Consider the following 57,671-nt stretch of genomic DNA (forward strand, 5'->3'; position numbering starts at 1 on the left):
AACCTCGTTGCGGCGCGGCTGCGCCTATGGCACTTCAACATCATTGTCGCAGCCCCGACCCGCGGTCACGAGCGGGGCTCCTATCTTTTTAGTGCCCTCGGATTGGGTCATAGTGTCTGTCGTTGACAAAGCATCGGCGCCATCTTTGTAATGTGAAAAGGGGCTGAACCTTTGTCACATTCGGTCTGCGACGTTATTTTGTTTGGAGCGAGCGAGGGGTCCTATGACAGTTCGTCGGCTACTTGGTGCTCGTAGAAGGCTTCGATTACGGCGTTGAAGTCGCGGGCGAAGTCTTCCATGGTTCCGCGCCAGGTGGCTCGGCCGGGTTTTCCCTGGCCAACATAGGCAGTTTGAATGCCGCAGGCGGGACTGGGGAAGTCGCGCTTGGGATCGTTGCCCACCATAAGGACCTCGTGCGGCTCGAGCCCCATCACCTGAAGCTGCTCTAGATAGTAGGTGGCATCGGGCTTGCAGCGGGTGGTGTTTCCCATGTGCGTGACGAGCTCAAAGGGGGCGTCGGCCAGGTCGCCCCAACCCATGCGGCACTCGATGGCCCCCTGCGGAAAGCTGGGGTTGGTAAAGAGCGCGCAACGTAGCCCTGCATCCTGTACGGCCTGAAGCGCGGCGTGTGCGCCCGGCATGGCGTGGGCGTTGATGACATCGTCGTTCTTGTACGGAAGAACTTCGCGGTCGTAGTAGGTAAACGCCTCGTAGATGAGTGGGTCCGAGAGGCAAATGCCGCACCGGCGCTCAACCTCTTCTTGGTAGAACTCAAGATTGGTGCGATTATCCGTGCCGCTTCGGCGATTGGCGTTGAGGTCAACCAAGATAGTGCCGAGGCGTGCCATCGTGCCACCGTGGCTGCGGCGACCGATATCCGCGAGCATCGACGAGACATCCTTAAAATAGCGAAGGATGAACGCGTTGAGGTTGATGCTGAGAAGCGTTTCGTCCATATCGAAAACGACTGCTTTGAGCACGCGGGCACCTTTCTCGATAAATCGTTCCAGAATCGTTGGCTCCGGATACTTTACCCCAAAGCCAAATGCCTGGCTGGTTATCGTCAAGTTGTGGAGACGTGTGTTCATAAGATTACGAAAAAGTCTCCACACGAGTAAAAAATCGCAGTTCACGCTTGAAATCGAACTCATTTCCCCGTAACCTATACGAACGTGATTGCATAAGCGTCACATTAGTATCTGTCGGCTCCCGAGTGTTCCTAAACGTTGTGTGCTTGTCGCACCCTTCTGTAGGTCCTAGCAATCGGGGCCCCGTAGTTCGAAAGGGGTCCACCTTTGAGTGAGATTCAGAACTCGTCCATTTTCTCTCTTGACGATGTCAATGAGGAGGAGATGAACAACCTCATCGACGGTACGATTACCGACTTTGATGAGGGCGATCTCGTTAACGGCACTGTCGTTAAGATCGAGCATGACGAGGTGCTCGTTGACATCGGATTCAAGTCCGAGGGCGTTATCCCGGTCCGCGAGCTGTCCATCCGCAAGGACGCTAACCCTGCAGACATCGTTGCACTCGGTGATCCCATCGAGGCTCTGGTTCTCCAGAAGGAGGACAAGGACGGTCGTCTGGTCCTGTCCAAGAAGCGTGCCGAGTACGAGCGTGCTTGGAACCGCATCGAGGAGAAGTTCAACTCCGGCGAGAACGTCGAGGGCGAGGTTATCGAGGTTGTCAAGGGCGGCCTGATCCTCGACATCGGCCTGCGTGGCTTCCTGCCCGCTTCCCTCGTCGACCTCCGTCGTGTCAAGGACCTCACCTCCTACATGGGCACCCGCATCGAGGCTCGCGTCATCGAGATGGACCGCAACCGCAACAACGTCGTCCTCTCCCGTCGCGTCGTGCTCGAGGAGTCCCGTAAGGCCGAGCGCTCCGAGATTCTGTCCAAGCTCAAGTCTGGCATGCGTCTCCAGGGCACCGTTTCCTCCATCGTCGACTTCGGCGCCTTCGTCGACCTCGGCGGTATCGACGGCCTCATCCACATCTCCGAGCTCTCCTGGAACCACGTCAACCATCCTTCTGAGGTTGTCAAGGTCGGCCAGGAAGTCGAGGTCGAGGTTCTCGACGTCGATCTCAACCGCGAGCGCATCTCCCTGGGTCTCAAGCAGACCACCGAGGATCCGTGGCGTGCACTGGTCAAGAAGTACCCCGTCGGCGCTATCGTCGAGGGCACTGTGACCAAGCTTGTCCCGTTCGGCGCTTTCGTCGACCTGGGCGAGGGCATCGAGGGCCTGGTGCACATCTCCGAGATGGCCAACAAGCACGTCGATCAGCCTTCTCAGGTCACCCATGTGGGCGACAAGGTTCAGGTCAAGGTCATGGAGATCGACCTCGACCGTCGTCGTATCTCCCTGTCCATGAAGTCCGCTGCTGAGACTCTGGGCGTCGAGATCGAGGTTACCCCGCTTCCTTCCGAGAAGAAGGACGAGGAGACCGACGCCGAGTAAATCGGTTTGACGATCACTTGTTTTAAGGGATCCGTCCGTAATGGACGGGTCCCTTTTTGCAATTGGTGCCGAGATGCATGATGCTGCCCATGCTGTCTGCAGGCTATTTGGTTGTCGTGCATGAAAAAATGCCGACATCCCGCCTCGGGGAGGAGGCGGGAACGCACCGAGTAGACGGAGGGGTGCGGAGCGCGGTCGCGTCTCGACTGACGACGTTGCCCATCGACAACCCTATTGTACTGCATGGCGTGGTTCTTGGTTTATCGTGTCGAACGCTTGTGTTGTGCCATTGCCTGTGGTGACGGTGTGCTACACTCTTGCACTGCTGAGTGGGCCAGACGGTCGCGCGATGTGCTGCTTGCAGTACGCGTGAGGAAAGTCCGGGCTCCAGAGGGCGGGATGCCGGCTAACGGCCGGGCGGAGTGATCCGACGGAAAGCGCCGCAGAAAAGAAGACTCCCACCTGCGCCGCAAGGCGTAAAGGGAAAAGCTGAAACGGTGGTGTAAGAGACCACCAGCGTCGTGGCAACACGGCGGCTTGGCAAGCCCCATCCGGAGCAAGCGCGAGTAGGAACGCTATGGGCCGGCCCGGTCCGCGTTCGGGTAGCGTGCGTGGAGCTGCATGGTAACGTGCAGACAAGATAAATGACCGTTCACGACAGAACCCGGCTTATAGGCCCACTTGGCAACTATGTTGACGCTGCGAACCCGTCAGCGCGGCAATCTGCCTTTCAAGCCTTCGGGCATGACCATAAGGTCAATGCCCTCGTCTTTCAAGGCACCTTGCTCGCGCTGACGGGTTCTCGCCTTCGACGGCGTCAGCTGGCCGATTTGGCGCTCATTCGTCGGTCGCCGCCATAAGGCGTGCTCCCTCCTCTTTCGGGCCAAATCGACTCAGCTGACGCCGTCTCGCTGTTTTTGCCTGGTCCTTGACTTTGCCGTTCTATTTACCGGGGTTACCGGTACTGTCTTTGCCGTATTATTGAGGCTGTTTGTTGCTGCGCTTTATTCTGTTGAGGGACTTTGTTGGACAGCTATTTTACTCTGCAATCGAATATTGAGGCTTCGGGCGAGTTTGTGGACCGCAAGAGCCGGTTTATTGCCCAGCTGGTCCATATTGAGTCCGAGGATGAGGCGAATGCCTTTATCGAGATGGTTCGCAAGCGTCATTACGACGCTCGACACAATGTTCCCGCGTGGATTTTGGTCGATGGGCGCGAGCGCCAGAGCGATGATGGTGAGCCGAGCCGCACGAGCGGCATGCCGACGCTCGAGGTGCTGCGCGGTGCGGGGCTCAAAAATGTTTGCTGCGTGGTGACGCGCTATTTTGGTGGCACGCTGTTGGGGCCTGGTGGCTTGGTACGCGCCTATACCGCGGCGACGCAGGCGGCGGTGGCCGCGGCTCAGGAGGCAGGGCAGATCGTTGAGATGACAAGCGTCGTGCCGGTTGACGTGCATGTGGCCTATCCGCAGTATGAGCAGGTGCTTCGTTTGGCGCAGGATTCGGGTGCCAAGGTTTCGGATACCGATTTCGCGGATGCCGTGACACTTCATTTTGTGTTTAAGGCAGGGGAGCAGGAGTCGTTTTGCGTTAAGATGCGCGAGCTTATGGCGGGGCGCGAGGAGATCGAGGTCGGCGCTCCCGAGTTTGCCGAGTTCTAACGACGACGGCCGGCGTTCTTTTGGATGGATCCCAAACGCGCCGGCCGTCGTTTTATGTTGCTGCCGTTTACTCGGCGAGCTGCTTTAGCACATCGCAGGCGATCTCGACGGCATCGTCGATGCAGCCGGGGCAGCTGCGGAGCGGACCTTTATCCGATCCGATGCCCTTGAGCGTGCCGCAGACGGTCGTCGTGTTCTTCTCGCCAAATCGCTTGGCAATCTCGCGCGACAGCTTGTAGGTCTGGCCTTTGGTCTTGGGGTTTTCCATGCCGTCGCTCATTACAAAGCCCATGATGGCCACGGCGCCCGAGATGGCGCCGCAGGTCTCGGTCATGCCACCCATGCCGGCGCCAAAGCCCTCGGTGAGGGTAAAGGCGGTCTGGGGGTCGAGCCCGACGGCAGGTGCGAGCGTGCAGGCAACGGCCTGTGCGCAGTTAAAGCCGCGGGCGTGGTATTCGGCAGCCTGAGCCTGGCAGGCGGCGGTGTCGAGCTGGGTGGTATCGATCTGCTTCATCGTTGTCTCCTTGGTCACGGTGTACCCGCCTATGGTACCCGTGACGGGGCATGTAATCATCGAGAGCTTCATGTATGCCTCATTTTTATCTATCGAGCAAATGCCCAAGGCTTGAGATAAATACCCCTAATCAATTTGTCCCATAACCTACCTTGGGGATGGGTTGAGAGGGGTGCAGGGTAGCGGTATCGTGAACCGAATAAAACGTAACCCAGGTAAGGGAGCTAGATATGAGCGAGCAGACTATCGGTACTACATGTGTTCAGGGCGGCTATCACCCGGGAGATGCGGAGCCGCGCCAGGTGCCCATCTACCAGTCCACCACGTGGAAGTACGACACGTCGGAGCACATGGGCAAGCTGTTTGACCTGGAGGAGTCTGGCTACTTCTACAGCCGTCTGCAGAACCCCACGTGCGATTTGGTTGCCGCCAAGATCTGCGAGATGGAGGGCGGCACCGCAGCGATGCTCACGAGTTCGGGCATGGCTGCGAACTTCCTCGCGATCTTTAACGTTGCCGGTGCCGGCGATCACGTGGTCGCAAGCTCTGCCATTTACGGCGGTACGTATAACCTGCTCGCCCACACCATGGGTCGCATGGGCTTGACCTGCACGTTCGTTGCCCCCGACTGCACCGATGAGGAGCTCGAGGCAGCCTTCCAGCCCAACACAAAGCTCGTCTTTGGCGAGACGATCGCAAACCCCGCCCTTGCCGTGCTCGATATTGAGCGCTTTGCCAAGGCCGCACATGACCACGGTGTGCCGTTGATGGTCGACAACACCTTCCCGACGCCCGTGATGTGCCGTCCCTTTGAGTGGGGCGCCGACATCGTTACGCACTCCACCACCAAGTACATGGATGGACATGCTGCCTACCTGGGCGGCGTGATCGTCGACCACGGCCAGTTTGACTGGATGGCCCATGCGGACAAGTTCCCGGGTCTCACCACGCCTGACGAGAGCTACCATGGCGTGACCTATGCCGAGAAGTTCGGTCGCGAGGGCGCCTTCATTACCAAGGCCACCGCGCAGCTCATGCGCGATCTTGGCCCCATGCAGAACCCGCAGGCGGCGTTCTTCTTGAACAGCTCGCTCGAGAGCCTGCATGTGCGCATGCCGCGTCATTGCGAGAACGGCCTGGCCGTTGCCAAGTTCCTGCAGAGCCATCCCAAGGTGCGCTTCGTGAGCTATCCGGGCCTGGAGGGCGACAAGTACTATGACCTCGCTCAGAAGTACATGCCAAACGGTACCTGCGGCGTTGTGAGCTTTGGCTTTAATGGTGGTCGCGCGGCGGCCGAGACCTTTATGAAGAGCCTCAAGCTCGCCCAGATCGCCACGCATGTGGCCGACGCCCGCACCTGCTGCCTGCATCCCGCTAACGCTACGCACCGCCAGATGAACGATGAGGAGCTCATCGCCTGTGGCATCTCCGCCGACATGGTGCGCCTGTCGTGCGGCCTCGAGGACACGGCCGATCTGATTGCCGACCTTGAGCAGGCACTCGAGCAGTGCTAGGCTAGCTCCGTACAAGGTGCCGATGCTGGCAGAAAGCTTCGGTGACCTTTCGTTCCGATTCCGTAGGCGGGACCCCAATCGCGGCTGTTTGCAGGCGATCGGGGCCCCGTTTTTTGCGTTAGGCCACTCGAAAGGATGGATATGGAGAAAACTGCAGAGCAGCTGCGCCGCGAGCACATTGTCCTAGAGGGCGACACCCATGGCAAGAACAAGTGGGCGATTCTGTTCACCGTGCTCATCATGACGTTTATGGTGTGTCTGGATTCGACCGTCGTGACCGTGGCGCTGCCCGTGATGCAAAAGGAGCTGGGCGTGGGCCTCGATCGCATTCAGCTGGTAAGTTCGGTGTATCTGCTTGCGACTTGCGTGGCTATGTTGCCGTTTGGCCGTCTGGGCGACGTGCGCGGCAAGGTGAATGTGTTCCAGTTGGGCGTCATCGTCTTTTCGGTCGGTTCGCTGCTGTGCGGCCTTTCGGCCTCGCTTGAGGTTCTTATCCTGGCACGCATTGTTCAGGGCATCGGTTGCGCGGCGGCCATGGCTAACAACATGGGTATCATCACCGAGTCGTTTCCGGCGCGCGAACGAGGCCGTGCCATGGGTATTCTCGCGACCTTTGTGGCCCTCGGCATGATGTGTGGCCCCGTGCTCGGCGGCATGCTGGTGGCAAGCTTTCCCTGGGAGAGCATCTTCCTCATCAACCTGCCCATTGGCGTGATCTCGTTTATCGTGGGACTCTACACGCTGCCGCATGTTAGGCCAGAGGCCGGCGAACGTCCCATGCCCCTTGCCGAGGCCGCTCGTCGCTGCTTTGCAAATTCGGCCTTCACCATCAACCTTGCCTGCATGCTCATCGTGTTCGTTGGCATTGGCGCATCCGAGTTTATTCTGCCGTTCTATTTTCAGGACGCCCACGGCTTTGGTTCTGACATTTCCGGATTGCTCTTTTTGGCGCTGCCAATGGTGAATGCCTTTATCGGCCCGCTTTCGGGAACGGTTTCGGACCGTGTTGGCTGCGAGGGTCCCACGGCGGTCGGCCTGGGCGTGTATGTGTGCGGTCTCTTTGCAGTAAGCACGCTCGACGAGCACTCTTCTATCCCTGTGATCGTGTGCTGCGTCGCATTTATGTCGTGCGGTACGTCGATTTTCCAGAGCCCCAACAACTCGCTGTACATGGGCTCGGCTCCGCGCGAGGCACTTGGCTTTGCGGGTAGTCTGGGTAGCCTGGCGCGTTATGCGGGTATGGCACTCGGCATTACGGTGGCGTCGAATATCCTGTATGGACAGATGAGCGTGGCGATGGGCGAGGCCGTGACCAGTTTTGTTGCAGGACGTCCGGATGTGTTCCTGTTTGGTTTCCGTTCGGTGTTCTATGTGTTGATGGCTGTGGCCGCTGTGGGCTTTGCGCTTGCCATGGTGCGTTTGGTGAAGATGCGCGCCCGCCATTAGCGTGTTGGGAGGCTGTCTGCCACGATTCGCGCCGTCCCAAAAAGACTGGTTTGTGGTGCGATGCGGCTTGTGGGACGGGCGGGGGTCGGTCCGTGGTAGACTATCGAACAACGTTTATTAATCGCGCGGTATCGTTGCCGCGAGAAGGGGTTGCGCCATGCAGGAGCTTGAGGATCGTATTCGCCATGACGGCATCGTAAAGGCCGGTAACGTCCTTAAGGTTGATGCCTTCCTCAACCACCAATGCGACGTTGAGCTGTTCGACCACATGGGCGCCGAGTGGGCCCGACTGTTCGAGGGTGTCGAGATCAACAAGATCCTGACGATTGAGGCTTCGGGCATTGGCATGGCTTGCATCGCGGCTCAGCATTTTGGCGGCGTGCCGGTGGTCTTTGCCAAGAAGGCGCAGTCCATCAACCTCGACGGCGAGCAGTATGCCACGACCATCTACTCCTTTACCAAGCAGAAGGAGTACCCGGTCATTGTGGGTAAGCGCTTCCTGTCCGAGGGCGACAAGGTCCTGATTATCGACGACTTCCTGGCCAACGGCTGCGCGCTTGAGGGCCTTATTAAGATCTGCGAGGCTGCGGGCGCCGAAGTTGCCGGCATTGGCATCGCCGTTGAGAAGGGCTTCCAGGGCGGCGGCGATAAGCTCCGTAAGCGCGGCTTCCGCGTTGAGAGCCTGGCGCGTATCGCCGATATGGACTGCGAGAACGGCGAGATCACCTTCGCCTAAGCGCGCAACACAAGCGATTGGTATGCGATGTGACAAAGGGACTGTCCCTTTGTCACATTTTTTGTATGAGGGGAGGTGTTGATATGGATGGGGACAAGATGGGATGCCGCGAGTATGCGCGCTATGCCGAGATGTCGGCCGAGGAGTTGGCGCGCGATTGCGAGGTGCAGGTGTTTCGCGCGACGGGTCCGGGCGGACAGGGCGTGAACACGACGGACTCGGCGGTACGCATGAAACATATCCCTTCGGGGATTGTCGTGACGGCGCGTGAGAGCCGCAGTCAGTTTCAGAATCGCAGCTGCTGTCTGCGTAAGCTGAGGGCAGAGCTTGAGCGTCGCGGGCGTCCACCGCGTCGACGCGTAAAGACCAAGGTGCCTCAACGCTCTCGCCAGCGCAGGCTCAACGACAAACGCTTCAACGCCATTAAAAAGGCCAACCGACGCAAACCGGGCAGCGACGAATAGCCTCCTTGTAAGTTGCGGTGAAATAGGGACTGTTTTGCGGCTTTAGCTGCATAAACAGTCCCTATTTCACCGCAACTTAGGTGGGGTTAGCGGGTGGGGCGCCAGACGTGGAGGGCGCCGGCGAGGATGTCGACCTCGATGCGCGAGGCGACGATGGGCTCGCCGTCGGCCTGAATGGGGTAGTCGGGCTCCTCGAACGTGAACTCGGCATGACGGCAGCGGCGCATGCGAACCGGTGGCAGCTTGGTATGGTGGCCATCTTTGGCCGAAAGGAACATGGGCAGGGCGACCGCACGGGGGACGGGGCCGCAGGCGTAGCAAACGTCGAGCATGCCGTCGCACGGGTCGGCGTTGGGACAGATGCGATAGCCAGAGCCATAGGTGGGCCCCAGCTGGATGGCCATGATAATCGCCCGCACGCGCTCGGCGGGCGCGCCGTCAAAGCTGACCGTCATGGGGTAGTTGCGATAGCGCAGGCCAAACTGCTCAAGTCCCGAGAGAGTGTAGAGCGGAGCGCCCGTCAAGCCGGTCTTTTTGCGCAGCTCGGTGGTGCCCAGGCCGATGGCGGCATCGATGCCGACCGAAAGCGTCTGATCGTAGTACTCAACGGCAGCCTCGCCGCTGCCGCTCGCGGGGCTCCACGAGCGAATGCGCCCGATGTCCTGACGCTGCAGCTCGCAGGTGAGCAGCGCGCCAAAATCTTTGCCGGAAAATTCGTCGATACCGAGCGTTTGGGCAAAATCGTTGCCGGATCCCACGGGTAGGACGGCAAGGGCGGGGCGGGTGTCCTCCTTTTGCGTCATAAGCCCGTTGACGACCTCGTGGATCACGCCGTCGCCGCCGAGTGCGATAACCGTGCGGTATCCTTGGGCCCGTGCGGCAAGTTCCTTGGCATGTCCCATTCGCTCGGTCAGCACCAGGTCAAACTGGGATGCGCGTGCAGTCATGTCCAAAAAGCGCTGCAGGCGCTCAGCGACTTCGCGCGCCGCACCAGACTGGGCGGCGGGGTTGGCGATGATGAGCGTGCGACCAAAATCAGTTGCGTGCATGGGGCGACTCCCGGCGTATGACGTGACAGTGCGGTCGCGCTCAGGTCGAATTGCCCCCGATTGTGGCTGCACGGCGAATATTTACGTCTACTCTATCAGGTCGTTGTGGCGCTCGATAGCATCCGCTACCGTACCGCCCTCATCCACAATAAGCGAACGGCGCTTGGGTGAGATGATACGCTGGGCGGGGTACACGCCGCGGTGTCCGCCGGTTAGGTAGCTGATAAAGGCTACGATGACAAAGAACCCGGCGGCCGTGCCGTGGAACAGGTCGATGGCCATCATGCAAGTGGTGATGGGCACGTTGAGGCCGGCACAGAACACGCCGAGCATGCCGAAAGCCGCCAGAAAACTGGGGTCGATTCCGACGAGGCAACCGATCCAGCCGCCGAGCGCCGCACCGATGCCAAACAGGGGCGTGACCTCGCCGCCTTGGAAGCCCGCACCCAGGGTAAGCGCTGTGACGACCAACTTGATGGCTGCGTCTGCCAGGGTGGTGTTGCCGGCAAATCCGGCGCCGGAAAGCCACGTGGAAAGGCCGGCGTAGTCCCAGACGTCGAGAAGGGCATAGGCGGCCAAAACCACGAGTGCGCCCATAAGTGCGCGAACGAGATAATTGGTGATAAAGCGACCGTACAGGCTCTTGACGGTTCGAACTGACCAGGCAAAGAGGCGTGCCGTCAGACCGAAGATAATGGCGCTGATAACAACGATGACAACCGTCCGTGGTGTCATGTTGGGAACGCTGACGATAACATTCGCCTCGTACTCGGTACCCAGGGCGAGTGATGTAAAGTAGCCGGTAAACGAGGCGACCAGGCAGTAGATGCCCGCGGTGTAGTCGATCTTGCCGATAAAGCACATCTCCATGCCAAAGAAAGCTCCGGCAAGGGGCGAACCGAATACGGCGCCAAAGGCCGACGAGATGCCGGCGAGCATGAGGTCGTGGTGGTCATGCTTTTTAAGGTGGGCGAGGCTCGAGATGTTGCTGGCGATGGTGCCGCCAATCTGAACCGCGGCTCCCTCGCGACCGGCCGATCCACCCGTTAGGTGCGTGAGCGTGGAGCAGACGAAGGTGAGGACGGCCATGCGCATATGGATGAGGCGTGTGCCCAGAGCGGAGTCGATGACCAGGTTGTTACCGCGTTTGGCGGCAAGACCGTGGTTTTTGTACACCCATGCGGTGGCAACGCCCACAACGGGAAGCAGTGCGTAAATCCACGCATGGTGCTCGCGATAGTCGGTGGCGATATTCAGCGAGGCCAAAAACGCCCAAGCGGCAACGCCCATGGCGACCGAGACGATGACGACGAGTACGAGCAACTTGGCGCTCGCGAGTAGGTTGCGGGCGTTGCGGCGCGTGTCGGCAGCCAAGAGTTGCTCGGAGCGGGTGAGCTGATGCCTGCCTGCCGTGATGACGTCGTTCAGGGAGAAAAAGCCGCCATCGTCGAGCGGCTGGGAATGATCCTGCGTTTCGTTTGCGCTTTCGGTTTTGTCGGTAAAAGCCATACGTTCCTCTTTTGGGTTGCAACACGAGCATTATAGAACGTGCCAAACGAGACAAACCGGCAGGTTGGTTTCGGCTCTGTTTCGCCGTCCGTTACCGACAGGTGTATTCGCGGTCGCAGGCCAGGTCTTGAGCAGGCGGCGAGGGATTATACTGAGATAAACATAAAGAATCGGCGCCCGTGATGTGCGCCGCTGCATGCTAGAGGTGTATATGGCAGAGATACTCATTCCGTTGGAGGACGCACAGGCGATCGTCTTGTCGCACGTGAATCGCACCGAAGTTGTCGAGATTCCCGCGTGGCAGGCTGCCGGTCTTCCCTTGGCAGAGGACGCGGTGGCCGATATCGACATCTCGCCGTTTGCCAACAGCGCTATGGACGGATATGCCGTGCGCTCGGCGGACTTGACGCAGGCGTCTGACGAGGCGCCGGTGACGCTTGACGTTATCGGACACGAGGCCGCGGGCCATGTGTTTGAGGGCGCAATCGGCGCGGGCGAGACGGTCCGCATCATGACGGGCGCGCCGGTACCCGAAGGTGCCGATGCCGTGGTGAAGTATGAGATCGTCGATGTGCTCGACGGTGACGGCAACGAGGGCTCGCGAGCGAGGTTCTCGGCGCCGGCCAAGGTAGGGGAGAACGTTCGCTCTGCTGCCGAGGAGGCCCATGCCGGCGATGTTGTGATGCACGCCGGCGAGGTCGTGGCTCCGGCGGGCGCGGGTCTGCTGGCGAGCGCCGGATACGCGAGCGTGAAGGTGCACGCTGCCCCGCGTGTGGGCATCATCTCGCTGGGCACGGAACTGGTCGCACCGAGTAAGGTACCGGCGCGTGGTCAGATTCGCGATTCCAACTCCTCGGCGCTGATGGCCGAGGCACTCGATGCCGGCGCCGAGCCCGTGTTCTACGGCATCGCGCCCGATGATGAGCAGGCGATTGCCGAGCTGGTACATCGCGCCACGCGAGAGTGCGATTTTGTCATTACGAGCGGTGGCGCCTCGGCGGGCGATTACGACTATGTGACGGCGCTCGTCCGGCGCGAGGGCGAGGTGCTGTTTGACCGCATCTCGATGCGTCCGGGCAAGGCCATCACGTTTGGCTTGCTCGGGGGTAAGCCCTACCTAGGGCTTTCAGGCAATCCGGCCGCGGCGTATGTAGGCTTTGAGATGCTTGCCCGTCCGGCGATCCGCAAGATGCGCGGCTTTGCCGAGGGCGTGCGTCCCGTGCAGCAGGCGACGCTCACACATGGCGTGAAAAAGCGACAGCATCGCCGCTTCTTCGATCGCGCCACGGTTTTGCGCGACCCCGAGACCGGTGAGCTGTTGGTGACCGAGGCCAAGACGCAGAATTCGGCGCTGCTCGGCACGATGCAGCGGGCCAATTGCCTGTTGCGTATTGACGAAGGACCGTGCGACCTTGCGGCGGGCGACGTCGTGGATGTCGTGCGTGTCGACCTGCCTGAGGGAACGGTGCTATAGGAGGATCGCTATGGAGTTGAAGATTTCGATCGTGACGTGCTCGGATACGCGCGACCTTGCCCAGGACGAGGCTGGGGCCGCACTCGAGGAGCTTATCGAGGCACAGGGCTGGACGGTCGCCTCACATGTGGTCGTGCGCGACGACGTCAGCGAGATTGGTGATGCCATCGTGGAGGCCGCCGATGAGTGTCACGCCAATGTCGTGCTCACCTGCGGCGGCACGGGGCTTTCGATGCGCGATGTGACGCCCGAGGCGACGCGTGCCGTCTGCGACCGCGATGTGCCGGGTATTGCCGAGGCGATCCGTGCGTACTCCATGACCAAGACGCGCCGCGCCATGCTCTCGCGCGCTATTTGCATGCAACGAGGTCATACACTTGTCGTAAACTTTCCCGGTTCTACGAAGGCCGCCCGCGAAAGCTGGGAGGCCATAGCAGATCAGCTGGAGCACGCAGCTCAGATGACAGCGGGCGGCGGACATACCAACTAAGCGGTTTACCTGCGGCGGGGCGACCTAAACGGCTGTTCCGCCTTTGTTTTCCGCCGAAGCGACGCCGAGGTGCACGCTAACTCGAAACTATATTCTCTGGCGAGAATAATTTCTCACTAACATTATTCGCGCAGAAGTATAATCTGGTTGCAGATTAAAGCCCGCGGTGGGGTACCCGGGCACAAGGTCCGAAAGGGTTGAATATGTTCGATTTGGTTTCTCGCCGCGGATTCGTCTCACTTTCTGCTGTCGCCGCTGCCGGCCTTGGTCTTGCCGGTTGCTCGGGCAGCAAGACGTCCGAGCCGGCCGGATCCGATGCCGGCTCCGCCAAGGCCTCTTCCAAGAAGGAAACCGTCGAGCTGCAGGTCTTTGCCGCCAACTCCCTCGAGAAGGCCCTTCCCGAGGTCCAGGAGCTCTACACCGACCAGACCGGCACCACCTTTGCCGATACGCAGTTTAAGGCCTCCGGCGACCTCGTTGAGCAGATGAAGGCCGGCGCCACGGTCGACGTGCTCATCACCGCTTCCAAGGGTACCATGGATGACGCTGAGACCGCCGAGCTCGTCGACGCCGACACGCGTGAGGACATGTTCGTCAACGACCTCGTGATTATTCGCGCCGAGGGCTCCGACACCAAGATCGAGGCCATCGCCGACGTCGCGAACCTGGACGGCAAGATCGCCATCGGCGACGCCAAGACCGTCCCCGCCGGCAAGTACGCCAACCAGGCGCTGGCTTCCGTGGGCCTCTACACCGGCACCGAGGGCGACGACGGCGAGTATGCGCCCGAGATCGCCGACAAGGTGGCCCTGGCCGACAAAGTTGGTACCGCCGCCGCCTATGTGTCCACGGGCGACTGCGTGGCTGGATTTGTCTACAGCTCCGATATCTTCCGCTACGACGGCATCGAGGAGGCCTTCGTGTGTCCCGAGGACTCGCACAAGCCCATCGTGTATCCGGGTGCCGTTGCCGAGAGCTCCGAGCACGCCGACGAAGCCAAGGCGTTCATCGACTTCTGTCTGACCAACAAGAAGGCTCAGAAGATTTGGGCCAAGTACGGCTTTGAGCTTTCCGCGTAGTGCGGCTTGGCGCGATAATTCCATCGTTTTGTGTTTCACTCCGTTCTTGTATTCGCTTGGAGCTTTTCGTGCTTAATAGATTCCGCATGCTTGTCGCCTGTGCTTTGACCTTCGCGCTTTGCTGGGTGCCGGGATTTGCGTTTGCTGGGGACGCTGAGGACGGGGCCCAGGTTGCTGCGACCGCTCATGGGCTTTCCTATGGGATCGAGGGTTTTGAGCGGCTGGCCAAGGGGACCGCTCGTGCCATGGAGGGCCAGCCTGAGGGCTACCGGTTTCCCGTTGACGAGGACGTGGACCTTGTGGTGGCGCCTGCTGCCGATCGCGTTGTGGTGTGGATATCGCCCAAGGCGGTCGAGAAGTATGGATTGGATCCGCAGGACAACGAGTGCGTATCGGGTCTCAAGGCCCTCGTCTGTAAGCTCGACAGCGCAAACTGCATGAGAGGTGCGCAGCTGGGGGACGTGGATCTTCCTTGGTATGTCACGGCGGAAACAACGTTTGATTCCGGCGGGTATACCTATGGCTTTGACGAGCGCGGTGCGGATGGGGACCGCTATGTGGTGATTGCATCAGCCTCGGGTGATGCCAAGGGCGGCGCGCGTTGGCTTGATAGCGCTCACATGGTAGAAGCATCGTCTGTCGTATTGCGGGATGAGCAGGGGCCCTGGACCTCTCTGACCTCCTTTTTGTGCGACATCGACTATCGCCCGTTTTGGGTGTCCATTAAAACGAGCGGTCTTGCCCTGGTGATCGCGTTTGCGCTGGGCCTGTTCGCCGCGTGGAAGACCATGGGTACCTCGAGTCGCATCAAGGGCCTGCTCGATTCGGTCTTTACGATTCCTATGGTGCTGCCGCCTACGGTGTGCGGCTTTTTGCTGCTTATGCTATTTGGTCGATCGACCGGGGTCGGTCGGTGGCTTATCGCGCACGGCGTCTCGATTGTCTTTACGTGGCCGGCGGCGGTGATCTCTGCCGTGGTGGTGTCGTTCCCGCTCGTCTATCGTACGGCACTCGGAGCCTTCGAGAGCCTCGACACGCAGGTGCTCGACGCCGCGCGAACCTTGGGATGGTCCGAGCGTCTCATCTTTACCAAGCTTATGATGCCGCTTGGGTGGCCCTCTATTGCCGCCGGCACGGTGCTCGCCTTTGCCCGCGCGATGGGCGAGTTTGGCTGCACGCTGTTCTTTGCGGGCAACTACGCCGGTATTACGCAGACCATTCCCATCGCCATCTACTTTGAGTGGATGGGCGGCAACACGTCGGTGGCCCTCTTTTGGGTCGTCGTCGTGATTGTCTTTAGCTTTTTGGTCATCCTGTTCATCAACATGTACACCGCTCATTCGCAAAAGTATCGCGAGCGGGGCCTTTCCCGTGCGGAGCGCAAACAGGCCAAAGATCTCGCCGGACAGGGCGATTCGCTCGACCCAGTCGGCGGCGATGCCCTGCGTATCGATCGCGAGGCGCTGGCCGAGCTCATGCGCGATGATGCGGCGCCGCAGGGAGGTCGATAGGTCATGTCACTCGTTCTGGATATCAAAAAGCGCTATCCCGGCTTTATGCTCGACATGCAGCTTGAGGCCGGCGAGGAGCGCGTGGCGCTGCTGGGCGCCTCGGGTTGTGGCAAGAGCTGCACGCTGCGCTGCATTGCCGGTGTGGAGACGCCCGACGAGGGCAAGATCGTCGTCAACGGCGTGACCTTTTTTGACTCGGGGGCGGGCATCAACCTGTCGCCCCAGGAGCGAAAATGCGCCCTGCTGTTCCAAAACTATCAGCTGTTCCCTAATATGACAGTGGCCGATAACGTATGTGCCGGCGTAAAGGATGCGGGCGACGCCGCGGCGCGCAAGCAGCTTGCCGAGCGCTACCTGGGTATCTTTGGACTGGCCGATTTTGCCGACCGCTATCCCGCGCGACTCTCGGGCGGTCAGCAGCAACGTGTGGCGCTTGCGCGCATGGTGGCGGCGCATCCGGGCATTTTTATGTTCGACGAGCCCATGAGCGCACTCGATTCCTATCTTAAGAGCGCCCTCGAACAGAACATGCTCGACCTGTTCGATGTATGCAACCGCACCGTGCTCTACGTGAGCCACGATATTGACGAGGCATGCCGCCTGTGCGAGCGCATTTGCGTGATGCATAACGGACATGTCGAGGAGATCGGCTCCGTCGAGGACGTGGTCCGCCGTCCGCAGACGCTGGCGGCGCTGCGCCTGACGGGCTGCAAGAACACAAGCCGGGCGCGCAAGATCGGCGACGAAGAAGTTGAGGCGCTCGATTGGGGCATGACCTTTAACGTGGGTCGCGAGGTTCCCGATAATGTGGCGTACCTGGGCATTCGCGCGAGCTACTTCCATGTGGACAACCGTGCCGAGCGGGGTCGCAACAGCTACGACCTGCACGTGGCGCGCGTGAGCGATTCGCGTTTTGAGCGCCTGGTGCTGTTGGATGCGCCGCGGGCCGATGCGCCAACGCGTCTGCAGTGGAAGGTCAACAAATTGAGCGTACCAGCGGATGGGTTACCGCAAGAAGGCGAGACCCTGCGTATGCATTTTGATGCCAGCAGGATCCATCTGGTTTGTCGGTAGCGCCGGGTAATGCCGTCGGGGATATAAGTCTCGGCGGCTTTGTCTTGCCGTTCGCCGAATGGGGAATGACAAACTCTTATCAACACAGATAATTATTTATTAAACGACGGCACACGAGGTTGTCGTACGAATGTCAACGGTGTTCGCATGGTCGACGACCGTTGATATAGTTGACCTCAACTTGTAGAGGAGGGTGCGCACATGCCGCAGACGACATACATTCGCCGCGTTGCCGCGCGTGCCCTATATATGGCTCGGAGCCGCATATGAGCAGGTATGTTCACGGCTCCGGGAGAGACGACGCACAACTAAATAACCGTCCGCAAGGCAGGTTCCCTAAAATTCCGGGTTTGAGCACGGCCGGACAATCGCCGTCCGTCGTGCATCGATACCGCCGTTATCCGTTTTTGGTTCGAGAGGGGAACCGTCATGGCTGAAGAATTTGATTTCCATCCGATGTGGGAGAGCCTCGGCATGAATCTTGCCGACCACGACCTGCTGCTGGGCGCCGTGGGCCAGATGTACGGCGATATGTTCCTGACGCAGAACAATCGCCCCAAGTCTACGTCCTACCTGGATTTTGTCGCCACCAACATCCACAGCGGCCGTATTAAGGAGATGCTCGACAAGAAGGAGGCCGGCGAGGCCACCAAGATCGTCGGCTCGTTCTGCGTCTACGTGCCCGAGGAGATCGTACTTGCCTGCGACGGTATCCCCGTGGGTCTATGCTCTGGTGCCGATTGGGCAACCGATAAGGTTGAGGAGCACCTGCCGCGCAACACCTGTCCGCTTATCAAGAGCTTTGCCGGCTTTAAGCTGGGCGAGGTCTGCCCCTACATTGAGTCGAGTGACTTGGTGGTGGGCGAGAACACCTGCGATGGCAAGAAGAAGGCCTACGAGTTCTTTGCCACGCAAAAGAACATGTACGTCATGGATATTCCCAACGTGCACGACGAGTCGACGCTCGTGACCTGGAAGGCCGAGGTCAAGAAGCTCGCCGCCAAGATCGAGGAAGAGTGTGGCGTCAAGATTACGCCCGAGCGTCTGAAGGCCGCCATCCACGCCGTCAACGAGAAGCGTCGCGCCCTGCAGCGCCTCGCTGCCACGCGCGCTGCCGACCCGGCGCCCATCAGCGGTCTCGACAGCCTGCTGACCGTTCAGGCCGCCTTTATGGACGACACGCCGCGTCTGACCGGAGCCATCAACGATATGGCGGCTGAGTGCGAGCAGCGTGTCGAGGCCGGCGAGGGCGTGGCGTCCAAGGGGACCAAGCGTATCCTGTACACCGGCACGCCCATGGCCGTGCCCAACTGGAAGCTGTTCAACCTCATCGAGAAGGCCGGCGGCGTTGTGGTGGGCGAGGAGTCCTGCACGGGCTCGCGCTACTACAAGGATCTGGTTGACGAGTCCGGTGAGACGGTTGACGAGATGCTCGATGCCATCGCCGAGCGTAACTTCAAGATCAACTGCGCCGTCTTTACGCCCAACGACCAGCGTATGAAGGATATTGTCCAGATGGCCAAGGACCTGCATGCCGACGGCATCGTCGACGTGGCCCTGCAGTTCTGCACGCTTTACGAGATGGAGTCGTTTGTCGTTGAGAAGGCCGCCGAGGAAGCCGGCATTCCGTTTATGCACATCACGACCGACTACGCCGGCGAGGATGCAGGCCAACTGCAAACCAGGATCGAGGCTTTCTTGGAAACCATTTAGGGGTATCCGTTCCGGCGGCTTCCCCAGGCACCCGATCTTGCCGTTCAAACCGTCGCTTACGTACCAAAATACGCGGCGTTCCTCTTTCACGGCAACCTCGGGCTCCTGGGAAAGCCGTTTCCTCGGTTGGTCAAAAGGTTTGTTAAGGAGTTATATGTCGGAAAATATTGAGCAGCCGTTGCCGCGCACGTTTGAGGAGTTCAACGAGCAGCGCAAGGCGGCGTTTATTCGTGTCAAGGATTACAAGCAGGCGGGCAATCGCCTGGTCGGCTTTTTGTGCAGCTATACGCCGCTCGAGATTATCGATGCCGCGGGGGCCGCAAGTGTCGCTCTGTGCGGTACGTCCGATGAGGTGATTCCTGAGGCCGAGAAGGTGCTGCCGGCAAATCTCTGTCCGCTCATCAAGTCGACGTACGGCTTTGCCTACTCGCAAAAGTGCCCGTTTACGTACTTTAGCGACATGATCATCGGTGAGACCACCTGCGACGGCAAGAAGAAGATGTACGAGCTACTCAACGAGCTCAAGCGCACGCACATTCTGCATCTTCCGCAGGGTCGCGATCGTGCCTACGAGCGTGAGGGCTGGTACGAGGAGTGCCGTCTGCTTAAGGAGGAGCTCGAGAACTTCTACGGTATTACGATCACCGATGACGACCTGCGCGCCGCTGTCCGTCGTCGTAATCGCCTGCGTGCCGCCCAACTCGAGATGTTTGCGCTGCAGGCCAACCAGCCGGCGGCCATGAGCGGCGTCGACCTGATGAGCACCATGTTTGCCGGTACGTTCAGCTTTGATATCGAGGCCTATACGCAGCAGCTGGAGCAAAAGGTTGTCAAGCTGCGCGAGACCTACGACGCGGGTGAGCGCCCGGTCGCGGCAGACGCCAAGCGCATTCTGATCACCGGCTGCCCGGTGGGCGGCGTGATCAACAAGATCGGCCGTACTATCGAGTCCAACGGCGGTGTGGTCGTGTGCATGGACGACTGCTCGGGCGAGCGCACGGCGGCCATGATGATCGACCCGGAGGCTCCCGACATTCTGCGCGCCATCGCCGACCGCTATCTGGATATCAACTGCTCGGTCATGACGCCCAACGACGGTCGTATGGAAAACACGCTGGCCATGTGCGAGAAGTATCACGTCGATGGCGTAGTGGAGAGCGTGCTCCAGGCGTGCCACACCTTTAACGTGGAGAGTGCACGCATGCAGGAGGCCGTCGAGGGTGCGGGCATTCCGTATATGAAGATCGAGACCGACTACAGCAACGGCGACATGGGCCAGATCGAGACTCGCATCGCCGCCTTTATCGAAACCCTCTAGCTTCCTCAGGCACCGGATCTTGCTCCTCAAACCGTCGCTTGCGTACCCAAAGTACGCTGCGCTCCTCTTTCGGGGCAATCTCCGGCACCTGAGAAACCTAGAGCTAAGGCGCCTGAACGCGCCGCTACCTTTGATGTTTAGATTGGGAGAGAGCCATGATAGGGATCGGGATTGATATCGGGTCTACGGCGGCTAAGGCTGCTGTGGTCGACGGGGAGGGTTCGGTGGCGTGGACGTGCGTGCAGCCAACCGGGTTCTCCTCGGTCGATGCTTCCGAGCGGCTGCGCGAGGCACTGGCAGCGGCCGGCTATGACGTGGCTGCCGACGACGTGCGCGTGATCGCGACCGGCTACGGCCGTGTCGCCGTGCCCTATGCGCATAAAGTCGTTACCGAGATTACCTGCCACGGTACCGGTGCCGTGCGTCTGTTTGGCGACCATGGCACCGTGGTCGATGTGGGCGGCCAGGACACCAAGGTCATCCAGCTTAAAGGAGGCCGCGTGGCAAAGTTCGCCATGAACGACAAGTGCGCTGCCGGCACGGGGCGCTTTTTGGAGATCATGGCCGACCGCCTAAGCATTTCCCAGCAGCAGATGGCCGACCTGGCGTGTTCCGGCGAGCCCACCAAGATCAGCAGCATGTGCACCGTGTTTGCCGAAAGCGAGGTTATCAGCCTGATCGGTCGCGGTGAGCCGCGCGAGAACATTGCGCGTGGCGTGATCGACAGCGTGGTTTCGCGCGTGGCGACCATGGCCGGGCAGGCCGCGGGCGCCCCGTACTACCTGACCGGTGGCCTGTGCGAGAACGCCTTCGTGGTGGAGCGGTTGGGCGAGCTACTGGGGTCGCCGGTCACCACCTCGCCCCAGGCCCGCTTTGCCGGTGCCATTGGCGCGGCGATTCGCGCGCAGGCGCTCAATTAATGCATCCGCTGCAGGCTCGCATTCATGCGTATACTGGGAGGAACTGATTGACCAATGAGAGGAGGTATCGATGGCTGACGATCAGATTAAGCTCACGTCTATGACTGCCGCGAGCGGTTGAGCCGCTAAGTTGGCTCCTGGAGCCCTCGCCCAGGTCCTGGGCGACTTACCCAATGTGCATAACGACAACCTACTCGTGGGGTTCGATACCTCCGACGATGCGAGCGTTTTTCGCGTTGGCGATAACTTGGGCCTCGTGCAGTCCATCGACTTCTTCCCGCCGATGGCCGACGATCCCTATCTGTTTGGCCAGATCGCGGCGGCAAACTCGCTGTCGGACATATACGCCATGGGTGGACGACCGAGCCATGCTATGAACCTGCTGTGCATTCCCAATTGCCTGGGCGTTGAGGTTGCCGGGCAGATTTTGGCGGGTGGCGCCGACAAATGCGTCGAGGCTGGCTGCACCATCGCGGGCGGCCACACCATCAACGACGACGAGCCCAAGTACGGCCTGTCTGTGAGCGGCTTTGTGCCACTCGACCACATGCTCGCCAACGGCGGCGCACGCGTGGGCGATGTCCTGCTGCTGACCAAGGCGATCGGCTCGGGCATCATCACCACGGCCATTAAGGGCGAGCTCATCGAGCAGGACGAGGCCGCAGTCATGTTCGACTCGATGCGCACCCTCAACGAGGCACCGATTCGTCTGGCCGAGGGACTCGAGCTTCACGGCTGTACCGACATTACGGGCTTTGGCCTGATCGGGCATGCATGCGAGATGGCCGAGGGCTCGGGCGTGCAAATCGAGCTCGCGTCGGGGGCGGTGCCGCTCTTTGACCAGGTGCTCGACATGGCGCGTCTGGGCATTATCCCCGCGGGCTCCTACCGCAACCAGGATTTCTTTGGCCCGCGCGTGGCGGCCGACGATGACCTGGAGCCGGGCATGTTGGATGCGCTGTACGATCCGCAGACCTCGGGTGGTTTGCTCATCGCGGCGCCTGCTGCCGCTGTGGATGAGCTTGCGCGCCGTCTACATGCCGAGGGGCGCATCGCCGCCGTCGTCGGTCGCGTGTGCGAGCAGGTGCCAGGCGGTCCTACCGTTCGCGTTGTCCGTTAACGACACGTTTATTGAACTCTGTACCGTTCTAAAACGATTTATTCGAAAGGAAAAACTATGTCTACCAAAATTGAAGTCAATGCCATGGGCGATGCCTGCCCGCTGCCCGTCGTCAAGACGCTTAAGGCACTCAAGCAGCTTGACGGCGAGGGTGCCGTGGTGACCTCGGTCGACAACGAGACCGCCGTCAAGAACATCTCCAAGATGGCGCAGGAGAAGGGCTGCACGGCCTCGGTCGAGAAGGTTTCTGACGCCGAGTGGCACGTGACCGTGGCGACCTCTGGCGCCGTTGCCGCGGCCGATCCCGAGCAGGATGGCGCTGCCTTCTGCGACGCCAGCGCTGGCAAGGGTAAGCTCGTCATTTCCGTCTACACAGATTGCATGGGCCGTGGCGACGACGAGCTAGGCCACAAGCTCATGAAGGCCTTCATCTTTGCCGTGACGCAGCAGGAGGAGCTGCCCGCGACCATGCTTTTCTACAACGGCGGCGCCAAGCTCACCGTCGAGGGCTCACCGGTACTCGACGACCTGAAGGGTCTGGCCGAGCAGGGCGTCGAGATCCTTACCTGTGGCACCTGCCTCGACCACTATGGCATTAGGGACCAGCTTGCAGTAGGCGAGGTCACCAACATGTACGTGATCGTGGAGAAGATGGAGCAGGCCGTGCGCGTTGTGCGCCCGTAGCGTATTGGTTGGAGTTGCCATGAGGGAGAAGCGCCCGGCGCTTGTCATCACGTTTCCCACCACGGCGGCCGCCATGGGTTGCGAGTCCCTGTGCGCTGAGCATGGTCTTCCCGGGCGAACGATTCCCGTGCCCGGGGAGGTCGCTGCCGGCTGCGGCCTGGCGTGGAAGGCGTCGCCTGCCGATGAGGAGCTGCTGCGCGGCGAGCTTGCCGCGGCGGGCGTTCCCACCGAGGGCTATACCGTGATCGATATGTGGGAGGTCGTGCGATGATCTACTTGGATAACGCGGCGACGACCATGCACAAGCCGCAGGCGGTCATCGATGCCGTGACGCAGGCGATGCGCTCGCTCGGCAATGCCGGGCGCGGCGCCGCGTCGGGTGCGCTCGATGCGGCGCGTACCATCCACGGCTGCCGCGCCAAGCTTGCGCGCTTGCTGGGCTGTCCGCGTGCTGACCATGTTTGTTTTACGCCCAACTCCACGGCGGCGCTCAACACCGCCATCAACGGGGTGGTGCGCCGCGGCGACCGTGTGGTCACGACGGTGCTCGAGCACAACTCCGTGCTGCGTCCGCTCAACCGCCTGGCGGCAGAGCAGGGCGTGACCGTTGAGCATGCGGGCTGCGACGCGAACGGCGTGCTCGACTACGACGAGCTCGAGCGGCTGGTCACGCCGGGCACGCGTGCCGTGGTGGTGACGCACGCCTCCAATGTGACCGGCAACGCGGTCGACATTGCGCGCGTGGCGGCCATGGCCCATGCGGCCGGCGCGCTTGTGATCGTCGATGCCTCGCAGTCTGCCGGCACGGTGCATATCGATATGCAGGCCATGGGGCTCGACGTTGTGTGCTTTACCGGCCACAAGGGGCTCATGGGACCCCAGGGCACCGGCGGCCTGGCCGTGGCGGAGGGCGTCGATGTGGCACCCTGGGCCATGGGCGGCACCGGTGTACACAGCTTCGATGAGCTGCAGCCGCTTGAGTGGCCCACGCGCCTTGAGGCGGGCACGCTCAACGGCCACGGCATCGCGGGCCTTTCCGCTGGTCTCGACTTTATCGAGGCCCAGGGTGGGGTCGAGGCGATTGCTGCCCACGAGTGTGCGCTTGCCGAGCGTTTCCTCGCCAGCGTTCGCGAAATACCCGGCATTGCGCTTTACGGTGTGTTTGACCAGCCCGCGCGCTCGGCGATCGTGTCGCTCAACGTTGGCGATATCGACTCTGCCGAGATCTCGGATGCGCTCATGCAAGGGTGGGGGATTGCGACGCGCCCCGGCGCCCATTGCGCTCCGCTCATGCACCGCGCGCTGGGGACCGAGCGCCAGGGCGTCGTCCGCTTCTCATTTGGGTATTTCAACACGACCGAAGAAGTCGACACGGCTATCGATGCTCTGTGCGATTTAGCCTGCTAAAGCTGCTAGAGCGTATATACTTGCGGAACGGGTGTTTTTGCCCGTCCCATTTTTTTGTTTCAACCCGAAAGGTGGACCCATGGCCTCATCCGCCTCGCGTGGTCTGCGCTCCGACCATGTCGTTACCGTCGGCATCGCCCTGTTCTCGATGCTCTTTGGCGCCGGCAACCTTATCATTCCGCCGCTGCTGGCGCTGCAAGCAGGTTCAGCCACGCCGGTCGCCATGCTCGGCTTTCTCATCGCCGCCATCGGCCTGCCCGTCATGGGCTTTATCGCCGTGGCGCTTGCCGGAACGGCGCGCGAGCTTGCCGGCCGCGTGCACCCCAAGTTCGGTGAGTTCTTTGTTGCGGCGGTGTATCTGGCCATCGGCCCGTGCCTGGCCATTCCGCGTACGAGCTCCACGGCCTTCGAGATGCTGGTGCCGCTGCTGCCCGAGGGCGTTTCGCTTGGCACGGCTCGTCTGGTGTTTGCCGTTGGCTTCTTTGTCGTCGCGTTTGCTCTCACGCTGCGCCCGGGTGTCATCACGCGCGTGCTCGGCCGCATTTCGGGCCCCGCGCTCATTGCGCTCATCGTGTTGGTCGTGGGTGCCGCCGTGGTCTCGCCACTGGGACCGGCTGCCGCGCCTCAGGCTCCCTACGATGCAGGCGCCGCCGTGCAGGGCTTTTTGACTGGCTATCAGACCATGGACCTGCTCGCGTCGCTCGCCTTCGGCATCATCATCGCCGAGACCATCCACGAGTTGGGCGTTACCGACGATAGGCGCGTGGCCTTCGAGATCTCGCGTTCGGGTGTGATCGCCGGCGTGCTCATGGCCATCATCTACTGCGGCCTGGCGCTTGCCGGAATGCAACTCGGCACGGTTATGCCCGATGCCACCAACGGCGCTGCCATCCTCGCTCGTTCGGCCTCCATGCATTTTGGGCTTGCTGGCACGGTCGTGGTCTTCGCGATCTTTTTCCTCGCCTGCATGAACGTGTGCGTCGGTCTTATTAGCTGCTGCTCGCGCTATTTCTGTGAGACGTACGTAGTTGAAGGGGGAGCGGAGGCTTCCGAGGGGGCCATGCGCCGCCCCTTCGCGATCCTTGCCTTTGTGTTCGCGGCGTTTTCGTGCGTGCTCTCCAACGTGGGCCTCGATGTGATCCTTATGTTCTCGGTGCCCATGCTTAACGCCTTGTATCCCGTCGCCATCGTGCTGGTTCTCATGGGTTTGGTACACGGCTTTTGCGACGCTCATCCGCAGGTGTGGGTCTGGGTTGGCGGTGTGGTTGCCGTGCAGAGCGTGATCACCTCGGTCCGCGATGCGTTCTTTGGGGGCACGTGGCTGCCGTTTGATGCGCTGCCGTTGGCGGATATCGGTGCCGCGTGGGCGCCGGTTGCCGTGGTGGCATTTGCGATCGGCCTGCTCCATAGTCGTTTTGTCGCACATTCGAGGAGCTAGGGTTTCTGCGCTTGCACAGGCGGGGAGTCTCCCCTATAATTTCCTTCGCTTTGGGACACGCAAGGTTTAGACCTTAGCTGCTCAACACCTTCGGGACGTGGCGCAGTTTGGTAGCGCGCCTGCTTTGGGAGCAGGATGTCGCAGGTTCAAATCCTGTCGTCCCGACCATATCTTGCGGGCGTAGTTCAATGGTAGAACCCCAGCCTTCCAAGCTGATGACGCGGGTTCGATTCCCGTCGCCCGCTCCATAGGATATCTTTAACGGCTCTGGCTCCTTTTGGTGCCAGAGCCGTTTTCATATACATGCCGGGGACCCCACATCCCCTCCTAAGTTGCGGTGAAATAGTTCCTGGATTAGCCGCAAAAGCTGTTATCCAGGAACTATTTCACCGCAACTTATTGAGGCCGAGCGGGTTGGGTCGATGATGGGTTCTGTTGCCGAGAAGATGAGGGCAGCCGGTCAGGAGTCTGTGTAGGGTTTTGTGGTTGGTATACCGTAGCCGCGCATCATGGAGCCGAACGCTTTGACATCGTAGGTGTCTGAGAGCTTGAAATGAATGACGTTGTGGCCCATGGCACGCAGGTTCGCGTCGCGCATGAGGGCAGCTCGATAGGTTTTTGCCGCAGTATGTTCCGGATCATTTTGGGCATCGTCCTCAAACTTGCCTAGTCCATGCAGCTCAGCCAGCATCCAAGAGCCGTCTGGCATCTGCCAGCCGTAATCTGCCAAATAATAGCCGGCGTTTCCCGGTCGAGTGATTTCAACCTGAAGTTCGGGAGCGGCAACTCCCGCCAGAATCATTGCCGCCCGTGCCTCGGATTCTCCACCGTTATCCGATCTGCCATCCATGTGTTCAAAAACGTCAAATGCGCGCGCGATGCCGTGCAGTCCGCGGCAGTTCGCTTGTGCATATGCACGCAATTCTTTACGCTCGACACCGTACTCACGAGCCAACCCGTCGACATAGCCTAGTGCATATCGAAAAGCGCTCGTTCGGGCGATGTCGACCACCGTGCGATATGGATCCGTTAACGTAAACGGGCCGAGCTGCCATACGTCGCCCGGCCGCCAGCGTCGGTATTCAACGAATTCGTACATATCGCGTCTGGTGGAACGCGGTAGCAGCACTTGCACCTTGTCGAGAAGCGAATATGCAGAACCGATGCCATAGAGCAGTGCCGCCGTTGCTCCACAAAACACGGCATCCGGTTCAACGACTGCAATAGCGGATGCCAATTGAAAGATGCGATCTTCGACGCCGAGGTCATTCCAATACGCGGGATCAGCGTAGACATGGTTGTAGAGTCGAATAATCATCTCTTTTTGCATGAGCGCGTAGGCACAGCGTTCATCCCATTTTTTGGTAGCTACAAACAGGTGCCCGCCATGATGGGCCTCGAATAACCGGAAGAACAGCTCTAATTGCGGTTTGGTACAGCGTTTATCATGACTCATTTTCGACCCCATGGTCTCGAGGGGGAGTGAATGACACTACGCTATCCCATATTTGGCCCGCCTGACCTTGCCATCAACTGACCAAAAGCTTGACGGGGCAGGTCAGAGTCATGAGTCGTAGCCAAACATATCGGCAAACGGTTGATTAGTGCCCCTCGGCGGCACTAAAAACCACCCTTACAGAAAGTTGCGGTGGAATAGTTCCTGAAAGGCTCGAATAAGCCTAAATCTAGGAACTATTTCACCGCAACTTAAGAGGGGATGGGGCTGAGTGGCGGGCGATGCCGTTGCCTGTCGGTTAGTGGCGGGATTGGTGGCGGAGTTTGTCGATGGTGGAGTCGGTGCTGCGGCTGCGGGATTCGGCGGCGCGGTCGCGGGCGTCGGCGGCGGTTTGGCGCTTGCGGCGGTAATCGATCATGCCTTGGATGATGGGCTTGCCAAAGCTCACGACATCATCGTTGTAGATGGCGGTTCGGGCTGCGAGGAGGCAGTCGGTAAAGTCCATATGGGTCTTGCCAAAGAGTTTGACGGCAAGGGCGACAACGGTGGGCTCGTCGACCATGACGTCATCGAGCAGCCTTTTCAAGGCCGCAGCAATCTCAACGCGGGGAACCTTATAGACGTCGCGCAGCGTGACCACGATGCGTGTGATGATTTCGGGGTAGACGCGAGCGGTGCGCGTGGCGATGACCTTGGCAGCGCGCGGTGACAGAACTTCGTCGTCGTCAAGCAGGTAGCGCAGGATGACGGTCTCGTCGATGATGGTGCTACTCATGGATATCTACTTCCTCGGGACCCAAAATCGAATCGTCGCTTTCTGTAGCAAGGTACTCAATCCAGGCATTGCGCTCCTCGGAGCGGCGATTGGGGTCCCCATATGCTTTGAGCGATCCATAGGCGGCGGTGCCGTCCTTTGAGCGCACGGCGACCGGCTGAAAGGGAAGCTTGCGCATCAAAATGCTCTGCGCGACAAATAAGCGGACAGCCTCGGCGAGCGATGTGCCCATGGCATCGTAGAGATGCTCGGCATGCTGCTTGTCTTCCTCGCGAATGCGCACCTGCAGGATGGCTCTTTTTTGAGTCGATGACATCACTGGCCCCCTTAATGAGCGTGCAATATAGTCGGTCAAATGCGGCACGTGCCGATACCTGAGCATCTTATAACTATTACTTTATTTCGCTCAAGTAAATAACCATTAACACGAATACAAGCGTAGTACATCCAAAATGAGAGTGCGTAAAAATCTCAGAGGTGTACGCATGTAATACACTCACCTTTATAGCTTATAGAGAATAATTCCAACCTGCCAAAACCCCTGCAATACACCCGTATTGCAGGGCGTATGCTCAAGTTTGCCACCTGCAACTGCGTATATTTAACCTGTATATCGTTGGAGGAATTCTATCGAAGTGCCTGTTTCGCCGCATGCACTCGATACGCCGATGCCGGACCACGGGCGGTCCGGGGCAACGTCGGCAGGGTCTCTCCGGCATGGGATTCAGGAGGGAGTGAACAACATGGGCAATAAACGAGTCGTAGCCGATTCCTCGCGCTGCATTGGGTGCCAAACCTGCATGGCGGCGTGTATCGAGGCACACGATATTCCCGGCAACATCGCCGCGCCGCGCCTGCGCGTAACGCGTACCTACGAGATCTCCGCGCCGGTGGCATGTCACCACTGCGAGGACGCTCCGTGCGCGAAGGCTTGTCCCACGGGCGCCTTGTTCTTTGATCCAAAGAACCATCGTATCGGCGTCAACGAGGACAACTGCATCGGCTGCAAGAGCTGCGTCATGGCCTGCCCCTTTGGCGCCGTGAGCGTGGCGACCACGCAGGTCCCCGTATTGATGGGCGACGTGCGCGTGGGTTCGCAGACTAAGAGCTTCGTGCTCAAGTGCGACCTGTGCGTGGACCGTCCCGGCGGTCCAGCGTGTGCCGAGGCGTGCCCGACCAAGGGCCTTACCCTGGTAGACGAGGAGCGCCTGGCAGAACTGACTGCCGAGCGTGCCCGCGCCACCATCGAAAACGAGGCGTAAGCGTTGGGGCGACAAGCCCAATGATTGTCAAATTAGTACCGAGTAATCGGTAGCAGAAAAAGGAAGGAGGGTGTCATGGAGAAGCATAAAGTGATCTGCCCGTACTGCGGCGCCGGTTGCCAGTTTAACCTCCTGGTCCAAAACGGCCAGGTCGTGGGCACCGAACCGCTCAACGGCATCACCAACCAGAGCGAGCTGTGCCTTAAGGGCATGAGCGGCTACGACTTCATCAACGACACCAAGATCTTGACTCCTCGCGTACTGCACCCGATGATCCGCCGCACTAAGGGCGCGGATCTTGAGCGCGTAAGCTGGGACGAGGCACTGGATTTCACCGCATCTAAGATGCAGGCCATAATTGACGAATATGGTCCTAACGCTGTCATGACCACCGGCTCCTCGCGAGGCGGCGGCAATGAGGCGAACTACGTCATGCAGAAGTTTACGCGTGCGTGCATCGGCACCCACAGCGTGGACAACTGCGCCCGTACTTGACACGGCCCTACTGTCCTCGGTCTGATGGACACGGTTGGTTCAGGTTGCATGTCATGCTCCATCCCCGGTATGGAGGACGCGGGCTGCATTTTCCTCTTCGGCTATAACCCTGCCGATTCGCACCCCATCGTCGCAAGGCGTATCGTGCGAGCCAAAGAAAAGGGTTGCAAGATCATCGTCGCCGACCCGCGCCATATCGAAACCGCGCGTATCGCCGATCTCTACCTTCCGATCAAGAACGGTTGCAACGTTGCGTTCCTCAACGCCTTTGCAAACTGCTTGGTCAACGATGGCCTCTACGACAAGGAATTCGTCGCCGAGCACACGAACGGCTTTGACGAGTGGTGGGAGACCATCAAGAACTACACTCCCGAATCCGTACAGGACATCACGGGTGTCGAGCCCGCGTTGATCCACCAAGCTGCCGAGATGTACGCCACGGCGAAGCCCTCTGCCATCATTGGCTGGGGCATGGGCGTATGCCAGCAGAAGCAGAACCTGAAGACGGTGCACACCATCGCCTCCATCGCCTGCGTTGCCGGCCAGATCGGCAAACCCAACTCCGGCCTCGCGCCCGTGCGCGGTCAGAATAACGTCCAGGGCTCCTGCGATATGGGCATGCTGCCCAACCTGTACCCTGGCTACCAGAAAGTCACCGACCCCGCCGCTCGCGCCAAGTTTGCCAAGGCTTGGGGTGTGCCCGAGGAAAAGCTCCCGCTCGAGGAGGGCTACAAGCTCACCGACCTGGGCCACCTGGTCGACGAGGGCAAGGTGCACTGCTTCTACAACTACGGCGAGGACCCGGTGCAGACCGAGCCCGATTCAGCCGGTATGCGCAAGACGCTCTCCGAGCTGGACCTGTTCATTTGCCAGGACATCTTTATGACGCAGACGACCATGCTCGCCGACGTCATCCTGCCTGCCACCTCTTGGGGCGAGCACGAGGGTGTCTTTACCGCATCCGACCGTAGCTTCCAGCACTTTGACGCGGCCGTTCCGCCCAAGGGCGAGTGCCGCCACGACTGGGAGATCTTCGCGGACCTGTCTACGCGCATGGGCTATCCCATGCACTACGACAACACCGAGCAGATCTGGAACGAGTGCATTAGCCTGTGCCCCAACTTTGTGGGCGCAACCTACGAGAAGATGGCTCCCGAGGGCGGTTACGCCCAGTGGCCGGTCAAGAGCACCGATGTGAACGACCACGGTACGCCCGACATGTTCGCTGGTGGCAAGTTCACCACCAAGGACGGTCGCGCCAACCTGATGGCGCACGACTGGGAGGCGCCCTCCGAGCTTCCCGACGATGAGTACCCGCTCATTCTGTGCACCGTCCGCGAGGTCGGCCACTACAGCTGCCGCTCGATGACCGGCAACTGCAAGACGCTGGCGCTGCTTGCCGACGAGCCCGGCTTTGTCCGCATGAATCCCGCGGACGCCCAGGCGCGCGGCATCAAGAACGGCGACATCGTCTCGATTCACAGCCGCCGCGGCCAGGTATACAGCCGCGCCGACGTGAGCGACCGTATCAACAAGGGCACGGTCTATATGACCTACCAGTGGTGGATCGGCAAGTGCAACGAGCTGACCATGCACAAGGTCGACCCGGTCTCGCATACGCCCGAGGACAAGTTCTCCGCCTGCCAGGTCGACGCTATTGCCGACCAGGTCTGGGCCGAGGGCGAGGTCGAGCGTCAGTACACCGAGCTCAAGCAGGCTCTGGTGGACGCCGCCGCTCCTCAGGACGTTGAGCCCGGCGTCGCCAAGTTCGACGACGAGACGCACGTGAACCAAATCGTGTAGTCCCGTTCTCGTTGGCTTTTTGGGCCGGGCGTCCCGTACGTTCGGGAGCCCGGCCCGTTATTTTGAAAGGAAGTGGGGATGAACCGCTTCATCGACATCAACCCGGAGAGGTGCATCGGCTGCGGAACATGCCAGTCCGCCTGTGCCGACGCCCACCGGATGCAGGGTCTTCAGGATACGCCGCGCCTGGCGCTCGTGAAGACCGGCGGTATTTCGGCCGCCCTTGCCTGCCACCATTGCGAGGGTGCCCCCTGCGCCGAGGTTTGCCCGGTGAATGCCATCGAGCACGATGGCGACCGCATCCACGTTAAGGAGCAGGAGTGCATCGGGTGCAGGCTGTGCGCCATCGCGTGCCCCTTCGGAGCCATCCATCCCGATGGCACGTCTATCGCCGGTGTCGCAGGCATGTGCGACCCGACGCCTTCGTATCCTAAGTCCCTGAGCAGCCTGCTTACGTGGGCTCCCGGCCAGTACACCTGCGCTGTCAAGTGCGACCTGTGCGCCTTCGATCCGGACGGCCCGCATTGTGTGGCGGCGTGCCCCACCAAGGCGCTGACCGTCATGGGCGGCGCGGCCGATCGCGAGCTCGACGAGGCCAAGCGCCTGCGCTCGATCGAAAACGGTCCGGTCGTCGACGTTACCGCTGTGGCCCAGGGCCTGTCCGAGAAAGCAGAAGGGAGCGTAAACAATGGATAGCATGACGCTGTTTATCGCATCGCTTGCCGTCTCGTGCATCGGTGCGCTCGCCTCGGTTCTGCTGATCAAGGCCGATAACGCCGCCAAGACCGCCGGCTGCCTAATCGGCGCCGTCGCCGCGGTGCTTTCATTTGTGGCCGGTATCCAGGCCGTGCTGGGCGATGTCACGTCGGTCGACACCATCGTGTTCTTCCCGTTTGCCCATTTCCAGCTGCTGCTCAATCAGCTGTCCGGCCTGTTCGTGGCGCTCATCTCGGTGCTCGCGTTTGCCGGTTCGATCTACGGTCTCAACTACTTTGATGAGTACCCGGGCAAAAAGGGCCGCGCCGGCTTCTTCTTTAACACCTTCGTGGCGTCCATGATGCTCGTCATCACCGCCGACAACGTGTTTTGGTTCCTGGTCGCCTTTGAGCTCATGTCGCTGACCTCGTACTTCCTGGTCGTGATCGAGGAGAACGAGAACTCCATCCATGGCGGTTGGCTCTACTTTGTGATCGCGCACGTGGGCTTTGTGCTCATCATGGCGAGCTTCCTCACCATGACCAACTTCGCCGGCGGCTCGTTTGCCTTTGCGGATTTCCGCGCCACGCAGTTTAGCCCTGCGGTCGCATCCGTGTGCTTCGTGCTCGCCTTCTTTGGCTTTGGCGCCAAGGCCGGTATTATCCCGCTGCACGGCTGGCTGCCCAAGGCACATCCCGAGGCGCCGTCCAACGTGTCGGCCCTCATGTCCGGCGGCATGATCAAGATCGGTATCTTCGGTATCCTCAAGGTGGGTCTCGACCTGCTCTCCGCCTCGGGCGTTCAGGTCTGGTGGGGCCTTATGGTCATGGTCTTCGGTGCGATCTCGTCGGTCCTCGGCGTGGCCTTCGCCCTGCAGGAGCATGACATCAAGCGCCTGCTGGCCTATCACTCCGTCGAGAACATCGGCATCATTCTGCTCGGCGTCGGCGCCTCCATGGCCGCCATGGCGCTCAACTCGGTCGGCATCGCCGTCCTAGCTCTGATGGCCGCCCTCTACCACACGTTTAACCACGCGATGTTTAAGGGCGAGCTGTTCTTGGGCGCCGGTGCGCTGCTGTACTCCACGGGTACGCGCAATATGGAGAAGATGGGCGGCCTGTTCCGTCGTATGCCGGCAACGGCCATCTGCTTCCTCATTGGCGCGCTTGCCATCTCGGCCATCCCGCCCTTCAACGGCTTTGTGTCCGAGTGGTTTACCTACCAGTCGCTCTTTAATGCCGCCATGCAGGGCGACAAGGCCGTTATGATCGTGGCCGTGTTCGCCGCCGTCGCGCTCGCCATTACCGGCGCTCTGGCTGTCACGTGCTTCGTCAAGGCCTATGGCGTTTCCTTCGCCTCCGCGCCCCGCTCCGAGGCCGCGGCCAATGCCAAGGAGGTTCCCGCCCCCATGGTGTTTGCGCAGGGGCTGCTTGCGGCCATCTGCGTCGTGCTGGGCATTGGCGCTCCCGTGATCGCGCCTGTGCTGGTCGATGTCGCCGCGTCCGTGCTGCATCCGTACGGTGGCGTGTTTGCCGCCGAGGGCATGGAGCTCATGAACCAGTACTCCGGCGCTGCCACCTCCACGCCCGCGATCGCCATTGCGCTCGTGGTGCTCGTCGGCCTTGCCTGCGGTTATCGCAAGCTCAAGACCGTCGGCAAGGTGCAGAAGTCCCAGCCGTGGGCATGCGGCTATGCTCCCAACGAGCATATGCCCGTCGTGGCCACGACCTTTGCCTCCGAGGTGTCCTGGTTTATGCAGCCGCTCTACACGCTGCGCGGCCGCTGCACGGCCGTCTGCTGGTCCATCGCGCACTTCTTCCAGAAGCTCACCGATGTGGCCGAGGCTGTGGAGCCCGTACCCGACAAGGTTCTCGTCGATGCTCCGCATAAGGGTGTCGAAAAGCTCGCCGACCTCGCGACTAAGCTCGAGGGCGGCAACTACAGCATCTATATCTGCTACATCGTCGCGGCACTCGTGGTGTTCCTCGTGCTCGCCGTGCAAATGGGTTAAGGAGGGGAGAGCATGAACAACATCGTACTTGCCGTTCTGCAGGGCGTGGTCGTTATGGCCGTCGCGCCGTTCTTCTCCGGTCTCGGTCGCGTGATCCGCGCCAAGATGCACAACCGTCGCGGCCCCAGCATCATGCAGGACTACCGCGACCTGGCCAAGCTCTTTGCGCGCCCCGAGTCCCAGAGCGAGGACGCGAGCTTTGCGCTGCGCATTATGCCGCCGCTGTTCTTCGCCGTCGCCTTTATGCTCGCGATGGGCTTGCCGCTCTTTACGGCACAAAGCCCCATCCCGGTCTTTGGTGACGCCATCACCATCATGTACAGCCTGGCGCTCGCCCGCTTCTTCTTCGCCCTCTGCGGTGTGGATTCGTCCAACGCCTACGCCGGTATCGGCGGCGTTCGCGAGCTGCTCATGAGCGTGCTCATCGAGCCGTCCATGCTGCTGGCGCTGTTTGCCGCCGCCCTGGTGTGCGGCTCCACCGACATCGCCACCATGGGTCAGCACATCATGACGGGCGCCGTCGACGCGCCGGTCGCCGTGATCCTCGCCGGCATCGCCTTTGCGATTGCCTGCTACATGGAACTCGGCAAGCTGCCGTTTGACCAGGCCGAGGCCGAGCAGGAGCTTCAGGAAGGTCCGCTCGCCGAGCTTTCCGGCCCGTCGCTCGCCATGGCCAAGCTCGCCATGTCCATGAAGCAGGTCCTGGTCGTCGCCTGGTTCTGCGCGATTTTTGTCCCCTGGGGCGAGCCCGCGACCGTGGGCGTCGCCGCCGTTCTGGGCGCGGTCATCTTCCTGGTGAAGTGCCTGATCGACTTTGTCGTATGCGGCGTGATCGAGAACTCCTGCTCGCGCTCTCGTTTTAAGGTGCTTGGCAATCAGACCTGGGCCGTCGTGGGCATCGCCGTTCTGGCGTTTGTCTTCGTGGTCGTCGGCGTGTAGGAGAAGGGAGAAACAATGTCATTTGCAGTCAGTCTGTCCCTTCTCGGCTTGGTCGCTATCGCGGCCCCGATGGTGGCCTCGGTGCTCGTCGCCCTGTTCCCCCGTCCGTACGCCAAGTGGTTCAGCGTTTTGGGTGCCGCCGTCTCGACGGCCTGCACCATTGCCCTCGCCGCGAATTTCGCTGGCGGCGGCATGCCCGACACGCAGGTCCCCCTGATCTCGTTTGGGCAGACCCTCGTCATGGGATTCACCTTCGATCGCATGAGCACGCTGCTCGCGCCCGCCTTTGTGGGTATCGGCCTGCTTGTCGTGATCTATTCGATTCCCTATATGAGCGAGAATAACCGTGAGCATCCCGACGCGCCGCGTCGTCGCTTCTACGCGTACCTCGCGACCTTCATCGGTGCCATGGCCGGCCTTGTGTACAGCTCGACCCTTTTGGGCCAGCTCGTGTTCTTTGAGATCACGGGTGCGTGCTCTTGGGGCCTCATTAGCTACTACATGACGCCTACGGCTAAGAAGGCCGGCATGAAGGCCCTGATCATCACGCATATCGGTGCGCTCGGCCTGTATCTGGGCGCCGCCATCGTGTTTGCCCACACCGGCACCTTCGCCATTACCGCGATTGCCGGCCTCGATGCCAAGCTCAAGGCTATCGTCCTCTTGCTCGTGCTGTTTGCAGCCTGGGCCAAGTCCGCACAGGTTCCCATGTACATGTGGCTGCCTTCGGCCATGGAGGCGCCGACGCCCGTTTCGGCCTACCTGCATGGCGCCTCGATGGTCAAGGTCGGCGTGTGCGTGTTCGCGCGCGCGCTCGTCTCTGCCGGCGAGATTCCCGAGATCGTGGGCTGGGTCGCCATTGTCGACGCCATGGTCACCATGCTCTTTGGTTTCCTGATGTACCTGCCGCAAAAGGACATGAAGCGTCTGCTGGCCTTCTCCACGATCGCCCAGCTCTCCTATGTGTTCTTTGGTCTGGGCCTTTCGGTCTTTGGCAGCCAGCTGGCCTTTGACGGCGCCGTGTGCCACATCTTTAACCACGCCTTCGCCAAGACGCTGTTCTTCCTGATCGCCGGATCGTTCTCCTTTACGCTCGGCACGCGTATGCTGCCCAAGCTTCGCGGCATCGTAAAGAAGTACCCGATCTCGGGCGTGGGCTTTGGTGTCGCGGCACTCGCCATTGCCGGCGTGCCGCCCATGAACACGTTCTTCTCGAAGTTCCAGATTATCGCCGGCGGCTTTTCCGTGGGTGCCGGCAACGTCGCGATCCTGGTGCTCGTGTGCATTATGGTCGCCGAGACCGTCGCCACCTTTGCCTGGTTCCTCAAGTGGATGGGCTATTGCCTGCCCGGCGACCCGAGCGACGAGGTCGCTGCGGGAGCCCCGCTTCCCCGTGCGATGGCGTTCGTGTTCATCGTGCTCATCATCATGGTTATCGTCAGCGGCCCGCTTTCGGCCAGCTGGATCGGTTAGGAGGTAGAACGACATGGGTTATTCGATCGTCAACATCCTTGGCGGCCTTCTGATCGTCACGTCCACCATGGTGGTTGTCTCCAAGAACATCAAGCATGCCATCAGCTGGTATGCGGTGCAGTCGCTGGTGCTCGTGGGGCTTCTCGCCACGCTCGGTGTCACCACCGGTGCGCAGGAGCTGCTTATGTGGGCCGGATCTGCCTTTATCACTAAGGTCGTCCTGGTCCCTTACATCCTCAACCGCGCATACAAGAAGATGGGCGAGCCGAGCGACGCATCGCTCAAGGCCGGCCTTAAGCCCGCGTGGGCCATTTGCATCATCGCCGTCGAGGTCGCGATCTGCTTTGCCGTCGTGACGCAGATCAGCCTGCCCACGGCCGAGGTCGCAACGCCTGCGCTCGCTATTAGCTTCGCTCACTTCTTTGTGGGCCTCACCTGCATCATTTCGCAGCGCAACATCATGAAGCAGATCTTTGGATACTGCCTTATGGAAAACGGCAGCCATGTGACGCTCGCGCTCTTGGCCCCCACCGCTCCCGAGATCATCGAGATCGGTATCGCCACCGACGCCATCTTTGCCGTCATCATCATGTCCATCGTCGTGCGTCGCATTTGGGACGACTCCCACTCGCTCGATGCGCGCGACCTGTCCGAGCTGAGGGGGTAGTCCATGGAAACGTTGATTTTCGCCCTGCTCGCGACTCCTTTGGTGTTCTCGCTGGTCATGGCTTTTTTGCCCAAGAACACGTCCTATAACGTGTTTGCGGGTCTCAACCTGGTCTCCGTCGCAGCCGTCCTGGTGCTGTCGATTATGACGGCCGGTGACGTCCTTATGAGCGGCGACACCGCGAGCGCTCTTGGCCTGTGGTTTCACCTCGATTCGCTGGGCGCCATCTTTGTGCTGCTCATCGGCTTTATCGGTTTTCTTACGGGGCTGTTCTCGCTGCCCTATGAAAAGGCCGATATCGAGGAGGGCTCCATGCCCGCCGAGCGCACCAAGCAGTATTTTGCGCTGTTTAGCCTGTTTGTGTTCACCATGCTGCTCGCGTGCCTGTCCAACAACATGATCCTCACGTGGGCCGCCGTGGAGGCAACCACGCTTTCTACCGTGTTCCTCGTGGGTATCTACAAGAACAAGACGGCCCTCGAGGCTTCTTGGAAGTATGCGATGGTCTGCACTGCCGGCGTGGCCTTCGGCCTGTTCGGTACGCTGCTGATCTACGCCAACGCCGCCGACGTGATTCCCAATGCCCACGAGGCCGCGTTCCTGTCGTGCGTGCTGCCGTATGCCGACCAGTTCGACCCGACGCTCATGCGCCTCGCCTTTGCGTTTATCGTGATCGGCTTTGGCACCAAGGCCGGCCTGTTCCCCATGCACACTTGGCTGCCCGATGCCCACTCCCAGGCCCCGAGCCCTGTCTCGGCCCTGCTCTCGGGCGTGCTGCTTAAGTGCGCCATGCTTGTGATCATGCGCTTCTACGGCTTTACCATCCAGGCCGTGGGCGCCGAGTATCCGCAACTTTTGCTGCTGATCGTCGGCACGCTGTCCATTTTGGTGGCGGCACTCTCGATGTTTCGCCAGGACGACCTCAAGCGCCGCTTTGCGTACTCGTCTGTGGAGAACGTGGGCGTTATCGCCCTGTGCCTGGGTATCGGTGGCCCGCTGGGTATCGCCGCGGCCCTGCTGCACTGTGTGTTCCACGGCTTTACCAAGACGCTTGCCTTCTGCGTGTCCGGCAACATCCAGCACGCCTTTGGCACGCGTAGCCTGGCCAAGATTCAGGGTATCGTCGAGGTTGCCCCCGCAACAGCCGCGCTCGCCGTCCTGGCGCTGCTCGGTCTTGGTGCCTTCCCGCCCTTTGGCATGTTTATCTCTGAGTTCCTGACTTTTGTCGCCGGTGTTACCGCCGGTCCCATGTGGCTGGTTGTCGTGGTCGCCCTCGGTCTTACCGTGGCCATCTCCGCGCTCACCCGCATCGCACTCAAGTCGGTATTCGGCCATGCGCCCCAGGGCATGGATAAGCATGAGGTCCCGGCGCTCATGCTTATCCCCGAAATCATCCTGGCTGTCATGATCTTGTGGTTTGGCATCGCCACCCCGCTGCCCCTTGTGCACGGTGTGGAGACCGCGACCGGCATCGTGCTCGAGCAGAGCACCGAGGAACTTCACGCGACGCCGATGTACCGCGCTGTGTTCGGTACCGAGACCGCTCAGAGCGAGGTGGAGTAACGAATGATTGAAACTGAGAACAAGGTGTATGCCCGCCGCTGCGAGAGCCATGTCGAGGCCCTGCGCCGCGCCGTTCCGGGCTGCATCGAGAAGGTCGAGTGGCAGTGCGAGGACCAGCTGACGATCACCGTCAAGCAGGACAAGCTGCCCGAGGCCGTCCACTACCTGTACTACGAGCGCTACGGCTGGATTCCCGTGATCATCGGCAACGATGAGCGCAGCCTGTGCGGCCGTTACGCCGTGTACTACGTCATCTCCATGGAGGGGGAGGATCCCGGCTGGGTGACCGTCCGCGCCGAGGTCGATCCCGCCAAGATGACGTTCCCGTCCGTGACGCCGTTCGTCCCCGCCTGCGTGTGGGGCGAGCGCGAGCTGCGCGACATGTTCGGCCTGATTCCCGAGGGTCTGCCCGATCGTCGCCGCCTGGTGTTGCCCGATGACTGGCCCAGCGGCCTGTACCCGCTGCGCAAGGACTCCATGGACTACCGCTTCCGTCCCGCTCCCGCGAGCGACATGGAAAACTACGAGTTCTTGGCCGACACCAAGGGCAAGGAGACCACGCTCGTCCCCATGGGCCCGTTGCACATTACCTCCGACGAGCCCGGCCACTTCCGCCTGTTCGTTGAGGGCGAGACGATCGTCGACGCCGACTACCGTCTGTTCTACGTGCACCGCGGCATGGAGAAGGTCGCCGAGACGCGCCTGAACTATGACGCCGTGACGTTCCTCGCCGACCGCATCTGCGGCATCTGCGGCTGCGCCCACTCGGTGGCCTATGCCGAGGCCGTCGAGCGCGCCCAGGGCATTCATGTCCCGCCGCGCGCCCAGTACATCCGCGCCATCATGCTCGAGGTCGAGCGCCTGCACTCGCATCTGCTCAACATTGGCCTGGCGTCGCACTACACGGGCTTCGACTCCGGCTTCCAGCAGTTCTTCCGCGTCCGCGAGAAGTCCATGGACCTGGCCGAGAAGCTCTCCGGTCACCGCAAGACCTACGGCCTCAACGTGATCGGCGGTGTGCGTCGCGACATTTTGGCCGAGCAGAAGCTCTCCACGCTCACGACCATCCACCAGCTGCGCTCCGAGGTTCAGGAGCTCGTCGACGTCTTGCTCTCCACGCCCAACTTTATTGAGCGTACGAGTGGCATCGGCATTCTGGACCGCAAGATCGCACGCGACTTCTCGCCGGTCGGCCCGCTCATGCGTGGCTCGGGCTATGCCCGCGACGTGCGCTTTGACCATCCCTTCGACGGCTACGCCGATCCGGATGTTCAGAAGATGCATGCTGCTACGGCAGACACCTGCGATGCCTTCGGCCGCACCGCCGTCCGCATCCAGGAGGTCTACGATTCGATTGACATGATCGAGACCATGCTCGAGAACTGCCCGTCGGGTCCCATCCTTACCACGGATTGGGAGTACACCCCGCACAAGTACGCCATCGGCGCCACCGAGGCTCCGCGTGGCGAGGACGTGCACTGGGCCATGCTCGGCAACAACCAGAAGTGCTACCGTTGGCGCGCCAAGGCGGCCACGTACAGCAACTGGCCGGTCCTGCGCTACATGTTCCGCGGCAACACCGTGGGCGACGCGGCGCTGATCGTCGGCTCGCTCGACCCGTGCTACTCCTGCACCGACCGCGTGACGGTGACCGATGTCGCCGCCAAGCGCGACCACGTGCTCGACAAGGAGCAGTTCGAGAACGTCTGGCGCGACAAGTCGCCGCTTGCGGGCGAGGGCACCATGGCCGCTCCGCTCGATGAGGAGGCGCTCTAATATGCTGAAGCTTTGGAAGGTTAACGCCAAGGCCGGCGACGCGACGGTCAAGTACCCGTTTGCGCCGTTCCCCACCAACAAGGACATGCGCGGCAAACCCGAGCACAATGCCGAGCTCTGCATCGCCTGCGGTGCCTGCGGCGTGGCGTGCCCGGCCGATGCCATTCGCATGGACACCGACCTTGCGGCCGACACCATCACCTGGTCGATCGACTACGGCCGCTGCATCTTTTGCGGTCGCTGTGAGGAAGCCTGCCCCATGGAGGCCATCAAGCTCACCGAGGAGTTTGAGCTGGCCGTCATGAGCAAGGACGACCTTACCAGCAAGAGCGTCTATACGCTCGAGCACTGCTCGCGGTGCGGCAAGCCGTTTGCCCCGCACAAGGAGATCGACTATGCCAAGCGCCTGCTGCAAAAGGCCGGCGGCATGGAGGCCGAGCAGGCTGCCCGCACCGTCGGTATGTGCCAGGAGTGCAAGCGCGAGCTCGACGCCCTGCGCGCCGCCTCGGCCGTAAAGACCGGCAACGCTGCCGGCATGGCTGCCAACGAGACGCTTGCGTCCGGCGAGCCCCAGGGCCCCGGCATGGAGTATCTGGGCGGCCATGGCGTGAACCCGGAGTATATCGACCGCGAGCTCAACCCCGATGCGCCCGAGATTCCCGCCGGTCCGGCGCCGGTCGAGGGCATCATCATGGATTTTGAAACGAAGGAGGAGTAACCATGGCCGAACCCACGCTTTTGCCCGAGCGGCTTCAGTACCGCCCGACCAAGATCGAGCTCGACGAGAGCATCGAGAAGGCCAAGGCGACCCTTCTTAAGAAGATCAAGCGCTCGGTGTACGTCTACCGCGTCGACTGCGGCGGCTGCAACGGCTGCGAGATCGAGATCTTCGGTTCCATCACGCCCGTCTTCGACGTCGAGCGCTTTGGCATCAAGGTCGTGCCTTCGCCCCGTCACGCCGATGTGCTGCTGTACACCGGCGCCGTGACGCGTGCCATGCGCATGCCGGCCCTGCGCGCCTTTGAGGCCGCACCCGATCCCAAGATTGTGGTGTCCTACGGCGCGTGCGGCTGCACCGGCGGCATCTTCTACGACAACTACTGCGTCTGGGGCGGCACGGATAAGATTCTGCCGGTCGATGTCTATATCCCCGGCTGCCCGCCCAGCCCCGCGCAGACCGTCTACGGCTTTGCCATGGCGCTCGGTCTGCTGGACCAAAAGCTCCATGCCGAGACCACGGTGGAGGCCGCCGGCGAGCAGGCCGATATCCTGCACCCCGGCGTGCCGTACAAGCTGCGCGTTGCCATCGAGCGCGAGGCTCGCGCCATGAGCGGCTACCGTTACGGCCGCGACCTGGCCAACGAGTTTATGGATACGCTCGAGGGCGCGCCCAAGGGCGATATCCACGGTGCCATGGCGCTGCTCATCGACAAGCAGGATGATCCTCGCCGTGTTGAGGTGTACTCGGCGCTGCAGGATCTGGTGCTGGCCGGAGGTCGCTAGATGGAGCTCACGGACCGCTCTGGTTACTTTGCGGGCCCCGGCATGCTCGGCGGCTCTTTTGGCGATGCCTCGCGCGCAAGCGACGAGGCCGCCGAGGGCGTCGCCGACCCCTGCCTGGGCCACGCGCCCGACCAGGTGGTCTTCTATGAGCTCACACGTAAGTTTGTGGAGACCGAGGAAGACGTTCCCCAGGAGGCCTGCGACGTGCTGTACTACACGCTCGCCGTGGGCCACCACACCGGCGTGCTCGACTGCTTTGAGCCGCGCCTGTCGGTGCCGGTGAACGTGTTCTATTCGCTCGTCGACGCGCTGCCGGAGGGGGAGGCCAAGACCAAGTTTGAGGCCATCCGCTCCTTTGGCGAGTGCCAGCTCGACAAGGCGGCCGTGCCGTCGCTGCTCGAGGCCTGTGACACGCTGCTCGATGAGCGCGGTTTTCGCGGGTCGGCCAAGGCCGGCATCTCGGTGTTCGATGACGACTTTGGCCTGCATGCCCAGCAGGTCGCGTTCTTAATGAAGTTTCGCGATCTGGTGGAGCGCGTGCGCGATGTGTCGGGCGTGTATCTGACGGGAAGGTTGCAGTAATGGGTCGCGTTGTGGATGGGCGTGTGAACGGCGCCCCGTTTGCGGGCATCGTGCTCACGGCGGGAAGCGTGCTGCGCGCCGACGATGCCGCCGGCCCCGTGCTCTCCAAAAAGATGGAGGACGCGCCCATCGCCGGTTGGTACACCATCGACGGTGGCCAAACGCCCGAGGACGACATCATCGAGGTCAAGCGCGAGCGTCCGCCGCGTCTGGTTTTGGTCGATGCCGCCGACATGGCGCTGCCCGTCGGCGCCATCCGCTTGCTCGACAAGCGCGATGTGGCCCGCAAGTCGATGTTCACCACGCATTCGCTTCCCTTGTCGATTCTGATCGAAGAGATTGAGCAATCGTGCGAAGATATCGTCTTCATAGGGATTCAGCCGGGCGACACGGAGTTCTACAACCCCATGTCCCCGGAAGTCTTTGACGCCGTCGACGCCGTGTACGACGCCGTGGCCGCCAACGACTTTTCCCACTTTGTCCGCTTGGGGCAAGAGCAGTAGGAGCACTTGTTCCATTTTGTTAGGAAAGAAGTGATTGACATGGCAGATTCCAAGGTGGAGTATCCCGCTCCCGATTGCCTGGCGCCCGCCGCGATCGAGGCCAAGACCGAGGTCGCCGGCGTGACCAAGGCTAACCTGCCGGTCGCTAAGGCCTTTCTGTTGGCAATGTTCGCTGGTGCGTTCATCGCCTTCGGCGGCCTGTTCTTTACGGTGTTTTTGAGCGATAGCACGCTGGGCTGGGGTGCGCAGCGCGTCGTGGGCGGCTTGTGCTTTTGCCTGGGCCTGGTGCTGGTACTGGTGTGCGGCGCCGAGCTGTTTACCGGCAATTCGCTTATGGTCTGCGCGCTCAAGAGCAAAAAGATCACCCTGGCTCAGATGCTCAAGGCATGGGTCGTCGTGTGGGTCGGTAATTTCGTCGGTGCCCTGCTTATCGTCTTTTTGGTGTACATGGCCGGCATTTACAAGCTCAACGGCGAGGCGGTCGCCAATTCTATGGTGAGCGTCGCCGCCGGCAAGGTGACGATCGACTGGGTGACGATCTTCTTCCGCGGCATCCTGTGCAACATCTTTGTGTGCCTGGCCGTGTGGATCGGTACCGCTGGCAAGACCGTGGTCGATAAGGTTGTGGGCATTCTGCTGCCCATCGCTGCCTTTGTGGCCTGCGGTTTTGAGCACTGTGTCGCCAACATGTACTTTTTGCCTATGGGTGCCGTGATGCATGCGTGCGGCTATGGTGCCAAGGTCGCCGGCGCCGATGCGCTCAACGCTGCGGGCATTGCGTTTAACCTGTCCGCCGCCACCCTGGGCAACATCGTGGGCGGCGCGGTTCTGGTCGCGCTCGGCTACTGGTTTATCTACGCCAAGAAGTCCGAGGCGTAAGGTACCGTCTGTTTGACGTTGGGCCTCCCGCGGGGCGTTGCCGTGCGGGAGGCTTTTTGGGTCTGGGACTCGTTGTCGGACTGTTGGCCTGTTGTGTTTGGCTGGTGAAAGGGGTAATCGAGATGGCATCTGCTGTGGAGCGTAACGGTCGCGCCGTGGTGACGACATGCGGGGGATGCTATGCCGATTGCGCCTTTGCGGCACGCGTTGAGGACGGGCGTGTGGTGGCTGAGTTGCCGGTTGTGGGGCATCCGTGCGTGGCGCGTGCCCTGTGCGCCCGCGGACGGCATCGCCTGGACATGCCGTTTGACGAGCGCGACCGGATTTTGCATCCCATGCGACGCCGCCGGGATGGTTCGGGGTTTGATGCGATTACCTGGGGCGAGGCGTTCGCGCAGATTGCCGAGCGTCTTTTGGGGATTATTGACGAGTGCGGGCCTCGTGCGCTGGGCATGACGCTCGGCGTTCCCTCGTTCGATCGCTACTGGGCCTATCGCCTTATGCATGCGCTGGGCTCGCCCAACGTATACGGTGCAGACGGTGCCTGCGAGGTGAGCCGTCTCACCGGCTGGGAGCACAGCCTGGGCTATAGTCCCGCCTCCGATCTGGCGCATACCGATTGCATCATGTACCTGGGGCGTTCCATCGTCGATTCGTCGACGATGGGGGCCGTTGATGCGCTCAACGATGCCCGTCGCCGTGGGGCGAAGATTATCGTGGTCGACCCCCGGCGCAGTGGCTCGGCTGCGCTTGCCGACCGCTGGCTGCGCGTGCGTCCGGGCTGCGACCTGGCGCTGCTGTTGGGTATCGCCCATGTCTTGATTGCCGAGGACCTGTATGATCAAGAGTTCGTGACCCGCTATACCATGGGTTTTGACGAGCTGGCGCAGGCGGCCCGTGCTTGGACGCCCGAGTGGGCCGAGTCGATGTGCGACGTGCCGGCCGCAGAGATTGCCGCCACGGCGCGCGATCTAGCTGCCGCCGCGCCTGCCGCCGTGGTAGATGCGGGCTTTCATGGCGGCATCGGTATCGCGTATGCCAATAGCACCCAGACCGCGCGCGCGATTTGTCTGGTCGATGTGCTGCTGGGCTGCATCGGACACGCGGGCGGCGCGCTCAATCCACCCACGCCGCTTGCGTTGGGCGATTTGGACCCTGCGCGTTTCGCGACGCCGTCGATGCCACGTGAGCCCAAGTTGGGGTCCGAGCGCTATCCACTGGTCGATCCGGTGCGCGGTCTGTGTACGACCATCGGTCAGTCGATTCTTGCCGGCGATTTGCGTGGGCTCATCGTCTATGCCAGTAACCCTGGTGCGGGCTATGGCAATGCGCAGGCTTGGTTGGGCATCTTGCAGCAGCTCGACTTGCTCGTGACGATTGATATTCGCTGGTCCGAGACAGCGCGCGCTTCTGACTTCGTGCTGCCCGACGTGACGTATCTGGAGGCTGACCGCGGCGTGGGAACGGTGACAGGCGCCAACGATGCGCGCGTGTTCTACCGCAACGCCGTGCTGCCTGTGCAGCATGACGACACACGTCCCGGTCGGGAGATTTTTGCCGGTCTGGCGCGGGCGTGTGGCGTGGGCGAGTACTTCCAGTTTACGTCTGACGATTTGGCGGCTGCCCAGGTGGCGCCTTTTGGGATCGATCTGGACGAGCTCATGGAGTGCGGCTGGGCCGATACGGGCATGACGCTGCCGACGCGCACGGGTGAGCCGGTGATTCCGCTTGCCGGCGGAAAGATTGCGCTGGCAAGCGACATATGGGAACGAGCCGGCCTGGGTCGTGTACCCAACTGGATCGCTCCCATGGTGGAGCCTGGCCCGGGGATGTTTCGCCTCATTAGCGGCAACCGTCCCTTTGAGTCGCACACCTCGCGAAGGCTTGCAGCCCAAGGTGCCGCCGAGGCTGGGTCGGACCTGGATGCCGTGCAGATGAATGCCGATGCTGCTGCGCACATGGGTATCGCCGACGGTGAGATCGTCGAACTCGTGAGCGATATGGGCCGCGACCGCGTGCGCGTGGAGACGACGCCGTATCTGCATCCGGCGTGCATCTTCACCTCGGCCGCCCCCGGTGGGCGTTCGTTTGGCGCCGATGCCGGTGGCGCTCAGACCCTGGGCGTCGGGCCACTCGACCACACGCCGCTGCGCTGGGACCCGTTGACGGGTGCCGCGCTTACTCAGGAAAACGCCGTTCGCGTGGAAAAGATTGTCGCGTGCGGGGATAATGACGAGTAATTGACTCAGCCGATCGAATTGGCTGATAGTTTGACGTTCGAACGATTGATTCACCTTTGGTTTTGAAAGGTCGCACATGAGCGATAGCCAGAACATGTCCGATGAGGTACGCGCCCGCCTTCGCGCTATTCCTTCCGTCAACGAGCTGCTCGCAGAGTGGCCGGTTGTGAAGGCGGCGGGGGAGACCTGCGACGCGGTGGTGCATGCCGCCGTCACGGCCGAGCTCGATGGGGAGCGCGCCGCTATCCGTGCCGGCGCCGCCCCGCGTTCCAAGCGCGAGCTGGCCTCGGCCATCGAGTGGCGTGCGCATCGCTCCGCGCTGCCGAGCCTGCGTCCCGCCGTTAACGCCACGGGTGTGGTTATCCATACCAACTTGGGTCGCGCCCCGCTCGCGGAGTCGGCCGCCAAGGCCGTGGCCGAGGTTGCGCGCGGCTACAGCACGCTCGAGTACAGCGTGGATACCTGCTCGCGCGGGTCGCGCAAGGAGCACGCCGCGCAGCTCATCCGCTCGCTTACCGGTGCCGAGGACGCGCTGGTCGTTAACAATAACGCCGCCGCCGTGCTGCTGGTGCTGGCGACCCATGCCGCAGGCAAGGAGGTCATCGTCAGCCGCGGCGAGCTTGTCGAGATCGGCGGCAGCTTCCGCATCCCCGATGTCATGGCGGCTTCGGGCGCCAAGCTCGTCGAGGTCGGCGCCACCAACCGCACGCATTTGAGCGACTACGAGAGCGCCATCACGCCCGATACGGCGATGATCCTCAAGGTCCATCCTTCCAACTATCGCATCGAGGGTTTCCACGAGGAGGTAGGTTCTCGGGAACTTGCGGCGCTTGCTCACAAGCATGGCCTGTTGTTCTACGAGGACCAGGGATCGGGCGCGCTGTTGCCCGATGACATCCTGGTGCGCGGCGGCGAGGAAACCACGCCGGCTTCGGTTTCGGCAGGGCTCGATCTGGTGTCGTGCTCGGGCGATAAACTGCTCGGTGCCGCACAGGCGGGCATTATCATGGGTCGTCGCGATCTGGTCCAGGCCTGCGGGTCGCATCCGCTTATGCGTGCCCTGCGTCCGGGCAAGCTCGCACTGGCGGCGCTCGAGGCTACACTGCGCATTTACATGGACGGGGCGGATGTGGCCCATCGAGAGGTGCCGGTGCTCAACATGCTCACGCTTCCGCAGGCTCATCTGGAGCGCCGCGCACGCAAGCTGCGCGAGCTGATGGTGGCGGGCCTCGATAAGGCTGGCTGCCCGTGTGCCGTTGAGTTGGAGATTGTCGAGGAATCGTCGACCCCCGGTGGCGGCTCGCTGCCAACCGTGGAGCTGCCCACGATGTGCGTTGCCGTGCGTCTTGTTGACGAGCGCCTGACGGTCGACGCGCTCAAGCGCTCGCTTGTCCAGGACTTCGACACGCCGGTCGTCACGCGCGCCTCGCACGATCGCGTCCTGTTTGACGTGCGCACGCTCGTGGGCGACCGAGATATCGAGACGGCGGCATCGACGCTTGCCGCATGCGTTGAGAAGGCGATTGCTCGATGAGTGAGGTTCAGGCGCTGGTGGAGTGTCCCGTTATCATTGGCACGGCGGGCCACGTCGACCACGGTAAGTCGGCACTGATCGAGGCGTTGACCGGCAAGAATCCCGACCGTCTTGAGGTTGAGCGCCGTCGCGGTATGACCGTGGAGCTGGGCTTTGGCGAGCTGGCGCTGCCGAGCGGCAAGATCGTCGGCCTGGTCGACGTGCCGGGGCATGCCCATTACCTGCGCGCCATGGTGCAGGGTGCGACGGGTATCGACGTTGCCGTGCTGGTGGTTTCGGCCGTCGAGGGCGTGATGCCGCAGACCCGCGAGCACGTGCATGTGCTGGAGCTGCTGGGCGTTACGCACATGGTGGTCGCGCTGACGATGTGCGACCTGGCCGATAGCGAGATGGTTGATCTGGCCGAGCTCGATGTCGATGACTTTTTGTCGGGTACTGTGTTTGCGGGCGCGCCAATTGTGCCCGTGTCGTCTAAGACGGGCGAGGGGATTGACGGGCTGCTTGCGGTGCTCGACGAGCAGGTGGGTGTCTGCTGGGATACCTGTCGCGAGCGTGCCGAGCGGAGCGATGCCGCGCCGCGCCTGCCGATTGACCGCTGCTTTACGATCAAGGGCGCCGGCACCGTCGTGACGGGAACGCTGCACGATGCGCCGGTTGCGGTGGGCGATGAGCTCGTCGCGCTGCCGTCGCGCACGGTCTGCCGCGTACGCGGGATCCGGGTGCATGGCGACACGCAGCAGGCGTTGCCCGGTCAGCGTGTGGCGCTCAACTTGGTGGGCGATGCTGTCGCCGCGCTCGATCGCGGCGAGATGCTCGGCGTGGAGGGCCGTTTTGGCCAGACGCTGCGCTTTATGATGACGTTTACCTACCTGGGCCGCGAGGGCGCTAAACCGCGTGTGCTCGAGTCGGGCGCGCGCGTGCATGTGATGGCGGGTACGGCCGAGGTTGTCGGCCGCATCATGCTTATGGAGGGCGAGGCCCCCATGGCGGTGGGCGAGACCCGTATTGTTCAGGTGCGCTTGGAAAACTCGCTGCCGCTGCGTGCCGGGGACCATGCTGTGGTGCTGTCCTATTCGCCCGTGATGCTTATTGGCGGCGGGTGTGTGCTGCTTTCGCGCTGCCGTCGCTCGCGCGAGCTTGCCGAAGGAGAGCGTGCGCTGTATGTGGCGCTTGAGGCCGGCGATACCGCCGCTGGTGTTGAGGCGTGGCTGGCGCTGCAGACGTTGCCGGTCGTGGCTGCCGACGTTGCCGCGGCGCTGGATCTTGTTTCCGGTGGAGTCGATGCCGCGTTGAACGAGTTGGTGGCGCGAGGTGCTGTGTGCGAGCTTGCCGGCTCGGATGGCTCGCTGTATGCAGATGCTTCCGCGCTTGACGCTGCGATGGATGCACTGGCGGCGACCCTGACCGCCATGCACGCGGCGGCTCCCAAGGAGACGGGCTTTACGCCCGGCGCCGTTGCCCATGCTGCGTGGCCTGCCGCTGATGAAGGCGTTGCCGCGGCCCTGATTGCCGAGGGCAGCTCCCGTGGCGTGTGCGCCGCCGAGGGTGCCGAGGTATTCGATCCGCATTCGGCCGCCGCGGCGGCACGCGTGGTGCGAGAGGCTTGCGAGCGCATCGTCGCGCTGCTTGACGAGGCTGGCCTGGATGCACCGGCGCTTCCCGAGGTGGGCGAACAGCTGCAGCTCGGTCGCGACACCATGACGCGTGCCCTGCGCGAGCTTTCGCTCAACCGCTCGATCGTGAAGGTCGAGCGCGACGTTGCCCTGTCTGCTGCCACCGAGGCCCATGCGAGTGAGCTCGTTGCCGCCGCCATCGCCGATGCCGGTGGCGCTGCCACCACGAGTGTATTGCGCGAGGCCCTAGGCGTGTCGCGCAAACGCGCCATCAGCATCTTGGAGCACCTGGATGCCGTCCGCTTTACGGTGCTCGACAAGGATGCCGGCGGCCTGCGCTCCCTGCGCTAGATTGACTGCTCGGTTTGGTAAAATACCGCCGCACTTGGGAACGGATGGGCTCCGGTGGGCTCCGCGGTCCTCAAAACCGTTGCGAGGCGTGCAAAACGTCTTGGATGTGTTCGATTCACATACGTTCCCGCCATACGCTACCAGCGCTTTTGTGCTCGCGGTCTTGCTGCGTGCCGCAAAGGCGCTGTTTTGTTTTTGCATGGGTTTGCCGTGCCGCCCGCTTTATCGGCGACGGTATTTGGCTTCGTGTGCTGGGTTTTGAGCATGCCGATGGGGGTGGTTTGCCGTATGACTACCGTAAGACGGGCCGATCTTTCTTGTGTCGTCCAGGCGGGCGGGTTGTCGTCGCGCATGGGCTGCGATAAGGCGCGCATGGCGTTTTGCGGCGAGCCGCTCATCGAGCGCGTGCTGGGCCGGCTGGCGCCAGTTGCTGGCGAGTTGGTCGTGACGACGTCGCGTCCCAGCGAGCTTGCCTATCTTGAGGAGCGCGCGTTTGGCGGCCTGGTGCCGCGTGTGGTGGCGGACCTTGAAGGCTCGGCGGGCGCCATGCGCGGCATCGCGAGCTCGTTGGCTGCGGCTCGGCTGCCTCTCGTGGCGATCGTTGCCTGCGATATGCCGTTTGTCTCGCCGGAACTCATCGGCGCGCTTGCCGATCGTGTTGAGGCCGAGGTGCTCGACGTGTGCGTGCCGCGCGAGGAGCGGGGGATTGAGCCGCTTTGCGCCGTCTGGCGCCGTGACGCGTGTGTGCCGGTTGCCCAAGAGCTGCTTGCCTGCGACCGCCAGCGCATTCGCTGCCTGATCAATCGCGTTCAGGCTGGTTATATGGATGAGCCACAAATCGTTAAGGCCGCAGGCTCGACGCTCTGCTTCGAAAACGTCAATACACCCGAGGAGTTTGCGGCAGCCGAGCTGCTCGCCTAGACGATTGGAGTTGCCATGTCTCACGATATTTGCCCTGACACGGGAGAGCCTTGCACTTGCGATGGTTCCGAGCCCTGTACCTGCGGCTGCGGTGGCTGCGGACATACTGCGGAAGAGGAAGCGGCCGCTGCGGCGTATCGTGAGGCACACCGCGAAGGCCCGTCCGGTGATGCCCTCGACCACGAGCGCAAGATTATCGTGTCGTTTGACAGCACCTTCGATGTGATGGAATGCGAGCAGCTGTGCCTGGATGCCGGCGTGCCCGGGCGCATTATGCCTTTGCCCGGCTCCATTACCGCCGGCTGCGGGCTGTGCTGGGCCATGCCGTTCTCGGGCGATGCGCTCGCTGCCTTCCGCGCTGCCACCGAAGGCCGCATAACCCCCGCCGACTACCACCAGCTCGTCCTTTAGCCACCACACCACCACAAAGGTGCCTGTCCCCAATGTGGTGGTTTGGAACACGTGGACGAAACAGGTTTGAAACACGGGTTTTGCATGTCAGGCACTCAAAAACGCCTCTACCTGCATCGTAATCAAAACGAAACATCTGCTCGTCAGCTTATGCGAAACTTTCCCGCAACAGTGCGATATTATCCATACACGATAAAGCTCGCGGCGCATGGGGTGCCGCGACCGACACTTTTCGTTTCCCATCATTGGAGGAAGCATGAGCTACACGCAGAAAGTTCTCGAAGAGCTCAAGGCCCGCTATCCCGAGCAGCCTGAGTTCATCCAGGCCGCGACCGAGATCCTCGGCACCATCCAGCCGGCGCTCGACGCCCATCCCGAGTACGAGGAGGCCGCCCTGCTTGAGCGCCTCGTCGAGCCCGAGCGCATCGTTATGTTCCGTGTCCCCTGGGTCGACGACCAGGGCAAGGTCCAGGTCAACCGCGGCTATCGTGTCGAGTTCAACTCTGCCATTGGACCCTACAAGGGCGGCCTGCGCTTTAACCCGACGGTCACCCTGGGCATGCTCAAGTTCCTGGGCCTGGAGCAGATCCTCAAGAACAGCCTGACCACCCTTCCCATGGGTGGCGGCAAGGGCGGTTCCGACTTTGACCCTAAGGGCAAGTCCAACAACGAGATCATGCACTTCTGCCAGTCCTTCATGACCGAGCTCTATCGCCACATTGGCCCCAACACCGACGTTCCCGCCGGCGACCTGGGCGTTGGCGGCCGCGAGGTTGCCTACCTGTTCGGTCAGTACAAGCGCCTGACCAACGAGTGGACCGGCGTCCTTACCGGCAAGGGTCTCTCCTTTGGCGGCTCGCTCGCCCGTACCGAGGCCACCGGTTACGGTCTGGTTTATTTTGTGGATGAGTACCTCAAGAGCCGCGGCGACTCCTTCGAGGGCAAGAACGTCGTCGTTCATGGCTCCGGCAACGTCGCTATCTACGCCGTCCAGAAGGTCTCCCAGCTCGGCGGCAAGGTGCTGGCCTGCTCCGATACTCACGGCTGGGTCGAGGATCCCGACGGCATCGACTACACCGTGCTTGAGCATGTCTACAACAAGAAGCGCTCCGGCCACGACAAGGGCGTTACGCTCGCTATGTATGTCGACGAGAAGCCCAACGCCGTGTGGCACGAGGGCGACGGCCGTGGCGTGTGGCAGCTGCCCTGCGACATCGCGCTGCCCTGTGCTCGTGAGAACACGCTGCTGCTCGAGGACGCCCAGGCGCTCGTCGCCAACGGCTGCAAGGTGGTCGGCGAGGGCGCGAATATGCCCACGACCATCGAGGCCACGACCTACTTCCAGGAGAACGGCGTTGCCTTTATGCCCGGTAAGGCTGCCAACGCCGGCGGCGTGCTCGTGTCCGGCCTGGAGATGAGCCAGAACGCCGAGCACCTGTCCTGGACCTTCGAGGAGGTCGACGGCAAGCTCGAGCAGCTCATGCGCGGCATGTTCCACAACGTGGACGACACCGCCAAGGAGTATGGCCAGGAGGGCAACTTTGTCATGGGCGCCAACATCGCCGGCTTCCTGAAGGTTGCCGACGCCATGCTCGCCCAGGGCGTCTGCTAAATCTTCGCTCGACATAGCATGTGATGAGGCTCCCAGCTATCCGGCTGGGAGCCTTTTTCTATGGTGACGATGGCGGCGCCCCCTCGTTTGGTACACTTAAAGGTACTGGACAAGTGGAGAGATGGGGGAGAACGTGCTCAAGTTCGGTACCTACGTCCGTGTTGGAAACGCGGCCGAAGCCTATGAGCTCTTGCAGAAGAACCGCAACAACAAGATTGTGGGCGGCGGCATCTGGATGCGCCTGGGTTCGCGTCGCGTTGCGACGGCGATTGACCTTTCGGCCTGCGGACTCGATCAGATCGAGGAGACCGAGACCGAGTTTCGCATCGGTGCCATGTGTACCCTGCGCCAGCTCGAGCGCCATGCCGGGCTCAACGCGCTTGTCAACCATGTCTTTGAGTTCGCCGTCCACGACATTGTGGGCGTGCAGCTGCGCAACACCGCCACGGTGGGCGGCAGCATCTACGGCCGCTTTGGCTTCTCGGACGTTCTCTCGGCCTTCCTCGCGCTCGATTCGTATGTTGAGCTGACGGGTGCCGGCCGCGTGCCGCTCGCCGAGTTCGTGGACATGGGCTACGTGCGCGACGTGATCGAGCGCGTCGTGGTCGTCAAGCACGATTACCGCGCAAGCTACGAGGCCGTGCGCAAGGCCGCGACCGACTTCCCCTCCTTAAACGTCACCGCCGCCTGGTGGGGCAACAGCTGGCACGTCACCGTGGGCGCTCGCCCGCTGCGCGCGACGCTGCTGCGGGGCGAGGCGTGCGGCCTTAGCGCCGAGCAGCCTTCCGAGGACGAGCTGCGCGCCTTGGCCGCGTCCGTACGCGCGCTGAGCTACGGCACTAACCTGTGGGGCTCGGCTGACTACCGCCGCCGCATCTCGGCCCCGCTTGCCGTCCAGGCTGTGCGTCGCGCCGCCGGCATCGAGCTTTCGGCCGCGCTTTCCCACGAGCTCGAGGGCGTGCAGATTCCTAAGTTTGCCACGGACGAGTATTCCTGCCGCCGCGTGCCCGGCGTCGATTCTAGCGAGGTGCGCTAATGGCTGCCAAACTCATCGATCTTTCCTTTACGCTCAACGGCCGCAAGGTCAAGGTTCAGATCGCCCCTGACACCATGCTCTTTGCGCTGCTGCGCGAGCAGGGCTGCTCGTCGGTGCGCTGTGCCTGCGAAACCACCAACTGCGGCCTGTGCACGGTGTGGCTCGACGGCGACCCGGTGCTGAGCTGCTCGGTTCCCGCCGCGCGCGTCGAGGGCCGCTCCATCACCACGCTCGAGGGCCTTAAGGCCGAGTCCGAGGCGCTCGCCCGTGCGATGGCTGCCGAAGGTGCCGAGCAGTGCGGTTTTTGCGCCCCCGGTCTCATCATGAACGTGCTGGCGCTCGCCCGCGCCGCCAAGGAGGACCCGAGCCTCGTTGCCACGCGCGAGGAGCTTTCGCGCCAGCTTGCCGGCAACCTCTGCCGTTGCAGCGGCTACGAGAGCCAGCTGCGCGCCATCGTGCGCTTTCTCAACGAGTCCGGCGTGCAGGTGGGCTTTGAGTTGCCCGAGCTGCCGGTCAACGACACCAGCTGCGACGGCGTCACCTACAAGCAGATCACCCACAAGCAGCCTAAGAAGGACTCGAAGGCCCTGCTCGAGGGGCGTCCCGTCTACACGGGCGACATGGTGCCCGCTGGCGCGCTCATCGTTAAGCTCAAGCGCAGCCCGTATGCCCGCGCCAAGATCCGCTCCATCGACACCTCGCGCGCCCTGAAGGTGCCGGGCGTCGTGGGCGTCTACACCTACGAGGACGTGCCCAAGCGCCGCTTTACCATCGCCGGCCAGAGCTATCCGCAGCCGAGTCCCTACGACCGCCTGATCCTCGAGAACCTGGTACGCTACCAAAACGAGGAGGTGGCGATCGTCGCCGCCGAGACCGAGGAGGCCGCCGACAAGGCACTCAAGCTCATCAAGGTCGACTACGAGGTGCTCGAGCCCCTGCTCGACTTTACCCAGGCGCTCGATAACGACATCGTGGTCCACCCCGAGGGCGACGTGACCTTTATGTTCCCGCAGGGCGGCGACGTTGCTCGCAACCTGGTGTGCAGCGGTACCAGCGATTTTGGCGATCTGGACGAGGCCTTCGCCCAGAGCGACATCGTCTTTGAGCGCACTTATACCAGCCAGGCCACGCAGACCGCGCCCATGGAGACCTTCCGTGCCTTCGCGACGACCGACGCGTTCGGCCGCATCTCGGTGACCACCTCGACGCAGGTGCCCTTCCACGTGCGCCGCATGGTCGCGCAGTCGCTCGACATCCCGCAGTCGCAGGTGCAGGTCATTAAGCCGCGCATCGGCGGCGGCTTTGGCTCCAAGCAGACGGGCTGCTGCGAGATCTTCGTGGCGTTTGTCACCCAGCAGACCGGCCGTCCGAGCTACTGCTGCTACACCCGCGAGGAGACCATTACCGCGGGCAATTCGCGCCATCAGATGCAGATGACCGTTAAGCTGGGCGCCATGAACGACGGTACCATCACGGCCATCGACCTGCATACGCTGTCCAACGCCGGCGCGTACGGCGAGCACGCCACCACGACGATCGGCCTGTCGGGCCACAAGAGCCTGCCCATCTATAACCATGTGAAGGCGAGCCGCTTTAGCTGGGACGCCGTCTACACCAATACCAACCGTGGCGGCGCGTATCGTGGCTACGGTGCCACCCAGGGCCAGTTTGCCGTGGAGAGCGCCGTCAACGAGCTCGCCGACATGCTGCACATGGACCCCGCCGACCTGCGCCTTAAGAACATCGTGCGCGAGGGCGAGACCATGCCGCAGTACTACAACGAGAAGCTCAACGCCTGCGCGCTCGATCGCTGCCTGCTGCGCGCGATGGACATGATCGGTTGGCGCGACAAGCCGCTGGCCGTGGACCTGGGCGACCGTGTGCGTGCTCTGGGCTGCGCGCTCACCATGCAGGGCTCGGGCATTTCCAACGTGGACATCGCCGGCATCGACATGCGCCTGGAAGAGGACGGCTTCATTACCATCGGCACCGGCGCCACCGATAACGGCATGGGCGTCGACACGATCCTGGCGCAGATTGCCGCTGAGGAGCTGGGCGTGGAGAGCTCGCTGATCGTGGTGCGCGGCGTGGACACCGACGTGTCGCCGTTCGATGCCGGCTCGTACGCGAGCTCGGGCACGTACGTGACGGGCCTTGCCGCCAAGAACGCCGCGACCGAGCTGCGCGAGAAGATCTGCGTCAAGGCCGCCCAGATGTGGGACGTGGACGCCGCCGATGTGGTCTTCGATGGTCAGTACGTGCGCCTGTCTGACGAGCGTGCCGCGCGCGAGCAGAACCGCTACCTCACGCTGCGCGATTTTGCCAACCTGTGCGTCAAGAACATCGCGGGCGGCGACGCGCTCACCTCGCATGCCTCTGCCTGCCTGCCCGTTTCGCCTCCGCCGTTTATGGCCGGTATTGCCGAGGTCGAGGTCGACAAGGCCACCGGCAAGGTGACTGTGGTGGACTACGCGGCGGCCGTCGACTGCGGCACCGTGATCAACGAGGCGCTCGCGCGCGTCCAGGCCGAGGGCGGCATTGCCCAGGGTATCGGCCACGCGCTCTACGAGATCGTCGAGCATGATGATCGCGGCCGCCTGCGTACCGGCAACTTTATGAGCTACAAGCTGCCCACGCGCCTGGATATCGGCAGCATTCGCGTGGCCTTTGAGCCGAGCTACGAGCCGACGGGCCCGTTTGGCGCCAAGTCGATCGGCGAGGTCGTCATCAACACGCCGCTCGCCGCCGTGGCCTCGGCCGTGGCACACGCCACCGGCCATCAGGTCCGCTCGCTGCCCATCACGCCCGAGAAGGCCCTGCTGGGGGAGTAGCGGGTCAGCGAACAAGTCGTAATTGGCGGGGCGGGGCAACTCGCCCCGCCTTTTGCACTCGTGGTGAGGTCGTGAGCCTGTAAAACGTGTGCGTGCGCTTGCCGCTCGTATCTGCTATCATTCCTAGTCTGTGCGCTCATGCGGGCGTGGCGGAATTGGTAGACGCGCCAGATTTAGGTTCTGGTGGGATTCCCGTGAAGGTTCGAGTCCTTTCGCCCGCACCAACGCACCCGCGTCGGCTTATGCCCTCGCGACGCTTGTTGCATAAAGGTACCAGCACCTCAGATAAGCTGGGCAGTATGAGGAGGAACGTGTTGAACATCACCGCTTCTGACGTCAAGGACGCCAAGCTCACCGCTACGGTCACCATCCCGGCCGCCGACGTCGACGCCGCGATCAAGAAGGCCTACAAGGACACCGCCAAGAAGTACCGCTTCCCGGGCTTCCGCGCCGGCAAGGCTCCCCGTCCGGTCATCGACTCCGCTCTTGGCGCCGAGGCAACCCTCGCTCAGGCCACCAACGACCTGATCGCCGCCAACGAGCCCGCCGTCCTCAACGAGCTGGACATCGTCCCCACCAAGAGCGGTGACTACAAGGAGCTCGACCTCGCCAAGGATCACGAGGACTATACCTACGCCGTCGAGTTCTCCCTGCGTCCTGCCGCTGAGCTTTCCTCCTTCGACGCCGTCGAGATCGAGATGCCCCCTGCGGAGGTCACCGAGTCCGAGATCAACAACCAGGTCGAGATGCTCCTCAACTACCGTGCCACCTTCGAGGACGTCGAGGGTCGCGCCGTCGAGGCCGAGGACTACGTCACCGTCGACCTCAAGGCCGTCGAGAACGCCGACAACTTCGCTGCCGAGGGCCGCATGCTCATCGCCGGTAGCGACAGCAACCCCAAGGAGTTCAACGAGGCCCTGATCGGCGCTAACGTTGACGACGTCAAGACCGTCACCTGGACCGACGAGGTCGAGGAGGGCGAGGAGGCCGAGACCCACACCGTCGAGGTCACCGTCAAGGGCATCAAGGTCCGCAACACCCCCGAGCTCACCGATGAGCTCGTCAAGTCCGACTTCGGCTTCGACAGCATCGACGCCATGCGCGACGCCATCAAGATTGAGATCGAGCAGGACAAGGCTTCCCGCCTCCCGGCCGA

General features: G+C 61.9%; 48 protein-coding genes, 4 tRNA genes, 1 other RNA gene and 2 pseudogenes (1 of these 55 running past the window's edge). 48 read left to right on the forward strand and 7 right to left on the reverse strand.

Annotated elements, in window-relative coordinates:
• Window positions 1-221: 221 nt before the first annotated feature.
• Window positions 222-980, reverse strand: a complete 759-nt coding sequence (locus tag I4W09_RS03490) for an HAD family hydrolase (protein WP_271756745.1) — start codon at window positions 978-980, stop codon at window positions 222-224.
• Between the two features lie 315 nt (window positions 981-1,295).
• On the opposite strand from I4W09_RS03490, the gene rpsA reads away from it, so the two are divergent.
• From rpsA to I4W09_RS03505, 3 genes are all read left to right on the forward strand, one after another.
• Window positions 1,296-2,462, forward strand: coding sequence for a 30S ribosomal protein S1 (gene rpsA, locus I4W09_RS03495; protein WP_022095232.1), 1,167 nt, complete (start codon window positions 1,296-1,298; stop codon window positions 2,460-2,462).
• 326 nt (window positions 2,463-2,788) lie between these two features.
• Window positions 2,789-3,150, forward strand: an RNA gene (rnpB, locus tag I4W09_RS03500) — RNase P RNA component class A.
• Between the two features lie 334 nt (window positions 3,151-3,484).
• Window positions 3,485-4,123, forward strand: a complete 639-nt coding sequence (locus I4W09_RS03505; protein ID WP_196031896.1) for a YigZ family protein — start codon at window positions 3,485-3,487, stop codon at window positions 4,121-4,123.
• 67 nt (window positions 4,124-4,190) lie between these two features.
• Here I4W09_RS03505 and I4W09_RS03510 read toward each other — a convergent pair whose 3' ends face one another.
• Complete coding sequence (locus tag I4W09_RS03510; RefSeq protein WP_229055579.1) at window positions 4,191-4,637, reverse strand: C-GCAxxG-C-C family protein; 447 nt, start codon at window positions 4,635-4,637, stop codon at window positions 4,191-4,193.
• Between the two features lie 230 nt (window positions 4,638-4,867).
• On the opposite strand from I4W09_RS03510, the gene I4W09_RS03515 reads away from it, so the two are divergent.
• The 4 genes and pseudogenes from I4W09_RS03515 to I4W09_RS03530 all read left to right on the forward strand — a co-directional run.
• Window positions 4,868-6,151: an O-acetylhomoserine aminocarboxypropyltransferase/cysteine synthase family protein gene (locus I4W09_RS03515; protein ID WP_035138013.1), complete on the forward strand. Its 1,284-nt coding sequence runs from the start codon at window positions 4,868-4,870 to the stop codon at window positions 6,149-6,151.
• Between the two features lie 141 nt (window positions 6,152-6,292).
• Window positions 6,293-7,597, forward strand: coding sequence for an MFS transporter (locus I4W09_RS03520; protein WP_148332161.1), 1,305 nt, complete (start codon window positions 6,293-6,295; stop codon window positions 7,595-7,597).
• Window positions 7,598-7,754: 157 nt separating this feature from the next.
• A complete protein-coding gene (locus I4W09_RS03525) occupies window positions 7,755-8,333 on the forward strand; it encodes a xanthine phosphoribosyltransferase (RefSeq protein ID WP_055286127.1) in 579 nt (192 codons plus the stop codon).
• A gap of 155 nt (window positions 8,334-8,488) precedes the next feature.
• Window positions 8,489-8,797: pseudogene (locus I4W09_RS03530) on the forward strand (peptide chain release factor family protein); the annotation flags it as partial.
• An 86-nt stretch (window positions 8,798-8,883) separates the two neighbouring features.
• Here the strand turns inward: I4W09_RS03530 and I4W09_RS03535 are convergent.
• On the reverse strand, window positions 8,884-9,846 hold the full coding sequence (locus I4W09_RS03535) for a diacylglycerol/lipid kinase family protein (RefSeq protein ID WP_196031898.1): 963 nt from the start codon (window positions 9,844-9,846) through the stop codon (window positions 8,884-8,886).
• An 87-nt stretch (window positions 9,847-9,933) separates the two neighbouring features.
• Window positions 9,934-11,355, reverse strand: coding sequence for a chloride channel protein (locus I4W09_RS03540; RefSeq protein WP_196031900.1), 1,422 nt, complete (start codon window positions 11,353-11,355; stop codon window positions 9,934-9,936).
• 211 nt (window positions 11,356-11,566) lie between these two features.
• Here I4W09_RS03540 and I4W09_RS03545 point away from each other — a divergent pair, with 211 nt between their 5' ends.
• The 15 genes from I4W09_RS03545 to I4W09_RS03615 all read left to right on the forward strand — a co-directional run bounded on the left by I4W09_RS03545 (window position 11,567) and on the right by I4W09_RS03615 (window position 25,831).
• The gene (locus I4W09_RS03545; RefSeq protein ID WP_148332157.1) at window positions 11,567-12,829 is read left to right on the forward strand and encodes a molybdopterin molybdotransferase MoeA; all 1,263 of its coding nucleotides are present in this window, start codon (window positions 11,567-11,569) and stop codon (window positions 12,827-12,829) included.
• A 10-nt stretch (window positions 12,830-12,839) separates the two neighbouring features.
• On the forward strand, window positions 12,840-13,319 hold the full coding sequence (locus tag I4W09_RS03550) for a MogA/MoaB family molybdenum cofactor biosynthesis protein (protein WP_118080408.1): 480 nt from the start codon (window positions 12,840-12,842) through the stop codon (window positions 13,317-13,319).
• A gap of 203 nt (window positions 13,320-13,522) precedes the next feature.
• Window positions 13,523-14,398, forward strand: a complete 876-nt coding sequence (gene modA / locus I4W09_RS03555) for a molybdate ABC transporter substrate-binding protein (protein WP_148332155.1) — start codon at window positions 13,523-13,525, stop codon at window positions 14,396-14,398.
• Between the two features lie 68 nt (window positions 14,399-14,466).
• Entirely contained in the window at window positions 14,467-15,909 is a 1,443-nt protein-coding gene (gene modB / locus I4W09_RS03560; RefSeq protein ID WP_371732494.1) for a molybdate ABC transporter permease subunit, read from the forward strand.
• A 3-nt stretch (window positions 15,910-15,912) separates the two neighbouring features.
• On the forward strand, window positions 15,913-16,983 hold the full coding sequence (locus I4W09_RS03565; RefSeq protein WP_196031902.1) for a sulfate/molybdate ABC transporter ATP-binding protein: 1,071 nt from the start codon (window positions 15,913-15,915) through the stop codon (window positions 16,981-16,983).
• Window positions 16,984-17,412: 429 nt separating this feature from the next.
• The gene (locus I4W09_RS03570) at window positions 17,413-18,696 is read left to right on the forward strand and encodes a double-cubane-cluster-containing anaerobic reductase (RefSeq protein WP_196031904.1); all 1,284 of its coding nucleotides are present in this window, start codon (window positions 17,413-17,415) and stop codon (window positions 18,694-18,696) included.
• Between the two features lie 154 nt (window positions 18,697-18,850).
• Window positions 18,851-20,014 (forward strand): double-cubane-cluster-containing anaerobic reductase, encoded by a 1,164-nt coding sequence (locus I4W09_RS03575; RefSeq protein ID WP_196031906.1) that lies wholly within the window; start codon window positions 18,851-18,853, stop codon window positions 20,012-20,014.
• A gap of 155 nt (window positions 20,015-20,169) precedes the next feature.
• Complete coding sequence (locus I4W09_RS03580; RefSeq protein ID WP_196031907.1) at window positions 20,170-20,934, forward strand: acyl-CoA dehydratase activase; 765 nt, start codon at window positions 20,170-20,172, stop codon at window positions 20,932-20,934.
• A gap of 70 nt (window positions 20,935-21,004) precedes the next feature.
• Window positions 21,005-22,054 (forward strand): selenide, water dikinase SelD, encoded by a 1,050-nt coding sequence (selD, locus tag I4W09_RS03585; RefSeq protein ID WP_196031909.1) that lies wholly within the window; start codon window positions 21,005-21,007, stop codon window positions 22,052-22,054.
• Between the two features lie 57 nt (window positions 22,055-22,111).
• Entirely contained in the window at window positions 22,112-22,738 is a 627-nt protein-coding gene (gene yedF, locus I4W09_RS03590) for a sulfurtransferase-like selenium metabolism protein YedF (protein WP_196031911.1), read from the forward strand.
• Between the two features lie 19 nt (window positions 22,739-22,757).
• Entirely contained in the window at window positions 22,758-23,009 is a 252-nt protein-coding gene (locus tag I4W09_RS03595) for a putative Se/S carrier protein (RefSeq protein WP_196031913.1), read from the forward strand.
• A complete protein-coding gene (locus tag I4W09_RS03600; RefSeq protein WP_196031916.1) occupies window positions 23,006-24,145 on the forward strand; it encodes an aminotransferase class V-fold PLP-dependent enzyme in 1,140 nt (379 codons plus the stop codon). The genes I4W09_RS03595 and I4W09_RS03600 overlap by 4 nt, the downstream gene beginning before the upstream one ends.
• A 79-nt stretch (window positions 24,146-24,224) precedes the next feature.
• Complete coding sequence (gene brnQ, locus I4W09_RS03605) at window positions 24,225-25,583, forward strand: branched-chain amino acid transport system II carrier protein (protein ID WP_196031919.1); 1,359 nt, start codon at window positions 24,225-24,227, stop codon at window positions 25,581-25,583.
• 91 nt (window positions 25,584-25,674) lie between these two features.
• Window positions 25,675-25,751 (forward strand) — tRNA-Pro (locus I4W09_RS03610).
• Window positions 25,752-25,757: 6 nt separating this feature from the next.
• Window positions 25,758-25,831: transfer RNA gene (locus I4W09_RS03615), tRNA-Gly, on the forward strand.
• Window positions 25,832-26,043: 212 nt separating this feature from the next.
• On the opposite strand, the gene I4W09_RS03620 is transcribed toward I4W09_RS03615, so the two are convergent.
• The 3 genes from I4W09_RS03620 to I4W09_RS03630 form a co-directional block, all read right to left on the reverse strand.
• Window positions 26,044-27,039 carry a hypothetical protein gene (locus I4W09_RS03620; protein ID WP_196031921.1) on the reverse strand — a complete coding sequence of 332 codons (996 nt, stop codon included), beginning with the start codon at window positions 27,037-27,039 and terminating at the stop codon, window positions 26,044-26,046.
• 298 nt (window positions 27,040-27,337) lie between these two features.
• Complete coding sequence (locus I4W09_RS03625; protein WP_196031924.1) at window positions 27,338-27,814, reverse strand: type II toxin-antitoxin system VapC family toxin; 477 nt, start codon at window positions 27,812-27,814, stop codon at window positions 27,338-27,340.
• Window positions 27,807-28,130, reverse strand: coding sequence for a type II toxin-antitoxin system RelB/DinJ family antitoxin (locus tag I4W09_RS03630; protein WP_158554596.1), 324 nt, complete (start codon window positions 28,128-28,130; stop codon window positions 27,807-27,809). Before I4W09_RS03630 ends, I4W09_RS03625 begins: the two co-directional genes overlap by 8 nt.
• A 427-nt stretch (window positions 28,131-28,557) precedes the next feature.
• Here I4W09_RS03630 and I4W09_RS03635 point away from each other — a divergent pair, with 427 nt between their 5' ends.
• From I4W09_RS03635 to tig, 26 genes and pseudogenes are all read left to right on the forward strand, one after another.
• Window positions 28,558-29,076, forward strand: a complete 519-nt coding sequence (locus I4W09_RS03635) for a 4Fe-4S dicluster domain-containing protein (protein WP_022095206.1) — start codon at window positions 28,558-28,560, stop codon at window positions 29,074-29,076.
• Between the two features lie 75 nt (window positions 29,077-29,151).
• Window positions 29,152-29,301: pseudogene (locus I4W09_RS10720) on the forward strand (hypothetical protein); the annotation flags it as partial.
• Window positions 29,287-31,374 carry a formate dehydrogenase subunit alpha gene (gene fdhF, locus I4W09_RS10515; protein WP_465038298.1) on the forward strand — a complete coding sequence of 696 codons (2,088 nt, stop codon included), beginning with the start codon at window positions 29,287-29,289 and terminating at the stop codon, window positions 31,372-31,374. The pseudogene I4W09_RS10720 and the gene fdhF, both read left to right, overlap by 15 nt.
• A 78-nt stretch (window positions 31,375-31,452) precedes the next feature.
• Window positions 31,453-32,070 (forward strand): 4Fe-4S dicluster domain-containing protein, encoded by a 618-nt coding sequence (locus I4W09_RS03645; RefSeq protein ID WP_022095203.1) that lies wholly within the window; start codon window positions 31,453-31,455, stop codon window positions 32,068-32,070.
• Window positions 32,063-34,081, forward strand: a complete 2,019-nt coding sequence (hyfB, locus tag I4W09_RS03650) for a hydrogenase 4 subunit B (RefSeq protein ID WP_196031930.1) — start codon at window positions 32,063-32,065, stop codon at window positions 34,079-34,081. The genes I4W09_RS03645 and hyfB overlap by 8 nt, the downstream gene beginning before the upstream one ends.
• 12 nt (window positions 34,082-34,093) lie before the next feature.
• Window positions 34,094-35,020, forward strand: coding sequence for a respiratory chain complex I subunit 1 family protein (locus I4W09_RS03655; protein ID WP_196031933.1), 927 nt, complete (start codon window positions 34,094-34,096; stop codon window positions 35,018-35,020).
• A 15-nt stretch (window positions 35,021-35,035) separates the two neighbouring features.
• Window positions 35,036-36,493, forward strand: a complete 1,458-nt coding sequence (locus I4W09_RS03660; RefSeq protein ID WP_196031936.1) for a hydrogenase 4 subunit D — start codon at window positions 35,036-35,038, stop codon at window positions 36,491-36,493.
• Between the two features lie 13 nt (window positions 36,494-36,506).
• The gene (gene hyfE, locus I4W09_RS03665; RefSeq protein ID WP_055286167.1) at window positions 36,507-37,160 is read left to right on the forward strand and encodes a hydrogenase 4 membrane subunit; all 654 of its coding nucleotides are present in this window, start codon (window positions 36,507-36,509) and stop codon (window positions 37,158-37,160) included.
• Between the two features lie 3 nt (window positions 37,161-37,163).
• On the forward strand, window positions 37,164-38,723 hold the full coding sequence (locus I4W09_RS03670; protein ID WP_196031939.1) for a hydrogenase 4 subunit F: 1,560 nt from the start codon (window positions 37,164-37,166) through the stop codon (window positions 38,721-38,723).
• 3 nt (window positions 38,724-38,726) lie between these two features.
• Window positions 38,727-40,499 (forward strand): hydrogenase large subunit, encoded by a 1,773-nt coding sequence (locus tag I4W09_RS03675; protein ID WP_196031942.1) that lies wholly within the window; start codon window positions 38,727-38,729, stop codon window positions 40,497-40,499.
• Between the two features lies 1 nt (window position 40,500).
• Window positions 40,501-41,217 carry a formate hydrogenlyase complex iron-sulfur subunit gene (locus I4W09_RS03680; protein WP_070097519.1) on the forward strand — a complete coding sequence of 239 codons (717 nt, stop codon included), beginning with the start codon at window positions 40,501-40,503 and terminating at the stop codon, window positions 41,215-41,217.
• Between the two features lie 2 nt (window positions 41,218-41,219).
• The gene (locus I4W09_RS03685) at window positions 41,220-42,002 is read left to right on the forward strand and encodes an NADH-quinone oxidoreductase subunit B family protein (protein WP_196031945.1); all 783 of its coding nucleotides are present in this window, start codon (window positions 41,220-41,222) and stop codon (window positions 42,000-42,002) included.
• A complete protein-coding gene (locus I4W09_RS03690; RefSeq protein ID WP_196022399.1) occupies window positions 42,003-42,584 on the forward strand; it encodes a formate hydrogenlyase maturation HycH family protein in 582 nt (193 codons plus the stop codon).
• A complete protein-coding gene (gene hycI, locus I4W09_RS03695) occupies window positions 42,584-43,087 on the forward strand; it encodes a hydrogenase maturation peptidase HycI (protein ID WP_052044134.1) in 504 nt (167 codons plus the stop codon). The genes I4W09_RS03690 and hycI overlap by 1 nt, the downstream gene beginning before the upstream one ends.
• A gap of 39 nt (window positions 43,088-43,126) precedes the next feature.
• On the forward strand, window positions 43,127-43,966 hold the full coding sequence (locus tag I4W09_RS03700) for a formate/nitrite transporter family protein (RefSeq protein WP_196031948.1): 840 nt from the start codon (window positions 43,127-43,129) through the stop codon (window positions 43,964-43,966).
• 122 nt (window positions 43,967-44,088) lie between these two features.
• Entirely contained in the window at window positions 44,089-46,206 is a 2,118-nt protein-coding gene (locus I4W09_RS03705) for a molybdopterin-containing oxidoreductase family protein (RefSeq protein ID WP_196031951.1), read from the forward strand.
• A 76-nt stretch (window positions 46,207-46,282) separates the two neighbouring features.
• Entirely contained in the window at window positions 46,283-47,740 is a 1,458-nt protein-coding gene (selA, locus tag I4W09_RS03710) for an L-seryl-tRNA(Sec) selenium transferase (protein ID WP_230318663.1), read from the forward strand.
• On the forward strand, window positions 47,737-49,704 hold the full coding sequence (gene selB, locus I4W09_RS03715; RefSeq protein WP_196031954.1) for a selenocysteine-specific translation elongation factor: 1,968 nt from the start codon (window positions 47,737-47,739) through the stop codon (window positions 49,702-49,704). Before selA ends, selB begins: the two co-directional genes overlap by 4 nt.
• Window positions 49,705-49,740: 36 nt before the next feature.
• Window positions 49,741-49,837, forward strand: a tRNA-Sec gene (locus tag I4W09_RS03720).
• Between the two features lie 155 nt (window positions 49,838-49,992).
• The gene (gene mobA, locus I4W09_RS03725; RefSeq protein WP_196031957.1) at window positions 49,993-50,625 is read left to right on the forward strand and encodes a molybdenum cofactor guanylyltransferase; all 633 of its coding nucleotides are present in this window, start codon (window positions 49,993-49,995) and stop codon (window positions 50,623-50,625) included.
• Window positions 50,626-50,640: 15 nt separating this feature from the next.
• Complete coding sequence (locus I4W09_RS03730) at window positions 50,641-51,036, forward strand: putative Se/S carrier protein (protein ID WP_195193057.1); 396 nt, start codon at window positions 50,641-50,643, stop codon at window positions 51,034-51,036.
• A gap of 256 nt (window positions 51,037-51,292) precedes the next feature.
• A complete protein-coding gene (gene gdhA / locus I4W09_RS03735; protein ID WP_195239674.1) occupies window positions 51,293-52,648 on the forward strand; it encodes an NADP-specific glutamate dehydrogenase in 1,356 nt (451 codons plus the stop codon).
• Between the two features lie 133 nt (window positions 52,649-52,781).
• Window positions 52,782-53,684 (forward strand): FAD binding domain-containing protein, encoded by a 903-nt coding sequence (locus I4W09_RS03740; protein ID WP_371732495.1) that lies wholly within the window; start codon window positions 52,782-52,784, stop codon window positions 53,682-53,684.
• Window positions 53,684-56,515, forward strand: coding sequence for a molybdopterin-dependent oxidoreductase (locus I4W09_RS03745; RefSeq protein ID WP_196031963.1), 2,832 nt, complete (start codon window positions 53,684-53,686; stop codon window positions 56,513-56,515). The genes I4W09_RS03740 and I4W09_RS03745 overlap by 1 nt, the downstream gene beginning before the upstream one ends.
• 140 nt (window positions 56,516-56,655) lie before the next feature.
• Window positions 56,656-56,739, forward strand: a tRNA-Leu gene (locus tag I4W09_RS03750).
• An 87-nt stretch (window positions 56,740-56,826) separates the two neighbouring features.
• On the forward strand, window positions 56,827-57,671 hold the 5' portion of the coding sequence (tig, locus tag I4W09_RS03755) for a trigger factor (protein ID WP_196031966.1). It continues 457 nt past the right edge of the window; 845 of the gene's 1,302 nt are visible here — the first part of the coding sequence; its start codon is at window positions 56,827-56,829; the stop codon falls past the right edge of the window.

Origin of the sequence: Collinsella aerofaciens (assembly GCF_015670795.1) — a bacterium.
Classification (GTDB): Bacteria; Actinomycetota; Coriobacteriia; order Coriobacteriales; family Coriobacteriaceae; genus Collinsella; species Collinsella aerofaciens_Q.

What these genes read in the sequence shown, in the direction of transcription:
- I4W09_RS03510 (WP_229055579.1), bottom strand. Translation starts at nt 4,637, where the DNA reads ATGAAGCAGATCGATACCACCCAGCTCGACACCGCCGCCTGCCAGGCT.
- I4W09_RS03515 (WP_035138013.1), top strand. Translation starts at nt 4,868, where the DNA reads ATGAGCGAGCAGACTATCGGTACTACATGTGTTCAGGGCGGCTATCAC.
- I4W09_RS03520 (WP_148332161.1), top strand. Translation starts at nt 6,293, where the DNA reads ATGGAGAAAACTGCAGAGCAGCTGCGCCGCGAGCACATTGTCCTAGAG.
- I4W09_RS03525 (WP_055286127.1), top strand. Translation starts at nt 7,755, where the DNA reads ATGCAGGAGCTTGAGGATCGTATTCGCCATGACGGCATCGTAAAGGCC.
- I4W09_RS03535 (WP_196031898.1), bottom strand. Translation starts at nt 9,846, where the DNA reads ATGCACGCAACTGATTTTGGTCGCACGCTCATCATCGCCAACCCCGCC.
- I4W09_RS03540 (WP_196031900.1), bottom strand. Translation starts at nt 11,355, where the DNA reads ATGGCTTTTACCGACAAAACCGAAAGCGCAAACGAAACGCAGGATCAT.
- I4W09_RS03545 (WP_148332157.1), top strand. Translation starts at nt 11,567, where the DNA reads ATGGCAGAGATACTCATTCCGTTGGAGGACGCACAGGCGATCGTCTTG.
- I4W09_RS03550 (WP_118080408.1), top strand. Translation starts at nt 12,840, where the DNA reads ATGGAGTTGAAGATTTCGATCGTGACGTGCTCGGATACGCGCGACCTT.
- modA (WP_148332155.1), top strand. Translation starts at nt 13,523, where the DNA reads ATGTTCGATTTGGTTTCTCGCCGCGGATTCGTCTCACTTTCTGCTGTC.
- I4W09_RS03565 (WP_196031902.1), top strand. Translation starts at nt 15,913, where the DNA reads ATGTCACTCGTTCTGGATATCAAAAAGCGCTATCCCGGCTTTATGCTC.
- I4W09_RS03570 (WP_196031904.1), top strand. Translation starts at nt 17,413, where the DNA reads ATGGCTGAAGAATTTGATTTCCATCCGATGTGGGAGAGCCTCGGCATG.
- I4W09_RS03575 (WP_196031906.1), top strand. Translation starts at nt 18,851, where the DNA reads ATGTCGGAAAATATTGAGCAGCCGTTGCCGCGCACGTTTGAGGAGTTC.
- I4W09_RS03580 (WP_196031907.1), top strand. Translation starts at nt 20,170, where the DNA reads ATGATAGGGATCGGGATTGATATCGGGTCTACGGCGGCTAAGGCTGCT.
- yedF (WP_196031911.1), top strand. Translation starts at nt 22,112, where the DNA reads ATGTCTACCAAAATTGAAGTCAATGCCATGGGCGATGCCTGCCCGCTG.
- I4W09_RS03595 (WP_196031913.1), top strand. Translation starts at nt 22,758, where the DNA reads ATGAGGGAGAAGCGCCCGGCGCTTGTCATCACGTTTCCCACCACGGCG.
- I4W09_RS03600 (WP_196031916.1), top strand. Translation starts at nt 23,006, where the DNA reads ATGATCTACTTGGATAACGCGGCGACGACCATGCACAAGCCGCAGGCG.
- brnQ (WP_196031919.1), top strand. Translation starts at nt 24,225, where the DNA reads ATGGCCTCATCCGCCTCGCGTGGTCTGCGCTCCGACCATGTCGTTACC.
- I4W09_RS03620 (WP_196031921.1), bottom strand. Translation starts at nt 27,039, where the DNA reads ATGAGTCATGATAAACGCTGTACCAAACCGCAATTAGAGCTGTTCTTC.
- I4W09_RS03625 (WP_196031924.1), bottom strand. Translation starts at nt 27,814, where the DNA reads ATGAGTAGCACCATCATCGACGAGACCGTCATCCTGCGCTACCTGCTT.
- I4W09_RS03630 (WP_158554596.1), bottom strand. Translation starts at nt 28,130, where the DNA reads ATGTCATCGACTCAAAAAAGAGCCATCCTGCAGGTGCGCATTCGCGAG.
- I4W09_RS03635 (WP_022095206.1), top strand. Translation starts at nt 28,558, where the DNA reads ATGGGCAATAAACGAGTCGTAGCCGATTCCTCGCGCTGCATTGGGTGC.
- I4W09_RS03645 (WP_022095203.1), top strand. Translation starts at nt 31,453, where the DNA reads ATGAACCGCTTCATCGACATCAACCCGGAGAGGTGCATCGGCTGCGGA.
- hyfB (WP_196031930.1), top strand. Translation starts at nt 32,063, where the DNA reads ATGGATAGCATGACGCTGTTTATCGCATCGCTTGCCGTCTCGTGCATC.
- I4W09_RS03655 (WP_196031933.1), top strand. Translation starts at nt 34,094, where the DNA reads ATGAACAACATCGTACTTGCCGTTCTGCAGGGCGTGGTCGTTATGGCC.
- I4W09_RS03660 (WP_196031936.1), top strand. Translation starts at nt 35,036, where the DNA reads ATGTCATTTGCAGTCAGTCTGTCCCTTCTCGGCTTGGTCGCTATCGCG.
- hyfE (WP_055286167.1), top strand. Translation starts at nt 36,507, where the DNA reads ATGGGTTATTCGATCGTCAACATCCTTGGCGGCCTTCTGATCGTCACG.
- I4W09_RS03670 (WP_196031939.1), top strand. Translation starts at nt 37,164, where the DNA reads ATGGAAACGTTGATTTTCGCCCTGCTCGCGACTCCTTTGGTGTTCTCG.
- I4W09_RS03675 (WP_196031942.1), top strand. Translation starts at nt 38,727, where the DNA reads ATGATTGAAACTGAGAACAAGGTGTATGCCCGCCGCTGCGAGAGCCAT.
- I4W09_RS03680 (WP_070097519.1), top strand. Translation starts at nt 40,501, where the DNA reads ATGCTGAAGCTTTGGAAGGTTAACGCCAAGGCCGGCGACGCGACGGTC.
- I4W09_RS03685 (WP_196031945.1), top strand. Translation starts at nt 41,220, where the DNA reads ATGGCCGAACCCACGCTTTTGCCCGAGCGGCTTCAGTACCGCCCGACC.
- I4W09_RS03690 (WP_196022399.1), top strand. Translation starts at nt 42,003, where the DNA reads ATGGAGCTCACGGACCGCTCTGGTTACTTTGCGGGCCCCGGCATGCTC.
- hycI (WP_052044134.1), top strand. Translation starts at nt 42,584, where the DNA reads ATGGGTCGCGTTGTGGATGGGCGTGTGAACGGCGCCCCGTTTGCGGGC.
- I4W09_RS03700 (WP_196031948.1), top strand. Translation starts at nt 43,127, where the DNA reads ATGGCAGATTCCAAGGTGGAGTATCCCGCTCCCGATTGCCTGGCGCCC.
- I4W09_RS03705 (WP_196031951.1), top strand. Translation starts at nt 44,089, where the DNA reads ATGGCATCTGCTGTGGAGCGTAACGGTCGCGCCGTGGTGACGACATGC.
- selA (WP_230318663.1), top strand. Translation starts at nt 46,283, where the DNA reads ATGAGCGATAGCCAGAACATGTCCGATGAGGTACGCGCCCGCCTTCGC.
- selB (WP_196031954.1), top strand. Translation starts at nt 47,737, where the DNA reads ATGAGTGAGGTTCAGGCGCTGGTGGAGTGTCCCGTTATCATTGGCACG.
- mobA (WP_196031957.1), top strand. Translation starts at nt 49,993, where the DNA reads ATGACTACCGTAAGACGGGCCGATCTTTCTTGTGTCGTCCAGGCGGGC.
- I4W09_RS03730 (WP_195193057.1), top strand. Translation starts at nt 50,641, where the DNA reads ATGTCTCACGATATTTGCCCTGACACGGGAGAGCCTTGCACTTGCGAT.
- gdhA (WP_195239674.1), top strand. Translation starts at nt 51,293, where the DNA reads ATGAGCTACACGCAGAAAGTTCTCGAAGAGCTCAAGGCCCGCTATCCC.
- I4W09_RS03745 (WP_196031963.1), top strand. Translation starts at nt 53,684, where the DNA reads ATGGCTGCCAAACTCATCGATCTTTCCTTTACGCTCAACGGCCGCAAG.